Consider the following 57,671-nt stretch of genomic DNA (forward strand, 5'->3'; position numbering starts at 1 on the left):
AAGAAGTCGAAAGTCAAAACGATGATATTAATAATAAAGTTGACTCAGCTAAAAATGATATTAAACAAAATAAAGATAGCCAATCACAAATCAACCAATTACAACAAGACATCAATAATTTAAAACAAAAAGAAGAAACAAACGCAGATTCTAAACTGACTAAATTTTATCAAGATCAAATTGATAAACTGAAAAATGCTAACACTGCTCAACAAAATAATGAAAATCAAAGTAAAGTAAACAGTATGTTACAAGATATTAATACAAAGTTTGATAGCATTAAATCTAAAATTGAAGAATTAATAAATGGCTCTAGCTCAAACGGTCAATAAATAATGTTGTAATAATTTAAAACCAAAATAACAGGCTTGTATTCCCTAATTTGATAGGTATATACAAGCCTGTTAGTTATTACATTTATATTCACTGCACGCTTTAAAAGCAAAATTTTCCCCTTATAAATAATATTGATGATATAAAAAGTGAAATAACTACATACAAATATGTGTAAAACGTATATAATTTGTTCTATAAATTCTTAAAAAGGAGAACGCTTATGCAAAATTCAAGTGCCAAGCACTTTCCATTCATATTAATTATCATTTTTGGGGTGATGACGACTTTTGGTCCCTTATCAATTGATATGTATTCACCATCATTGCCAAACGTTCAACATGACTTTGGCTCAACAACTTCAGAAATTCAATTAACTACATCGTTTGCGATGATTGGCTTAGCACTTGGGCAATTCTTCTTTGGCCTGTTATCAGATGCTTTTGGTCGCAAGAAAGTCGCATTAACCATTTTTGTTATATATTTACTTGCATCTTTAATTGCTGTTTTTACAACTAGTCTATATTTCTTTTTATTCTTAAGATTAATTCAAGGATTAATGGCAGGCGGTTCTATAGTTATAGCCAAAGCTTCAGTTGGAGATAAGTTTAGTGGTGACGAGATGGCTAAAATGTTAACTTCACTTATGGTAGTTAATGGAATTATTACAATTATAGCGCCATTACTTGGCGGTTTTGCTTTAACGATATCTACTTGGAGAAGTATCTTTATCATCTTAACTATTATTACACTTATCGTCATTATTGGTGTATTTATGAAGATGCCACCATCAAATAAAGCTGAACAGACTACATTAAACTATTCACGAATATTTAAAGACTTTGGTACATTATTAAAAAAACCATCCTTTGTTATTCCAATGTTGTTACAAGGTTTAACTTATGTCATGTTATTTAGTTATGCATCTGCATCACCATTTATTACGCAAAAAGTTTATAATTTAACACCTCAACAATTTAGTGTTATTTTAACCGTTAACGGTATAGGTTTAATTTTAGTAAGTCAAATCGTAGCATTATTAGTAGAAAAATTAAGCCGATATACTTTACTTATTTACTTAACTGTCATTCAAATTATAGGTGTAATACTGATTATTATTACATTATCTATGCACTTACCTATTTGGTTACTTATCATAGCATTTTTCTTAAATATAAGCCCTGTAACGTCTATAGGACCTTTAGGCTTTGCATTAGCTATGGAAGAAAGAACTGGAGGTAGCGGTAACGCTTCAAGTTTGTTAGGATTATTCCAATTTATTCTTGGTGGTGTTATTTCTCCTTTAGTTGGACTAAATGGCGAATTTGATCCGACACCGTATTTAGTTATTATTTCAATCACAGCAATCTTGTTAGTGTTATTACAATTCATTTATTTCAAACTTAATCCAACAAAATACCGTTCTTAAACTAAAAACGCAAATGTAAGGCATTAGTCAGGTTTAATATCTATTCTATGCCAAACACTTGCGTTTTTTATTATTTATTTTGCTCTATTGGTAACCAAAGTTCAGTTACATAGTTATCGTCTTGAGTATCGCCATTAGGATACAATTCGAAAAATGGCGCCTGTTTTAACTGAATATGTTCCTTAGGCAATAACTCATTATGAATGTGACGCATCGCATGTCTAATAGAATAAGGCACTTTACCTACTGCATTAACAACAAGATAGTCATTATCCTCTAACTGGTACGTTTCTAATCCATCATTAGGTGTTTTGTCACTAGGAACACCAATCATATAATTCATTTTTCCATCCTGTTGTGGTATACATAGACCAACTAAGCCTTCAAATGATTCATCACTTTTCTCTGACAATCTACAATCTAAACCTATTGTCGTCACATCTTCCCAAAAGTCCGGGATATTACTTTGTGCATGTCCCCCACTCTTAAATTGGCGTTTTACACCAATAAGATTAATAGCTTCCATACTTTTTATTTGATAATTCATTTTTGACTCCCCTTAAAAAATTCTGCTTTCTACTATTTATAACCTTTCTGATTCTGAAATAACATTAAAATGAACATTTCCAAACAAATAATTATCCAAAATATAAAGACTCAGTATATAATATTGAATACTATATAAACGTATATCAGCTTAAGGAGATTACCGATGAACAAAACGATTCTACCTGTTAAACCCATTAGCCAATTGTTTCCTATCCCTATGGTCATGGGATGTGAAGGCGTATCTGCTTCAATGATGTTTCAATTTAATCAACAGCCTATTAAAGCAACTGACATAATGAAAAATTGGCCAACACACCCAAATAACCCTTATAAAGGTTATGTAGGCAATCATTTGCTAGTTAAATTTGGCTACCATCAAACCATTTTTCCAGAGGCTTTTGTTCCATTTTTACAAAAATATAATTCAAATGTCATTAACGGTACAGGTACAAGTTTAGCTGAATTGGAAAAAATTATTGACCAACAACAACCAGTAGTCATGTATCATACGAGTTTAGGCGCTAAACCAATGCGTCGTAGTTTTAAATTTGATGGTTATAAAATTCGACTTGTATCAAACATTCATGTCACACTTCTTATTGGCTATGATAAAGACAATTATTACTACATCGATCCACTTTGGAGTCATATCAGTAAAGGAATTGTATTCCCTGCTATTATTCCAAATAGTAAACAAATCATTAAAATCAAAAAATCAAAAATGGAACGAAGTTTTAATGCACCAGGCCGTATGTGTCTATATATTAAACCTAATAACTAAATCTCCTTAATTTATACCGTCATCATATTTTCATATAAATAGATTGACGGTATTTTAAATGATAAAGTCAACCAAAGTATGATTTATTTCCTGAGAAATATCATCTGTACGCCATTGACGCGGATAACCTAAACAAGGACAAATATATTGTATGTTATTTTCAATTAAATTTTTTCTAAAATGAACATGCCCCATAATACTATACTGAATATTGTTTTGTTGATAAATATGGTTAAAATCACTTGTTCCAATATATGCATTAAAGAAATCAAAAATGCGATGAGGTGTTGGCACGACAAAGGCTGGATGCGTAACGATATGAGTAACTAGAATAACTTGTCGATCGCCTATTGCTGCTATATCCTGTTCAACTTGATTAGCAGCTTGTAATGAACGCTCTCTATCTGATAGATTACAATCTATTCTTACTTTATCTTGCCAAGTTGCACCATAATGTTTTCCCTTTTGTAATTTTTCCTTTGAAAATTTTGTATCGGCAAAGGAATAATCGTACCATCCTGTATGACCAACAATTGCCCAATTTTCATTAATCATATAAGGGCTCTCGATTAAACAATCTTCTTGTTGTTTAAATATTTCAAAAATCTCTTTAGAACTTTTATCTGTACTATCCGACCATAAATCATGATTACCTGGTACAAATAACACAGGCATTTCAAGTTTATTTTTCAAATCTTTAATAAATTGGATAGATTGACGATAATCATTTGAAATATCACCTGCAATAATAAGCAATTCGATTTCTCTCTTCATTATTACATTTACTAATGTTTCAAAATAATATTGTGAATTTAATTTTGGGTTTCGATCAACATGTAAATCAGAAATAGCCCCTATTTTCATTTTAGATTCCTTCTTCATATATTTTTCATTGCTATTCATTATTACACATCCTCATTTATATTTAAAATGACATTGTTTGGAACTTAATTTCACAAATCATTTCAAAAATGATTGACTTATCATTATAATAGTTATGTTTTCCGTAATTAATAACTAATGGTACTACCCCTGATTTACAGAATAATGTGATTTTTCAAAAAATATAAGTAATAATTATCATACAAAGCTTAATAAATGTATTTACTTATATTTTAAAAATTAATTGCTTTATTCCAAATAGTTCTATAGTATTAATTTAAAGAAAACGCTTTCATAAATTGTTTATTTTGCTTTCCTGAGGAGGAAAATTATGGCAAGACAACTGCATAGAGAGTTGAATAATAGACATATCCAATTAATTGCAATTGGGGGAGCAATTGGTACTGGACTATTCTTAGGTTCCGGACAAACGATTGCATTGACCGGACCTTCACTATTATTCACGTATATGATTATTGGAATGATACTTTTTGCATTTATGCGTGCTTTAGGGGAATTATTATTAAGTGGTACACACTTTAATTCTTTTGTAGATATAGCTAATGAATATATCGGACCTTTTGGTGGTTTCGTCATTGGTTGGACCTACTGGATTTGTTGGATTGTTTCAAGTATGTCTGACCTAACAGCAATGGGACAATATTTTGCTTTTTGGTATCCACAAGTACCCCATTGGTTAACCGTGTTATTCATAGTTTTAATCTTGATTTCATTTAATTTATTAGGTGCTAGATTATTTGGTGAACTAGAATTTTGGTTCTCTATTATCAAAGTTGTAACTATTGTAGCCATGGTAATTGTAGGTTTAGTATTAATCTTCTTTTCTTTCAAGACACACTACGGGCATGCGTCTTTTACTAACCTAGTTAAACATGGTGGTATGTTCCCGCATGGTATATTTGGGTTCTTAATGTCATTCCAAATTGCTGTCTATTCATTTATTGGTATTGAGTTGATTGGGGTTACGGCTGGGGAAACTAAAGATCCTCAAAAAACGATTCCAAAAGCAATCAATAATGTACCTATTCGAATTTTACTATTCTATATTGGCGGTCTACTTGTCATTATGTCTGTCATTCCGTGGAATGGTATTGATCCAGATAGCAGTCCATTCGTGAAGTTATTTACATTGATTGGTATCCCATTTGCTGCCGGTATTGTTAACTTTGTAGTTTTAACTGCAGCAGCTTCTGCAACGAATAGTGGTATTTATTCAAATAGTCGTATTCTATTTGGTTTATCTAAACAAGGCTTAGGACCGAAAGTGCTAAGTAAAACAAATTCAAATGGTGTTCCATATTTATCTATGTTCGTATCATCATTTACTTTATTAGTTGCAGCATTACTTAACTTCATCTTTCCAGATGCCATTCAATTATTTATATATGTCACTACACTATCAACAGTATTATTCTTAGTAGTTTGGGCAATGATTATTGTTTCTTATATTATTTACGTTAAAAAGAATCCTCAAGAACATAAAAATAATAAATTTAAATTGTTCGGTGGACAAGCAACTGCCTATGTCGTATTAGCATTCTTTGCATTCGTATTTATATTATTATTCTTTAGTGATGATACTAGAGCGGCTATCTTTATTTCACCATTCTGGTTTATCTTCTTATACTTTTATTATAAAAAGTACAAAAATAATGCTAAAGAATTAGCTGAGAAACAAAAATCAGCTGATAAAAAACATACTGAAAACCTATAATCTTAAGATTAATATAGAGTTAGCAAAGTTGATTTTGCTAACTCTATTTTTTTATATAACTTTGAAATTTACAAATTTTAAATGGGATATTTCATGTTAAAATAATACTTATTATTGATATAAGGAGATTAAGATGGAATTACTTGAAGCATTTTTAATATTTATATTTGCTGTTATATTAAGTGCAATCATTAATAATCGTTTTCCTAAAATTCCCACAGCGTTTATTCAGATTGCACTTGGTGCAGCCATTTTCACCTTACCTATTCCTATTCATTTTGACTTTGATTCTGAAGTGTTTATGATGGCTGTCATTGCACCATTATTATTTGTAGAAGGTACTCATATTAAAAGATCAAAATTAATGGAATATAGAACACCTATCATATTGATGGCAATGGCATTAGTATTCACAACAGTTATCGGTGTCGGCTACTTTATACATTGGATTTGGCCCGAGCTACCAATGCCTGCCGCATTTGCAATTGCAGCAATACTTTGCCCAACTGATGCTGTAGCCGTATCTGCTATAACTAAAGGAAAGATTTTACCAAAGGGAGCAATGTCTATTTTAGAAGGAGAATCTTTACTTAACGATGCTGCTGGTATCATTTCTTTTAAAATTGCTGTTACTGCCCTTGTTACTGGTATGTTCTCGGCAGTCAGTGCAATTGAACAATTTATAGTATCAACAATTATAGGGATATTAGTTGGTGTCATTCTTGGTATTTTAGTAGTGCAGTTACGCGTCTTTTTAACTGCAAATAAAGGTTTTAAAGATAATAATACTCTCACTTTTATTCAGTTACTTACACCATTCGTTATATACTTTATTGTCGAAGAATTACATGCCTCTGGTATTATTGCAGTTGTGTTTGCCGGATTAGTACATGGTTTAGAACGAGATAGATTACTTCGTGCTCAAACAGAATTACAAATTAACTATTCCCAGATTTGGAATACATTGAGCTATGCATTAAACGGTTTTGTATTCGTCGTTTTAGGGTTTATCGTACCTGAAGTAGTTATAGAAATTGTGAAAGTTGAACCAGATAATCTTAAATTTTTAATCGGTATTACATTGCTTATTTCATTAGCTATTTATAGCTTCCGTTTCATATGGGTCTTCTTATGGTATAAAGATTTTTATTATCCTAAAAATATACAACGTTATATTGAAGATGAAGAATTAGCAGAAGAAAAGCCACCAAACCGAATACTTTATTCATTTATCATGACTATGTGTGGTATTCATGGGACGATTTCTGTATCAATGGCTTTAACCTTACCTACAATGATGAGTCACCATCAAAACTTTGTATATAGAAATGATTTATTATTTATCGCATCATTAATGGTTTTAATTAGCCTTATACTAGCTCAAATCGTCTTACCTCTTATTACAAAATCGGAAACCAAAGATACTAAACAAGGTATGACATATCAAGCGGCTAAAATACTTATCATTCAATCTGTCATACAACAACTGAAAAAGAATGCTAAAGAAAATGAAAACATTGATTATAGACCTTTATTCAATCAATATTTCACTGAGCTTTCGTTCTTAATTAATGTAGAACCAGATAACAAAGATACTAAAGAACTACACAGATTAACCAAAATTGCTGAAGAAGAAGAAACAGCAACCTTAGAACGTCTTATTAATAAAGGGAAAATTACATCTCAAGAATTATCTAATTACCGAAATATTGTAGAGTTGAGTAAATCCTATAAAGAAGCATCGTTTATCACAAAATTCTCACGTTTCTTTAACATGATTTATTTAAGATTCAAAGCGAGAAAGAACTATAGAAAACACGCTGCCCATACCCTTTCTTCAGAAGTGCAAAATAAAAATAAAGATAAAGTTAACTCAACTCATCATGAGAAAATATCAGTTGAACAAAATAATGAAAGACACAAACCTTCAAGAGATCAAATTGAAGAAAGACGTACTGAAATGTTGAAGTCCTATAAAAATGAACTAAAAAGTGTACAAAAAATTATGCGCGTGGTGAATCATCAAATCACACTTAGATTACACAAAGAACAAAACAGTTCAAATGTGCTTGAAACATCACTTGTTGTGAACCAATATTATAATTTGATACGTACATTACGTAAAAGACAAAGTACCACTCAAAGTAGAAACAATAATGCAATAACTAATTTTTCTTCAGAAACACAATTGTCTTTACGTTTACACGCAATTTATACCGAAAGAAAATTTTTAGATGAATTAATTAAGCAACAAAAAGTCACATCAGAAATTGCTAAACAACTAAGAGAAAATATTAACTACAATGAAATTATTATTGCTGAAGAATCATAAATAAAAAAACCACAATGACTATTTATTCACTTATCTGAATATCAGTCATTGTGGTTTTTAATTATTTTTTAAGTTTAAATGGAATTGTACAGAGGATGACGTTTTTCTGATAAATCAAATGCATTTTTAAGCGTAAGCTTGTTTGGTTGTGTAATAGATGATGCCATGGTTTCTTAGGTATAAATTCTGGCACAACAACCGTGATTAAATAATTTTGATTTTCTGCTTTACGGTGAATTTTATCGATAAATCTAGAAATCGGTCGTATAATACTTCTGTATTCGGAATGTAAAATAATAAGCCGTACATCTGGATAATGTTGTTTCCATTTTTCTTGAGATGCTTTTTCATCCTCATCACCAAATGATACATGCACTGCAATCACATCATTATTAGCTAACATTTGAGCGTAATAAATAGATTTGTCTACTACAGTCGTAATACTCATAATAGGTACAATGGCTAAACTACGATCTACAACTGGTACATCGTATACATCTTTATCTGATCGCAATTGTTCAGCGACATTACGATAATGCATTTTAATTCTTACAAAGATTGATACAAAGAATGGTAAGAACAATAATATTGGCCAGACATGTGTAAATTTAGTAATTAAAAATATCATAAATACAACAAATGTAATTGTTCCACCTAGTGTATTGACTGCTAGTTTCGCTTGCCAACCCTTTGGTCTCTCTCTAAACCATTTTAATACCATACCAAATTGAGCCAGTGTGAATGGAATAAATACACCAACTGCGTATAATGGAATAAGATTTTCAGTTTTACCTTTGAATAAAATAATTAATATAATAGCAAAAATTCCTAATACTAAAATTGAATTAGAATAACCTAATCGGTCACCTCTGACTGTAAACATTCTAGGCATATACTTATCTTTTGACATAGACGCAGCTAACATTGGAAATGCAGTAAAACCTGTATTAGCAGCCAATACTAAAATCATTACAGTTGTTGCTTGTACAAAATAAAAGGCCACATTATCACCAAAAATTTGTGATGCTAATTGTGATAATACTGTCGTTTCAGTTTGCGGCATAACACCATAAACATAAGCTAATCCTACGATACCAACTAAAAGGAATGCTAAAATACTTCCCATCGTTACTAATGTTTTGACTGCGTTTTTAGCAGCTGGATCTTTAAAATTTGTAACAGCATTTGAAATAGCCTCTACCCCTGTTAAAGAAGAAGCCCCTGAAGAAAATGCTTTTAATAGTAAAAAGAGTGTTACACCATGTACTGATGTTCCAATTGACGATTGCATATGTGGTTGTATATCACCAGTAGCAACACGCCATGTACCTATCACTATTAACACAACTAATCCTATGATAAATAAATATACTGGGTAGGATAATAAAGTCGCTGATTCAGTTAACCCTCTTAAGTTCAATATCAAAATAAACAAAACTAATAGACAAGCTATTAATACCTTATGATGATATAAACCTGGAAATGCAGCTACAAATGCATCGGCTCCAGAAGAAATACTTACAGCTACGGTTAAAATGTAGTCAACCAGTAAGGAACCTCCAGCAAGTAATCCCCACTTCTCGCCTAAATTCGTTTTTGACACCATATATGCTCCGCCACCTTTAGGGTATGCATATATAATTTGTCTATACGATAATATAAGTGCTGCTAATAAAATCAATACACCTGCAGCAATTGGTAATGTATACCATGAAGCGACTGCCCCAACGACTGATAACGTAATTAGTATTTGCTCCGGCCCATATGCAACAGAAGATAAGGCATCTGATGATAATATCGCTAGTGCTTTGAATTTAGTAATCTTTTCATTTTTTAAGTCCCTATTCTTTTTAGGACGCCCAATTAAAAGTCTTTTAATTTGATTAAACATAACTCCAATACCTCTTTGTATGTTGATGGATAAACTATACTCCCAACACAGTCAGTTGTATAGATTCTCCCTTAATATTTTTAAGATTTATATACAACATAATTGTTATATTACACTTTTATTTATGTGTATTCTAATGATTAACCATTTTTATTGCAAGCACTTTAACTCGCTAAAATATTTCTAAACCTGCTATAATAAATTACACTTAATAAAACTTTATGCAACATATTTTAAAAAGGGAACTCTAACTATGAAAAAAAGGCCATTTATCATCACTCTCATTTTTACGATAGTTATACTTATAATCGTTATTATTACGAAACATTTTTTAGCTTATAATAAAAGCGAAACATTACTAACGAAATCATCACAAAACTTTATTGATACAATTGTACAATCAGACATGAAAGCTGGAGATATTCCAGGTGCTTCAATTTTAATAGTGCAAGATAATAAAGTCTTTTTAAATAAAGGATATGGCTATGCAAATGTTGAAAAGAAAATAAAAGCAAAACCAACAACAAAATATGAAATTGCTTCTAATACAAAAGCTTTTACAGGGTATGCCATATTAGATTTAGCACATAAAGGAAAGCTTCATCTCAACGATAAAGTATCCAAGTATATACCTGGATTCTATATGACATATAATGATAAAAAATATGATATCACTATCAAGCAACTTCTGGGGCAAAAGAGTGGCATTCCTTCGAACATTACTAGTGAGGATCAAACCGAGCAATATGGTGATTCAATCAACAATTTAGTTAATAGTATCAAAGGAAAAGAATTAAATCATAAACCTGGAGATACATTTGAATATTCAAATATGAATTACGATGTATTGGGGTTAGTTATACAAAATGTTTCTAAGGAATCTTATCAAACCTATATTAAAAAGAATATTTTAAAACCGCTTCATATGAATCAAACATCATTTAAAACTACAAATACAAAGCATAAAAATGAAGCAGTTGGCTATGAACAAGCCAGTGGAGTTATTAAACAAAGTGCTCCATCGTTCAATATTGGAGACACACCTTCAGCTTATTTAATGTCGAATACTAGAGATTTAGAACATTGGGTTAAAATGCAATTATCACCTTCTAACAAAACAAAACGTATTGTTAATCAATCACATCAAACTATCAATGAATCAAGAGGTGAAGATAATGCAAATGGTTATGCTGCAGGTTGGTTTACCAATTCAAATAATAATTATGTATATCATATTGGGACGCTAGATAACTATTCCTCAATTATATTACTCAATCCTAAGAAGTCGTACGGTATCGTTATTTTAGCAAATTTAAAATCTACCAAAGTATCACAACTAGCAGATCACTTGAATGCACAAGTCATGAACCATAAACATTATACGACTATCGAAACTAAGATAGAACAAGCGTATGACATAAATATTGTTATTACTATTTTATCGGCATTAGGTATTTTAATTAGCTTATATTTTATTTTTAAACGTTTATTTGCTATCAAAAATGGCTTATATAAAGTTCAAAGAAGTAAAGCTTCTCTCTATGCCTTTATAGCATTAATGTTGGTATTCGTATTAATCAGTGTAGCTATTTATTTAATTCCTTATTTTGTATTAGGAAATAATAGTTGGTCATTTGTGATGACATGGTTACCTACCCACGCCAAATTTGCACTGTTTAGCTTTTACGGTTGTGTTATTTCAATAACTATTTTACTCATTATTATTATTTTAAGTAAAAAATCCTATAAATAAGTGACACACTTACGTTCAAATAGTTAACAGTTACGAATAATTTGATAAAACGCCCTCTTATTTCTGTTATATTAAACATAAAATATTTGTGTTATTGCAAAAAGTTCATACCTTTACACGAAAGCTATATTTTATAAAGAGGAAGTCATTTATGGCCAAACGTATATCAATATTATTAGTTGTAGTTTTATTTTTAACAGGTTGCGATTATTCAAAATCTGACAATCGTGCTGGTGTTTTTTATAATACATTCGTCCAACCTATGGATAAGTTACTGCATTTATTAGGTAGATTATTTAACGTGAACTATGGGCTAGCTATCATAACAATAGTACTCATTGTACGTTTTATTCTATTACCATTTATGCTTATTCAAGTTAAAAATATGCATATCATGCGAGAAAAAACGAAAGTAGTTCAACCACAAATAGATAAAATTAGAGAAAAAATTAAAAATGCATCTTCTCAAGAAGAGCGTAATGCAGCTAATCAATTATTAATGAAAAAGTATAAACAATACGGTATTAATCCATTTAAAAATGTCGTTGGTTGTTTACCAATCGTGATACAAATTCCTATATTAATGGGACTATATATGAGTTTGAAATATCCCAGTAGTGATGGTATTACTAAATATCCACATTTTTTATGGTTTAATTTAACAGAGCCGAATATTGTGATGACTTTGATTGCTGCTTTAATGTATTTTATTCAGCCATTAGTCAATTCTATTCATTATCCTAAAAAAGAACGCAAAACCTATTATGTCATGATGGTGTTATCTCCTATATTTATTACTTATGCATCTTTAACATCTGCATCTGCTTTAGGCCTATATTGGTCTATAAGTGCTGCATTTTTAATTATTCAAATGCATTTTGCCCATCGTCATTATTCAAAAGTAGGACAATTAGAAGCTGAACAACTTAGAAAGTCATTAAACACTAAAAATGATAACCCTTAAATAACTAATCAAAAAATAAAAGCGACTTAATGTCACCTATATAAAAGGTAACATTAAGTCGCTTATTTTAAATTACTATTTGATAGGATTCATACCATCTTTCCAAGTTGAATAAATTAATTTACCACCTTGGGCTTTAAATTTATCATTTGTGATACCACGTTCAAATGGTTGTGCTGGTTGAATATCAATTTCAGGATCAACATTTAATTGTTGTTTATACCATTCAGCAAAGTCAGAACCTTTAACTGGTTCGTCATCAGCAACGTTATAAATACCATTATCAAAGTTTAACGCTTGAATTGATGTTTCAACTGCATCATCAAGATGAACAAATGAAGTAACGCCATCTGACAATGTTACTTTACCATCGATAAATTGATTATAAATCATTCCGTCTTTTCCATACCAAGTACCTGGTCCGTATAACCAACCAAATCTTAATACGACATATTCGTCCATGCGAGATGTTTCTTCTTCAAGACCAATAACACCATCAACTGTAATTTTACGATCACCTGTTGAATCTAAATCTAATGATGTTTCTTCAGTTGCAAGACCTTCACCTGCTTCATAAACGAAACCAATACTTTGTGCAATGACTTTTTTCACATCATATTTTTGAGCAGCATCAATTAAATTTTTTGATCCTTCAACACGTACTTTAGTATTCGCAGACATATCAACATTTTTTAAATCTGTGATTTGATTGATAATGATTTCTGGACGGAAATCTGCAATAGCACTATCAATAGTATCGTATTTTAGAATATCTCCAATATATGCTTTTACATTAGATGATTCTAATTTTTCTTTACCATTTTCAGATGTAGTAAATCCAGCTACATCATGTCCTTCTTCGATTAATCTTTTAGTTAATTTTGTTCCGATTAAACCTGTCGCTCCAGTTACAAAAATTTTACTCATATTCTCACCTTTTCTTTATTTTTTCTATTAGGGGGATATTTTTACTTGTTAGATGAGTGTACAAAATCTATCGTATTCATCCAAATAATATGCCCAAGTAATTCAGATAATCTTTCTTCTTTAGGTAAATCTTCCACTTTTGGTGTCAACGATAATTTAGGTAATAAGTATTCATGGAATGCTATATTAACTATTATGCCAAAAATAGAACCGTTTAAAGCTTTCACTTGTGGACACTTCTCAGCAATCAATGTATAGCTTATTGCATTTACAATGGAAAAGCCATAATGCACACCCATAATTGTTAAAGGTATGTCATTTCCGTTGTAGTGATAAGTAGCATTTTTAATGTTTTCGGGTAAGCCAAGTTGATTCAATAATGTCATTGGTGGCGGTTCTTCATCACGTTCAGGTGTTCTAGGTGGCATTAATGCTTCCCAGCCCATTTTGACAGCTCCACCTAAGAAACCACCAACAATACCAGTTATTAATACATTTTTATATGAAATATTCATATATGCATCTCCTTAATTCAACATTTTAATTTATTTACCCTATCATGATATTTTAAGTCATTCATCATCAATTATTTCAATAATTGATATATTTACTATTGATTCAAATCCTAAAAAATAAGCTTATAAGCAAAAATTTCTATACGCTTATAAGCTTAAAATATACTTCATCTATTGGGCGTCTAATTTATTTTCTTTAGCATGAATAAGATTAGCAACAAATTGATTTACTGGCGCATCAATACCGTTCTCAACACCTAATTTAGCTACAGCACCATTAATATAATCTATTTCTGTTTTGCGATGATTATTAATTAAATCTTGATACATGGATGGATAATGAGGACCGACTTTGTCATTGATATCGAGTAGATATTCGAATATTTCATCTAGATTTAAATGAACATTATCAATAGTTGCCACATGAACAATTTCCTGGGTAATTTTATAAATAAGATTTTTCGCATCGTTACTTTCATTTAATGAACCCATATTACATTCTAAAATAGTACATAATGCATTCGCTGTTCCATTGACACAAATTTTCTTCCAGATAGACTGATGCAAATCTTCACTCAACACACCATTTAAACCAGCTTGATTTAATATTTCAACAATGGTTTGAGCATTGTTATTTCCTTCAGTCACCACTCCACCTACTTCAACTGGGCCACTACCTAACAAGTGGGTACAACCTGGACTTTCTATTCCTGCTGTCCAAGTTGTTACACCTCTTACAATTTGCGATGTTTTAACATATTGTTCAATTAAACGTTCATGTTTCAAACCATTCATAGTACAAACAACAATAGACGTTTCACTTAAATGCGGTTTGATATAATCTAGGACATCTTTTAGTTGCATCGATTTTGGAAATAAAAATACTATATCATAAACATCATTATTAGGTATGTCTTCATGACTATACATTGGTATGTCTAAATGACAACGTTCTCCATTTATATCAATATGCAAGCCATTGGTTTGAATCGCTTTAACATGAGTCATCCAACTATCAATTAATGTCACATCAAAACCTTGTTGAAATAGTTTAGCACCAAATCCACATCCTAAAGCACCTGAACCTGCAATAGCAATCTTCATTCAAATCCCTCATTCCATGATAAAGTTAAAATTAAAATACTATTTAATTGCTATAACGTCAACGTGAATAGCAAAATCTTCATAATTTTCTAACAATAATGAGTATAAATAAAGATCGAGACATGCTTTTGTCTCGACCTTAATAATAACGTTTATTCTATTCTTATAAATTTGTTTGTTTCTTAGGTACTAATAATAAAATGGCAAAGAATGCAATTAGTGCGATGACTGCATTTAAGACAACGCCCATAAAGCCACCTAATGCCATATTCATTTGCGAAGCAAAAGAACCATATATTGTTCCCGAAATAGCTACGCCAAATGCATTACCTAAAGAAGAAGCCATTTTATAAACCCCTGAAGCAACACCTACTTTATCATCAGGGGCTTGTGCAACAGCTGTATCAGTTGATGGTGTCGCATAAATACCAAGTCCTGTACCAAATAATAAATATCCGATAACACTTGAAGTAATGTACCAAGGTTCTGGTAAGAAAGTTAAAGATAGTAAGACTAATCCAATAGCTGTTATACCACTACCCATTAATAATGGTCGTTTCGGACCTAGCGCTTGAAGAATCTTCTCACCTACACGAATCATAATTAATACAGCGATTAAATATGTAAGAGAAATTACACCTGTTTGAGATTCATTAAAATCAAGTTGCTGCTGGTAATAAGTGTTTACTACGATTAGCGTACCACCTGCAACACCATTTAACATAAAGTTAGAAACAGTAGCTCCACTGTACCCTTTATTAGCAAATAAGCTAAAGTCTACTAAAGGATATTTAATTTTATTTTCGTACATAATAAATCCTATTAGTGAAACAAAAAATACTACGATTAAACTTATAATAATTGGTGAAAATAATCCTAATTTAGAAGATTGTGTAATAATAACGTTAATACTTAACATACAAATAATTAGTATTATTAAGCCAACAATATCAAATTTCTTTGCTTCACCATTTTTAGTGATTACTGGTTCTGCTTTCGTTTCTGGAGTGTGTTTAATTAAATACATAGACAATAATGTCAATACAATTGATACAATAAAGATGGTTCTCCAACCAAAGTGTGTGGACATTAGACCACCAAATAGCGTACAAATACCACTACCACCCCAAGATCCAATTGACCAATAACTTAATGCTCTTTGTCTTGCAGTTCCAATATAATATTCGTTAATAATAGCTAAGGTTGCAGGCATAATACATGCTGCTGATAAACCTTGAAATATTCTACCTGCAATTAAAAAAGGTATTAACGGTGTAATAATAATTAATAAAGACCCAATAATATTTAATATTAAGCCAATGTATGCAACTTTTACGCGCCCATACTTATCTGCAAAATCACCAGCACCTACAATGAATAGTCCTGACATTAAGGCTGTTAAACTAACAGCTATATTAATAGTGCCAATATCACTTTTAAATGATGTTTGTAATGGCACAACTAAATTGACTAATGATTGTGCAAATAACCAGAAAGTAATAACACCTAAAATAATACCTAGAAGAAGCCTATTGTCTCCTTCAAACTCCTTTGAAGTTTTGTTCATAAAATATTAATTCCTCCTACAAAACACTTTCCATATTCTACTTACTCATTTTAAATCGATTTATGTAAAAGTTTTTACTTAAAAAAACAACTGCTTTCCCTTTTCTATTTCTCTATTTGCTTGATTACTTTTAGATCGATTTTATCAGTTTTTTACAATACCCTTTAATTTCTTTTAATATTTAGAATATTTGTATATATGAATACATATTTTACACCAATTACTTTTATTTTTCCATTACATCTTGAAGTATATATTTTTTAGTATTATCTTTAAAATAGGTAAGCGCTTACTATATAATAATAAATGAATTTGTCGAAACTTACTAAAAAATAAAAGGATAAATTTTTTGAAAATTGTCACGAAAACGACGAATTCAATGTACAAATTAATATGAATTATATTGTATAATTGCTCGTGAATTACTTCACAAAAGATTCGTTTGAACTTTGCAATTGATTTTTTTATTTTTTAAAACTAAATAACTTTATCTTTTAGTTTACGTTTTAAATTAGTAAGTGAATCCTATTTTTGACAAATCCAAACGTTCTTACCGAATCCATATACAAATAGAACAGGAGGAATGTATGTTATGGCTAACTCATCTTCTACAAAAGAAAGAGTTCAACATACATCTGGAAGAGTGTACAATTTCTTCCAACAAGCTTTAACAATTGCAGTTATTTTGTTTATCTCTAAGATTATTGAAGCATTCATGCCTATCCCAATGCCCGCTTCAGTAATTGGTTTAGTTTTATTATTTATCGCTTTATGTACTGGAATTGTTAAATTAGAACAAGTCGAAACAGTAGGAACTACTTTAACTAATAATATTAGTTTTTTATTCGTTCCAGCCGGCGTTTCAGTAATCAATTCATTACCTGTATTAAGTCAAAGTCCGATATTGATTATTTTATTAATCATTTTATCTACAATCTTTTTATTAATTTGTACTGGTTTCGCTTCTCAATTATTAGTGACAAAATCATTGTTCCCTAGTAAAGAGAAAAATGAAGAAACTAGTCGTATAGGAGGTTAATCATGGTAGAACATTTAGGTATTAATACTCCATATTTTGGTATTTTAGTTTCCCTTATTCCATTTGTAATTGCTACATATTTTTATAAAAAAACGAATGGATTTTTCTTACTTGCACCTTTATTCGTTAGTATGGTTGTAGGTATTGCTTTCTTAAAATTGACAGGAATTAGTTATGCAAACTATAAAATAGGTGGAGATATTATTAATTTCTTCTTAGAACCAGCTACGATTAGTTTTGCAATTCCTTTATATAAAAAACGTGACGTATTAAAAAAATATTGGTTACAAATATTTGGTGGTATTGCTTTAGGTACTATCGTTGCACTTATTTTAATCTATCTAGTTGCAACTTTATTCCAATTCAGTAATCAAATTGTTGCTTCAATGTTACCTCAAGCTGCAACAACAGCAATCGCTTTACCTGTATCAGAAGGTATCGGTGGTATGAAAGAACTTACATCATTAGCAGTTATTTTAAATGCTGTAGTTATTTCTGCATTAGGTACTAAAATTGTAAGATGGTTCAAAATTTCAAACCCAATTGCACGTGGTCTTGCTTTAGGTACTAGTGGTCACACATTAGGTGTAGCTGCTGCTAAAGAATTGGGAGAAACTGAAGAATCTATGGGTAGTATTGCAGTTGTTATTGTAGGTGTTATTGTAGTAGCAATCGTACCTATTTTAGCGCCAATATTATTATAGGTTAAACGTAGTGGTAATTTAAAATTAATAGAACAAGGTCAGGGCTATGAAAGTAGTCCTGACCTTGTTTTATATTTATTTAATTTGTTGTGGTTGGTGTTCAAATTTCTTTTTGTTTTTACGTGTTGGATCTAGTCGTTTTTCTAAGAAACGTAATCCTAAATCAATTAAAATAGCTATTAAAGCAATTGGTATCGCTCCTGCTAAAATGAATGTTGTACCGTCTGTTGAGTTAGTTCCACGAATAATAATATCACCAAGTGTTGGTGCACCAATGAATGACCCAATAGCAACAATACCGATTGCAACTACTAGTGCAATACGAATGCCACCTATAATCACTGATAAAGATAATGGTAACTCAATCATTCGTAATACTTGGTTTCTAGTCATTCCCATACCCTTACCAGCATCTTTAATATTTTCATCTACATCTACAATACCTGTATAAGTATTTTTAATAATTGGGAGTAGCGAATATAAGAAAACTGTTACAACAACAGTTGTTGGACCTAGTCCCATAGCTAACATCAAAATCGCAAGCATTGCTATGGCTGGTACTGTTTGAATAATATTAGCAATTGTAATAATAGGCCAAGCTAGTTTCTTATATCGAGCTATGACAATGCCTAATGGAATACCTATAATACAAGCAAACAGTACACCGTAAACAGACATTAATAAATGTTTAAAGAATAATTCCATAAGGTAGCCAAAGTTCAATGAATAATATTCAATAATAGATTGGAATAAATTACCTTTCATAATTATTGACCACCTTTCTTACTATTTTTGTCATCATCAAAATAGTTATGTTTTTTCAAGTATTCTTCTGCAATAATTGCAGGTTCTTTCCCTTTACCGTCAGCTTCATAATTTAACTTTTGCATTTCTTTAGTTGAAACTTTACCTTCTAACTTTTTCAAAGCTGTATCAATTTTTGGATTATCTTTAATCACTTTTTCTGTAGCCAATGGACTACCATCATATGGTGGGAAGAATTTACGATCATCTTTTAAAATTTTCAAATCATAAGCTGCAATACGTCCATCAGTAGAATAACCCACAGCTACATCCAATTTTTTATTTTTTAGTGCATCATATACTAAACCTATTTGCATTGGTCGTGCACTTGCAAATTTAAATCCGTAATCTTTAACGAAGGCTGGATATCCATCTCCTGCTCTATTCATCCATTGTGTATCCATACCTAATTTCAAGTCGTTTTTATGTTTTTCTAAGTCTGAAACTTTTTCTAAATGGTATTTTTTAGCTGTTTCTTTTGTCACCATAAATGCGTACGTGTTCGCAAATCCTAATGAATTATAATATTTTTGATCATATTTTTTCTTGAAAAGCTTTTGTGATTCAGACATCGCTTTTTTAGGATCTTTTGTTGGTTTTGCATTTAACACACTAGTTAATTCTGTACCTGTGTATCTTACAGCTGACATATTAACGTCGCCGCGTTGCAATGCGTTATGTTGAATAATACTTGATCCTAAGTTCCCAATGATTGTCGGCTTGATTTTGCCTTTAGTTTCATGTTCAATCATTAGTTTCTCCATATTTGCAATAATCTTTGTTTCACTTGTTTCAGTAGTCGTGATTTTAACATCATCTTTTGAATTGCCGTCACCTAAACCTGGTAAACTACATCCAGATAATACTAAGAGGGACAAGGCAATAAGAATCACTGTATATTTAATATGTTTCTTCATATTGTTACATCCTCCCTTTTCTTATCTAGATACTTTTAATCCTTTAGGTACCGCCCATTTTTCAACTAATGATAATAGCATGTCGACAATTAATGCTAACAATGTAACTAAAATAGCTGCACTAATAATCATAGGTGGTTGATATAAATTTAATCCATTGAATACTAAGTCTCCTAGTCCACCAGCACCAACATAACTCGCTAAAGTAGCCCAGCTGATGACATAAACACTTGAAAGTCTAATGCCACTAATAATTAATGGTAAAGCTAGAGGCAATTGGACATCTTTCATTAATTGAAATTGTGTCATACCCATACTTTGTCCAGCTTGTATAACATTTTTGTCTATATTTTTGACACCTAATACAGTATTATTCAATATCGGTAATAATACATAAATAAATAATGCAACAATGGCAGGTGTCTTACCTACTCCGAAAATAGGTATCATAATGGCCAATACAGCTAAAGTCGGTATCGTTTGAAGTACGCCAGCTATCGTTAATACAACATTAGCAGTTTTAGTCGTTTTAGATAATAAGATGCCAACAGGAACAGCTACGACGATTGCAATTAATAAAGCAATGATAGAAATATAGAAATGTTCAATCGTCTTTGATACGAGCTGGCTTCCATATTCATTCAAAAATGCTTTCATTATCGTTCATCTCCCGCTTCATCCTTATTCATCTTGTTTATAGAAGATGTATTCACATGTTGATGAGTGTCGTCTTGAGTGTGAAGATTATTTAAAGATTCATTCCCATTTGAAATGTTTGTCTCATTGGGCTCTACAGATTCTGACACTTCAGTATCACCGTCGCCCCAAATGGAGTCATATACGATATCAACTAAGTTTGCACGTGTGATAAGACCTATTAATTTATTGTCATTATCAACAACAGGTATGTTTCTCACATTACGTTTTAAAATAGTTCTAACTGAATCTTGTAATTTGGAATCAATATGTACTTTATAAATATCACGTTGCATTGTATCAATCAGTTCTTTTTTAGCTCTTAAACCTTGATTAATATCTTCTATATCTAAGAAACCAAGTAGTTTGTCATGGCTATTCACCACAAATATGGTATCTACACGTCTCTCACGCATGATATTAACTGCATCATTCAATGAATCATCTGCATGAACAGTAACAGGTTTAATCATGGCACCTTCAACTGTTTTCATATTTGGTCTATCTTGGATCAATCTGTTTTGACCAATAAAGTCTTTAACGAAATCATTGGCTGGGTTTCTTAATATATTATCTGGCGTATCAAATTGCACAACTTTACCTTGTGACATGATGCAAATTTTATCTGCGAGTTTAATTGCTTCATCCATGTCATGTGTAACGAAAATAAATGTTTTACCTAATTTTCGTTGTAATTCTTTAACTAAATCTTGTAACGTATCTCGAGTAATCGGATCAAGCGCACCAAAAGGTTCATCCATTAAAATGATATCTTGTTCAGCAGCGAGTGCTCTCACTACACCAATACGTTGTTGTTGTCCACCAGATAATTCAGCTGGATAGCGATCTAAATATTCAACTGGTAAATCAACAAGTTGAATTAACTCTTTTGCTTTTGCATCTTTCTTTTCTTTAGACCACTTTAATAATTTAGGTACTAATACAATATTTTCTCTAATTGTCATATGCGGCATTAAACCAATTTGTTGAATAACATAACCGATACTTCTTCTTAATTCCACGGGATTCATATGACGAACATCTTTGCCATTCATCTGGATTTCTCCATCAGTGGCCTCAATCATTCGGTTAATCATTCTTAATGCAGTTGTCTTACCACTACCACTCGTCCCAATAAATGCGATAAACTCTCCTGATTCAATATCAAGTGATAAATTATCAACTGCCTTTTTATTCCCAGAGTAAACCTTGGTTAAATTCTTAATACTTAACATGATTATTTTCCCCTTCCATTAAGTAAAAAATGGCGAATATCACTATACAATTTAAAAGACCAGCAGAACAGTTGTTAACTAATAAATAATATTGGTTGAACAAGCGTACGATGGTCTTTACCTTCAATGTTTAATTTTAAAAAGATGTCATTATGTTACTGCTATGTGTATAACATTGGCTTTAGGTTTCTATGTATGCATATTCGACAACGATATAAATATATACCCTATATAATTTTAATAAACATATTGCGTTTTTACAAAATTCATTTATTTAAACTTAACAAATTTATAAAGATATTCATAATTTTAATTTGAATTACAAAACGATAAACATTGTATTTCTAGCTTAAAATTATGAATTGTGAAAGTTATTTTAATAATTAATGACAATAAATCGAAAAGTATTTTTATGTTACACATTTATGAATACCTAATGTTCTTTTGTGATATTTTGAACTTGTATTAAAAAATAATAAAAAGAAGGGTTAAAAATGAATGAACAAAATAAAGTAGCAGTTGTAACTGGTGGCGCACAAGGTATTGGTTATCAAATTGCTAAACGTTTATTCTCAGATGGTTTTAAATTGGCTATTGTAGATTTCAATGGAGAAGGTGCAAATCAAGCAGCACATGCTCTATCACAAGATGATTCAAAAGTAATCGCAATCAAAGCTGATGTTTCAAATCGAGACGATGTATTCAATGCGATGAATCAAACAGTAGAACACTTTGGAGACTTACACGTACTAGTAAGTAATGCAGGTTTAGGTCCTATGACACCTATTGATTCTATTACCCCTGAAGACTTTGACAAAGTATATGGTGTCAATGTGAAAGGTGTACTATGGGGTATTCAAGCAGCACATGCTCAATTTAAACAGTTAGGTCATGGTGGTAAAATTATTAACGCCACATCACAAGCTGGCGTTGAAGGAAATGCAGGTTTATCACTTTATAGTAGTAGTAAATTTGCAGTGAGAGGTTTAACACAAGTTGCTGCGCGTGATTTGGCAAATGAATCTATCACAGTAAATGCGTATGCGCCAGGTATTGTCCATACACCAATGATGGAAGGCATAGCTAAAAAAACAGCTGAAGAAGCTGGCCAACCTGAATCTTGGGGATGGAAACAATTTACTGATCAAATTGCTTTAGGAAAACTATCCCAACCAGAAGATGTATCCAATGTTGTTAGCTTTTTAGCTGGTAAAGATTCAGACTATATTACTGGCCAAACAATCATCGTTGATGGTGGCATGAGATTCCATTAATAATCATTGGCATTGTTTAAACTCTTACTATATAAAAAGACTAAGCGAAGTTAGCAGTATATGATTACTGTTAGCTTCGCTTAGTTATTACTTATCATGCATACCTTTACCTTCAAGGATATGATTAATATATTTATCCACACGCTTTTGTCTAGTATCTGCGCGTTTTGCTTCTCCGATATGATGTAAATATTGTCGTTGTCTCCCAGGTGTTAATTGTTTAAATGCTTCTTTTAACTCTGTCATTTTATCAAATTGTTGTTGTAGTTCATCTGGAACTTCATAGTCCTCTGTTTTCTTTAATTTTACTTCTTTACCTGCTTTTTCAATGTCTATCGCTTGTTTCACATAATCAATAATTTCTTCTTTTCGTGATTGAATATCTTCTAATTTTTCAAATCGTAACTGTCTTGCAGATTGTACGTTTTTCGTTTGTTGAATTAGCGTGTTGTAACTGTCTTCTATTAATGCACCTTTGAAAAACATAACCGCAACATATTCTTTAAACCCGTGTATTAAAACAACGTTTTTATTATTAATTGTGTAACAAGGGTGCATCCATTTCATTGTTTCTTCTAAATCATCAAAATTTACAATGGTCTCTCTTAAATAATTGAATTCATCTTTCCATTGACTATCCTTTTTTAAAAATGCTTCCACATCAGCATTGATATTTTTTTGACTACTCATTTGTTTGCCCTACTTTCTACTTTTTCCAGTGATTTATTCACTATTATATACCAAAATATTTAAAACACTATTTTTATACATTTATACAAAAATTACAATATATGCATTTGACTAATATTTTAACTAGCGTATAATAATGGCGTAGTATTTTCAGAATATAAAAGAATGAGGAGTCAATATGGCAAATAAAAATGAAACAGAATCGAATAACAGCAAGATTAATCTGCCCCAATTAGTGTTACTCGGACTAGGATCATTAATTGGTTCAGGTTGGTTATTCGGTGCATGGGAAGCATCTTCTGTTGCAGGCCCAGCAGCTATCATTTCTTGGATTATTGGATTCGTAGTTATAGGAACAATTGCTTATAACTACATAGAAATTGGAACTATGTTCCCACAATCGGGTGGTATGAGTAACTATGCTCAATATACACATGGTTCACTACTTGGTTTCATAGCCGCTTGGGCAAACTGGGTATCACTAGTAACGATTATCCCTATTGAAGCAGTATCTGCTGTTCAATATATGAGTTCTTGGCCTTGGGATTGGGCTAAGCCAATGAGTGCCTTAATGAAAGACGGTTCGATAAGTACTTCTGGTTTATTCGCCGTTTATGCTATTATTATCATCTTTTCATTATTAAACTATTGGTCAGTAAAATTACTAACTTCATTTACTAGCTTAATTTCATTCTTTAAATTAGGTGTACCATTATTAACAATTATCATGTTAATGGTATCTGGATTTGACACTGGTAATTATGGTCATTCTATAGGTACATTCATGCCATACGGAAGTGCACCAATATTTGCTGCGACTACAATGTCTGGTATTATCTTCTCATTTAATGCATTCCAAACAATCATTAATATGGGATCAGAAATCAAGAGTCCTGAGAAAAATATCGCACGTGGTATTGCAATTTCATTAACTATTAGTGCTGTACTATATGTTATTTTACAAAGTACATTTATCACTTCAATGCCACAATCAATGATTCATGAACATGGTTGGAGCGGTATTAACTTTAACTCTCCATTCGCTGATATGGCTATTTTACTAGGATTAAATTGGTTAGCTATTTTACTTTATATTGAAGCTGTAGTATCACCATTTGGTACTGGTGTATCATTTGTTGCTGTAACTGGTCGTGTGTTACGTGCAATGGAAAAAAATGGTCACATTCCTAAATTCTTAGGAAAAATGAATGAAAAATATAAAATCCCACGTGTTGCAATTGTCTTTAATGCTATTATCAGTATGGTAATGGTGACATTATTCCGCGATTGGGGTACACTAGCAGCCGTTATTTCAACTGCAACATTAGTTGCTTATTTAACAGGTCCAACAACAGTTATCGCATTACGTAAAATGGGACCTAAGATGACGCGTCCATTCAGAGCTAGAATTTTAAAATTCATGGCACCACTGTCATTCGTACTTGCTTCATTAGCTATTTATTGGGCTATGTGGCCAACGACTGCAGAAGTTATTTTAATCATTATTTTAGGTTTACCAATTTATTTCTTCTATGAATATAAAATGAATTGGAAAAACACTAAAAAACAAATCGGCGGAAGTTTATGGATTATCATTTACCTAATTGTACTTTCTTTCCTATCATTTATCGGTAGTAAAGAGTTCAAAGGTTTAAACTGGATTCACTATCCATGGGATTTCTTAGTTATCATTATTGTTGCCCTTATTTTCTATCAATTAGGTGCAATTAGTTCATTCGAAAGTGTCTATTTCAGACGCGCTAAGAAAATGAACAGCAATATGGGTGATAAACTTAAGAAACGTAAACGTCGTGAAAGACGCGAAAAAATCGCCGAAAAACGTCAAGAACAACAAGAAGAGCAAGAACAAAATAAATAATATATTGAAAACTGCTAATGACTAAAAATAGTCTTTAGCAGTTTTTTGTATGTTGTTAGAAGTTATCAATCATTTATTATATAGTGAATATATAGTACGAATTGAGAGGACGAGTGGTGTGTATGGTGAACGTGAAAACAAGCAATGGAGAAATTAATGGTATTCATAAAGATGGTATAGATACATTTCTTGGTATTCCGTATGCCACCTTGTCTAATGGACGTTTTAATCATTCTAAAGTTTATAAACAATGGTCTGAAGCTATACATGCAACACATGTTCAAAGTATTCCTCCTCAACCTTATAATCAACTTGAAGACTTTTTCTCAAATGATGATGACTACCATTTCAATCAATTTTCTCAACATGAAGAGTGTCTATATTTGAATATATGGCGACAGCATCACCATTCTGAATCACGTCCAGTTATTATTTATTTTTACGGTGGAGGCTTTATCAATGGTCATGCTAATGCCGAATTATACTCTCCTAAAAATGTTGTAAAACAAGAAGATGTCATTGTCATCACTTTTAACTATCGTTTAGGTGCATGGGGATTTTTAGATTGGTCTTATATCAATTCTAATTATGATTTAAATAATGGCTTATCTGATCAACTAAATGTTTTAAAATGGGTTCACCAAAACATTGAAGATTTCGGCGGTGATCCTAACAATGTCACATTAATGGGACAATCAGCAGGAAGTATGAGCATTATGGCTTTAATGCAATTACCTCATACTTATCCATACTTCCATAAAGTAATGTTGCTAAGTGGCATCTTAAACTTAGATAGCCCAACAATAGGGTATGATAAAGCTCAAAGATTTAGTAACTTAATCTCAAAACAATATCCTAATGTCTCAATAGATGCATTATCGACTGACGATATATTAAATATCATGATGTTAGATCAAACATCGCGAGGTAATTCAAAAGGATTGGAATTAATATATGCACCCATTCAAACAGCTGATATGGACTTTAATAATGCTAACTTTTCAAAACCCATCTTCGTTTCATATACGAAAAATGAAGGTGATATTTATATAAAAAATGAATCACGCAAACTAACTACCGAACGATTTGTTGAAGCCATGTCATTTAATAAAGTTAATATCGATTCGACGGAAGCGATATCTGCCAAACAGCAATCAGATTGTATTACCAAGTATATTTTTCAACAGCCAGTACATCGTTTCTTAAATGACATGAAGCATAACCCACATATATGGTTAGCTTGTTTCAAGTGGTATCGTACTGATAGTAAGTACTATAAAAGTGCATATCATATTTTAGATATGATTTTTTGGTTTGGTAACTTGAATATTTTAAAAGCGCATCAATTATCTGTTACACAGCATGAAACAAAGTTAAGCTCGAAAATGATACATGATTTATGTTACTTTGCTACACACAGTAAAATGCCTTGGACCCCTTATAATGAAGACAATAAAAGACCATTTAAATACAAATAAAAGCGTCTCCTCTTTTGGGAGACGCTTTTGTTTACTTAAAAATTTAATTTTTAGCAAAATGATTATTTTTTAATGCTATAGTAACAATTAAACCTAAAAATCCAATGAATGCACTCGTATAAGTCACAAAGTGAACTGACATATTTGATACAACGAGTCCACCTATAATGCCACCCATTCCTATTCCGGCATTCAAACTAGACATGTTCCAACTCATCACTTGACTTGTGTCGCCTTCAACTTGTTCGATAAGACCACTTTGTACGGCAGGATTAGTACTCCATTGCATAATATTCCATACAAATAAACCAATTAATAACATAATAGTACCTGATAATATGAAGTTCAAAATAAGCATCATTACAATAAATATCGTAATTGAAATAATCAACCAACGCTTACTTGTCCATTTATCAGCAAAAATACCACCTAATGATGTACCAATGACACCAGCAACACCATTAATTAATAATGCGAGTGATACAAATGACATTTCGTGACCATTTGATAATATAAGTGGATTAATATATACAAATGTGACTGAGTTTGCAACTAAAATCAAGAATGTAATTGTTATAAATTTAGCAACTTCACCAGGACGTAATACTTTTGATATGACTTGATTGCTATGATTAGTGTTTGAGTTATTAGAATGACTTAATTCATTCTCTTTAGGTAGGAAAAACATCATTAAAATTCCTACAATAACACTGATAACAACTATAAATACAAATGTAAATCGCCAACCTACCATATCACCTATTAATGTTCCTACAGGCACTCCAAACACATTTGCTCCGCTAAAACCTGAATAAACGATTCCTATCATTTTCCCTCGATTTTTAGCTGGCGTTAACATTGCAGTGAGCGCTAGTACTTTAACAATAATTAATGAGGCCGCTGCAGATGAAAGAATTCGACCTATAACTAATATCGTGAAATTAGATGCGACTGCTATAATTAAATTCCCTATAATAAAAGCAATTAAGGTCCATAACAGGACTGATTTAGCTTTAAAACGTTGTGTTACTTTAACAAGTATTGGCCCACAAATCGCAAAGGTTAAAGCATATAAAGTCACTAGTTGACCTATTACGGCTTCTGATACATGTAAGTCCTGACTCATTAAATTCATAATTCCAGCTACCATCATCTCAACCATTCCAACGATAAATACACTGAATATGAAGGTGATGATACGCATCAACGACATAATATATCCCCCTTCCCTATAAAAATACAATATTTGTAGCATCAAAAAAACAGCTACAAACCCATTTAATTTGATTAGTAACTGTTACATTATATAATATAAATTAATACTTTTGTTTGTCAGGAATTTAAATTTTTAAAATTTGTCTTCACCAATGGCATGATTAATGATTTCCAGTACACCCATTAAAACAATTGCCCCCATAACTCCGCCATTAACTATATAAGCATTATGTAGTAACGTTTCCATACCAAAATCTTTATGCCATGTATTTTCAATAAACACTAAAATACATCTAGTTACATCATATATTACTAAAATTATTAATATAAAAGACAACAGATAACCTAGGACTTTCATTTTATATTATCCCCCATCTTTAGTTTATTATCGTATTTCTCTTTAATTTCACCAAAATAGATTAATAAAGTATTAATAAAAGAAATACCACAAATGACGTATGGTCCCTCTAAGAAGTTAAAGAAAGTTAAATTGAAATACTCTCCCAATTCTCTCACGAATAATAGTGTTAAGACTGAGATTATAAAAACACAAGAAGTCACTAGAACTTTTTTCATTGTTAACATCTCCTAAACTTATTATTTAATTTCATGTTATGACATATAAATAAAGCTTCATTTATTTTAAGTTTAAATTTTCCTTAAATATCGAAAGTTTCATAGTTTAATTATTTAATAACGCGTAAACTATAACTGTGAGGTGGATAAAATGACTTCCAAAATACTAATCATTGAAGACGATAAAGATATTCAAGAATTAATCAAACTTTCTTTAACAACTAAAGGTATTTCATCAATAGATACAGCAGATGATATAGAAGAAGGATTACACTTCATAAACCAACATACATACAATGTCATACTGTTAGATTTAAATTTAAAGTCTGAAGATGGATATGAATTAATGAAGTATGTTAACTTATCTACTACTTCAGTTATAGTCGTTACTGCTAAGGAAGAAAATATAGAATTATATAGAGGTTTTGAAAAAGGTGTTGTTGATTATATTAAAAAGCCCTTTGATCCAATGGAATTATATTATAGAGTGTCTCTTCATTTAAAAGAAACACCAAATGATTTATATAAACAAGGCCATTTATTTGTTAATTTTAAAAGTGGCTCAGTTCAAATTAATGGTCAACCTGTTACATTAACTGCTCGAGAATTAGACTTACTTTTCTATTTTATTAATAATAAAAATCAAATTTTATCTAAAGATCAAATTTACGCAAAAGTTTGGGGATATGAGACGTCCGTTGATGATAATACGTTAATGGTACATATTAGAACGTTACGACGAAAAATTGAAAAAGATCCTAATCATCCAGAATTTATAAAAACATTACGTGGAAAGGGATACATATTTAAGGATAATAATTATGAATAAACGATTTATATTAAAGTTTTTTAAATACTTAACAACATTTTTGACACTATCTTTCGTCATAATTATTATCACTATAGTATTAATGATTAACTTATTAATGAGCGCATCATATTCTGACATTAAAAGTATCGATCCTGATTATTTTTTATCCAATAAGATTAAAGACATTCCTTATACACATTTAAATAATTTGGCCAAAAAGGAAAATGCTGAATTATATGTTACTAATCATAAGGGAGATATTCTCTACCCTAAAAATTTTAATAAGAAAAATGTTAAATCTTTAATTTTGAATAATATTAATTATGCCAATGCGATTCCAACTTCTAAAGAAGAAAAGAATTATATTGTTTATATATACAAAAATAATCATCAGTCCTCTGTAAAAAATGCTAAGCATATTAAAACACATCAATTACTTCAAAGTATTACGACACATGACTATAATAAATACAACTATAACTATCAAAACAACAAAATTGGATTCTACAAAAATTCTAATCAAAACCCAATTTCAAGTAAATCATTTAGTCAAAATGATATAGCGAATAAACTTATTGATATTCCTAAAATTTTGATAATTGCCTTAATCATCAATGTAGTATTAGCGTTAATCACTTCCTATTTAGTTTCAAGAAGGCTAACTAAACCTTTAGGTTATTATATTGATTGGATTGGTAATCTATCTAAGGAAAAACTGCATCAACCAAACACTAAAGGTAATATTAAGAAGTATAGTAAAACTTATCCTGAATTACACAAATCATTAACATCATTAAATCAACAATTACTTCAAGACAAAATATACCAAAATCAGATTAACTATTATAAATCAAAATGGATTTCTCAAATTTCACATGATTTAAAATCACCACTAACGTCTATCTATGGTTATTCAAAAATAATTGAAGTTGATGACTCAAATAAAAAATATTTAAATCTTATATCAGAAAAAGCTAAATACATGGAAGATTTGATACAAAGTTTAAATAAAGATTTTGATAACGAAACAAATCAAATGAAACATGATAAAGAAAGTTTTCCAATTCAATATACAGTAGAAAAATTCGTTTCCTCTATTGGTTATGACAATATAGAACTCTCTTTTCTATTTGATCAAGAAGAAACTTTTTATGGTAATAAATTATATTTTGAAAGATGTCTTATCAACTTAATAGAAAATAGCATTGAGCATAATAATCTGAATCCAAAAATTAATATATTGTTTGATAAAATTGAAAATACTCTTTTAATTGATTACAAAGATAATGGTCAAGGATTACCAAGTAATAAAAATGATATTTTCAAACCTGGTTATAGTACTAAAGCGACCAACAAAGTTAATCATGGTTTAGGATTAACCATTATCAAAGAAGCTATTGATTATCATAATGGCAGTATTCATATTATTCCTACAACGAACGGCGTACATTTCAAAATCAAATTAATTTCACAGATATAAAAAAGCCAACTAATGATTTCAATTAAGTTAATCATTAGTTGGCTACTTGATTATTTAAAGCTCTAAATCATATTAAACAATCGCCTAACTATAAAGTAAATAACATCGCTACAAAGGCGACACTATTATTAATTACATGTAATGTTATGGTCGCTGCTAAGTTACGATTAGTAAAGTGATACGCTGCAACAAAACAACTTGCCATAATAATATATGGCCCTATTTCAAATGGTGACTGTGCATCTGTTACGTGCACACTTGCAAATATTAAAATGGACAACACATACATAACAACATAAGTTAATTTTTTACCCAGTTCATGAATTAATAAATGTCTAAACAGTAATTCTTCTACTATGGGTGTAACGATCACAATGTCTAAAAACAAGATTGGCCACATCCAACCTGATGTAAACATTTGTGCTAACATTTTATTATTTTCGGTATCATCAAATTGATATTTTTCAGGTAAAAATTCAACCATAGCTCCATACAAAATATTTAATACATACATAACAACAATAATAATCGCAATTGTTGCGAAATGTTTTTTCAAATCTTTAAAACGTTGTTTAGCTAAGGGAATTAATGTTTTTCTGTGCATTAAATAAAATAATAACAATACTAATGCCATACCAATCAAGCCAAATACAGTAGCAAAATTGGTTATAAGATTATTGATTTTATGATCTGACTTCATATGAAGTGAATTCGATATAATAAAAGCAATTAACATACCAATCATTGGTAATAAGAATTGCGCTAATATAATATAGGCAGGAATAAGCCAAAAATCTCTTTTAACTACCTTCTTTGATGCAAATTCATTCTGTAATTTATCAGAATCTAATAGTTGTTGAGTAGTTTCATTTTCCATAAAATTCTCCTTTAAATCTTCTTTAATTTTATTACTACATTAATAAGAATTTCACTGTAAAAACGATAAAAATAATGAGTTGGATACCTGCTTGAAATAAATAAGCTGCTGCTAAATTCATTCCAGATTTAAGATACACAAATGTTGAACCTATAGCAATAATCAAATAAGGCAACATTTCCATTATATTTATCATATCATACACATGGACAAGCACTTCTATGAATATAGAAAGTATAATCACTATAACAATATGCCACTTTTTCCTTAATTCATGAATTAATACGTGTTTATAAATAAGCACTTCAATCATAGGTCTTAAAACAACCATTGATATAAAGGTAAAGAATAATGCAGATGGATAGTTAAATAAACCTTCTACTCTGCGTTCATATTGTGTTGGTCCAAAGTTTAATATATCTAGTAACCATGTTGCCATTAACAGACCTAATAATACAACGACGATAGAAATCATAATATGTAAGGTGTATTGTTTCGCATAATGAAACTGTCTTTTCATAACTTGTGCTATATCAAATTTATGCATTACAAAAAAGGCAAATAATGTTAAAAACTGAGCTAACACGAATCCCACGCTTAAACTAAGATTATATAAAAATTGTGCCGGTGGTCTTTGCGTTACCATTGCCGTTAATCCTAATGTCCCAAATACTGTACCAATAGGAATTAACATTTGAAATAATATGTATATAGGTATGATTAAAAAATCTTTTTTCATCATTTGGTTTTGATTCCATACGTCACGTTGTAATTGGTTATATTGGCTCATGTGTCACCTCCTAAATCGCATTTTATCACAATTACTTTATCATTTTATAATTCAGTTGAATACACTAATTAAAATAAATTGTCTCACATAAATATTTCATAAACTAAAATAATTTAAATTCTACAATATAAATTTAACCGGTTTCATTGTAAAACATTAAGAATGGTGTATCATAGTGTTGGAGTAATGATTAAGGGGGGCATATTAATGAGTGTACTAACGACGATGCAGTTCATTGTCAACATCATTATTATGATTTTTTTATTGGGTGCATTATTATTAGGTATCATTTGGCTAATCAAGGATAAACGACAAACACAACACAGTGTATTAAGAAATTATCCGTTACTTGCACGCATTAGATATCTTTCAGAAAAAATGGGGCCTGAATTAAGACAATATCTATTTTCTGGTGATAATGAAGGTAAACCCTTCTCTCGTACAGATTATAAAAATATCGTATTAGCTGGAAAATATAATTCAAGAATGACTAGTTTTGGTACTATGGAAGATTATAAAGATGGATTTTACATACAGAACACAATGTTTCCACTTCAAGCAAATGAATTAAAAGTGGATAATACCACACTAATTTCAACATTTATTTATCAAATTGAGAATGAACGTTTATTTAGTAGAGATGAACATCGTAAAAGTAAGGAAGTGGATCCTTATTATTTAACTGATGAACACGCTGTCGTTCTCGGAGAACATCTTGCGCATCCTTATAAAATCAAACGATTAGTTGGTCAATCAGGAATGAGTTATGGTGCATTAGGTAAAAATGCTATTTCTGCCTTATCTAAAGGATTATCTAAAGCAGGTACATGGATGAATACAGGTGAAGGTGGTTTGTCAGAATACCATCTTAAAGGCGATGGAGATATCATTTTCCAAATTGGACCTGGTCTTTTTGGTGTAAGAGATAAAGAAGGTAATTTCAGTAAAAAAGAATTTAAAACACTTGCTGAACGTAAAAATGTACGTGCTTTCGAATTAAAATTAGCTCAAGGTGCCAAAACTCGTGGCGGTCATATGGAAGGTGCAAAAGTAAACGAAGAAATTGCTAAAATTCGTAATGTTGAACCGTTCAAGACAATCAATTCACCAAACCGCTTCGACTTTATTCATAATGCTACTGATTTATTAAATTGGGTAGATGAAATCCAACAATTAGGCCAAAAGCCAGTTGGTTTTAAAATAGTAGTGAGTCGTGTTGAAGAAATTGAAAACTTAGTCAAAACTATGGTTGAACTTGATAAATATCCAAGTTTTATCACTGTTGATGGTGGTGAAGGTGGTACTGGTGCCACATTCCAAGAATTACAAGATGGTGTAGGTCTTCCATTATTAACTGCTCTACCTATTGTTTCTGGTATGTTAGAAAAATACGGTGTTCGTAATAAGGTGAAAATCTTTGCATCTGGAAAATTAATTACACCTGATAAAATTGCAATCGCTTTAGGATTAGGTGCTGACTTAGTTAATATTGCACGCGGCATGATGATAAGTGTAGGATGTATTATGAGTCAACAATGTCATATGAATACATGCCCTGTAGGTGTTGCGACAACAGATCCTAAAAAAGAAAGAGGATTAATTGTTGATGAAAAACAATATCGTGTAACCAATTATGTAACAAGCCTTCACGAAGGATTATTTAATATTGCAGCAGCTGTTGGCGTATCAAACCCTACCGAAATTACTGCTGAACATATTATTTATCGTAAAATGGATGGTGGCACACAAACTATTCATGATTACAAATTAAAGTTAATATCTTAAATAAGTTCAATATATCGCGATCACTTCAATGTGGTCGCTTTTTTAATGTCATTTTCTAATATAAACCTTCATAGACATATATCTATATAGATGATAATCTATATTTAATTTGGAGGTTATCATGAATTATCAACAATTAGCAATTTCATTAAAAGTATTATCAGATGAAAATAGATTAGAAATTTTAGATATTCTATCTTGTGGTGAATTATGTGCGTATGACTTATTATCATATTTTCATTTTTCTCAACCAACGTTAAGTCATCATATGAAAATCTTAGTCACACATCAATTTGTCACCACTCGAAAAGAAGGAAATAAACGTTTTTACCAATTAAATGATGCGTTTTACACTCAAATACTTAATCATTTAAACCTCATTAAAAATAATAATGAACAATGTAAATGTCATTCAATGAAATTAGGTGATAGTCAATGATGAGTATCCTTGCTATTGCTATATTTCTAATAACCCTCTTATTTGTTATTTGGCAACCTAAAGGATTAGATATCGGAATAACCGCTTTAATAGGTGCTGTCATCGCAATTATTACAGGCGTTGTTAGTTTATTAGATTTCGTTGAAGTCACTCAAATTGTTTGGAATGCAACACTTACTTTCGTGGCTATTATATTAATCTCCTTAATATTAGACCAAATCGGCTTTTTCGAATGGGCAGCCGTTCACATGGTACGTGCATCAAATGGAAATGGTCTTATGATGTTTATTTTAATTATGGTTCTGGGTGCTATAGTTGCAGCATTTTTTGCCAATGATGGTGCAGCATTAATACTAACGCCCATCGTACTTGCTATGGTGCGTCATTTAGGTTTTAATAAAAAGATTATCTTTCCTTTTATTATTGCCTGTGGATTTATCGCTGATACGACGTCTTTACCCTTTATAATTAGTAACTTAGTCAATATCGTTTCTGCTGATTACTTTGGTATTGGTTTTACTGAATATATGGGGCACATGATTATCCCAAATATATTCTCATTAGTCGCAAGTATAGTTGTTTTATGGGCTTATTTTAGACATTCTATACCTAAACGTGTAGATATCTCACATATCAATAAACCAAAAGATGTTATTAAAGACCATCGTTTATTTAATATTTCTTGGATCGTTATTGTTATTTTAATGATTGGCTATTTTGTTAGTGAGTGGATGCAAATTCCAGTTTCAATTATTGCTGGTGTTATTGCGATAATATTCCTAATACTTGCTAGCAGATCCTCAGTAGTAAATACAAAACAAGTCCTTATAGGTGCTCCGTGGAATATCGTCATCTTTTCAATAGGCATGTATTTAGTCGTATTCGGTTTGAAGAATGCCGGCATTACTACTTTATTGGCACATGTTTTATCAATGATTTCGAACCACGGATTATTTGCTAGTATTATGAGCATGGGATTCATATCTGCAATTCTCTCTTCTATTATGAATAACTTACCTACAGTATTAATTGATGCTATAGCAATTGGACAATCAGGTGTTTCTAGCACAATTAAAGAAGGAATGGTTTATAGTAATGTTATTGGCTCTGATTTAGGTCCTAAAATAACACCTATTGGTTCGCTAGCAACATTGTTATGGTTACATGTACTGGCACAAAAAGGCATGAAAATTTCTTGGGGAACCTATTTTAAAACAGGCATTCTCATTACTCTACCTGTATTATTCTTTACATTACTAGGTCTCTATTTAACATATTTTATTTTTTAACATAAAAATGGCAACATTGAACACGTTTCGCTCAATGTTGCCATATATTTTAGTCATCATGATCAGTCATATTACTTTTTTCTTTTAATCCATTACGTTTCATCTGACTAACCGTTTTATCAAGACTCACTTTATCATTTTTACCTTTAACTGACACAAATCCTAATTTTTTCTTCAATTGATCTATATCTGCTTTTTTATAATCAATATCAATATGTTCTACGGCTTTATCATTTTTATAATCTATTTTGAATGATACACCTTTATTACCTTTAAATGCTTTTTCATCTTTTTTTAATATATCTTTGGCTTGTGCTTTATCTATACCTAAATCTTCATATTTTAGTGTTCCTAATGTAGATTGTTTAAGTACTTCATCACCTTTATACGTTAAAGATGTAATAACTTGTTTACCATTAACGTCCCCTTCGAACGTTTTAGTCTGTTCTTTACTACACGCAGACAGTGTAATGACACTTAACGCAATGACTATCAAAACTGAAACTAATTTCTTCATATGGTCGCCTTCTCTCGCCTGTTTCTTAAATTAATTATACTATTATTTTTGTTATTGTTGGTATTACTATACTCTTATTTAACACAAAATTCTAATAATATATCACACCATTATCGCTATGTTAAACTATACATAATACGTATTTGGGAGGATTGTAAAATGAGTGATTCAGTTCAATTACTTAAACAATTAACATCAGCAAATGGCATTGCAGGTCGTGAAATGCAAGTTAAATCATTAATGAAAAATCATTTATCAACTGTTAGCGATGCTATTATTGAAGATAATTTAGGCGGTATTTTCGGAAAGAAATCAGCTACCAATGGTTCAAAATCTATTTTAGTTTCTGGACATATGGATGAAGTAGGATTTCTAGTGACAAAAATTGATAAAGATGGCTATTTATCTTTTAATCCAATCGGTGGTTGGTGGAATCAAGTCATGTTATCTCAAAAAGTGACTGTTACCACAGATGATGGTAAAACTCTAAGAGGTATCATAGGTTCGAAACCACCTCATGTGCTTACACCAGAAGAACGTAAAAAAACTGTAGATATTAAAAATATGTTTATTGATATCGGTGTAAGTAGTAAAGAAGAAGCTGAATAATTAGGTGTATCTGTAGGAAATATGGTAACGCCATATAGCGAATTCGAAACACTAGCTAATGAAAAATATATGACAGCTAAGGCTTTTGATAATCGTTACGGCTGTGCATTAGCCATCGATGTACTTAATGCGTTAAAAGACGAATCAATCGACATTAATTTATATTCAGGTGCTACTGTACAAGAAGAAGTTGGACTACGTGGCGCAAAAGTTGCAGCCCAAACGATTCAACCTGATTTAGCTATTGCAGTTGATGTAGCCGTTGCTTTTGATACTCCTGGAATGTCAGGCCAAACGAGTGATAGTCATCTAGGCGGTGGTCCAGTTGTTATTATGATGGATGCATCTAGTATTGCTCATGAAGGTTTACGTCAACATGTTAAAGATGTGGCGCAACAACATAACATTGAAGTACAATGGGATACTACACCTGGCGGAGGAACCGACGCTGGAAGTATACATGTAGCAAATGAAGGCATTCCAACTATTACTATCGGTATCGCTTTACGTTATATGCACTCAAACTTTTCAGTTATCCATAAAGATGATTATGAAAATTCAGTTCGTCTCGTTACTGAAATCGTGCGTTCATTGAATGATGATACTTATAATAATATTAAATGGTAATATCTTAGGAGGCTTGATTAATGTATGAGGTTATTCGGAGAGTTAAAATGTTCCAACTGTCATCGTGAAATCAAAGATGATGAAAATATTTTCATAAAAGTACAAGCTAAAGATTTACATAGCTATACTAATTTAGATGGTTGGTCTAACGAACAATACAAATTATGCGAAACATGTGCTAAACAATTAAAGTAAAAAGCAAGCCAAGATTTCTCAGGAAATATGAGAAATCTTGGCTTTTCTATATAATATGGTGTTTTCAACTATTTATTTAATAGATTTTTTCCAACTATCATCACTTAACATTTCACCTGGCCAAGTGTATGCCATGACGCCACCATCAATACGAATTGTTTCTCCTGTAATAAATGAACTATCATCAGAAGCTAGGAAAGTTACTAATTTACCTACTTCGTCTGGTGTACCTAATCGACCTAATGGTGTAACCCACTTTTGATTTTCACGGAATGTTTGACCCGCTTCATCTTGTGCAGTTCCCGCTAAGTTATCTACTAACGGTGTCTCAATAGTACCTGGTGCAATTGCATTGGCACGAATATTTTCACGACCATATTCAATTGCGATTGATTTAGTGAAGTTAATCACTGCACCTTTTGCAGCGTTATATCCTGAGCGATATAAGTCGGCAGCTTGACCAGAGAATGATGCTGTATTAATAATTGAACCGCCTTGATCCATCATTAATGGCAATAAGAATTTAGTTACTAAGAACGTACCTCTCATATCTACGCCCATAATCTTATCAAATACTTCTACTGGATATTCATGAATTCGTCCAGCACCATTATCAACACCTGCATTGTTAAATATCACATCAATACGACCATATTGTTGCTTCATATCATTCGCAAATTGTTCCACTTGTTGTTCATCTGAAATATCAACTTTATATGCAGTAGCTTGACCACCATTTTGTTTAATATCTTCAACAGTTTGATCTAATTCATCCGCAATATCTAATGCTAATACATGAGCACCTTCTTGAGCTAAAACTTTAGCAGATGCTTGACCTATACCAGTACTTGCTCCTGTCACAACGGCTATTTTATTTTCTAAACGTTTCATGTTGTTTCACTCTCCTAATATTTTTCATGAAAAATGAATCTTAATATTATATTTCCACTTCCTATAAAGGTCTAAACGCCGTTATGACAATGATAGCGCTTTATTCAAAAATTCTTTTGAACGAGTTTATTAAATTATCTTTTTAAACTAAATAGTTTTATTATCAATTTCAATTTCAGAAAATTCTTATCATTACATGTAATGTTTGCTATACTTTTAGATAATTTAACTTAGGAGTGGTTCATGAATGGCAACAAATGCAAAAGAAAAACCATCAATCGTTAGTAAATTTTTAAATGGTGTAGAATGGGTCGGTAACAAATTACCTGATCCAACTGTGTTATTTTTCTTAATGTGTGTAGGTCTCGCAATCATCACTTGGTTTGTTTCACTATTTAATGTTTCTGTTAAACATCCTGGTAACGGTGAAACCATACATATCAAAAGTATTTTAAGCCATGACGGTTTTGCGATGATTATGAATGATGCAATTAAAAACTTTTCAGAATTCCCGGCACTTGGTTTGGTATTAGGTGTCATGATTGGTATTGGTGCTGCTGAAAAATCTGGTTATTTTGATAAACTGATGATTTCTGTAGTAAATAAAGCGCCAAAGAAGTTAATCGTGCCTACTATCATTTTAATAGGTATTCTTGGTAGTACGGCTGGTGATGCAGCAACTATTATTTTGCCGCCTTTAGCTGCAATGTTATTTATTAAAATTGGTTACCACCCTATTGCTGGTTTAGCAATGGCTTATGCGTCAGCGGTTGGTGGGTTTGCGGCAAATTTAGTTGTTGGTATGCAAGATGCACTTGTGTATTCATTTACAGATCCTGCTACTAAAATTGTATCTAAAAGTATTCATACAAATGTCGCAATGAATTGGTACTTTATTGCTGCAAGTGTTGTCGTATTATTACCTACGATTCATTTTGTAACTTCAAAGTTAATTATTCCGAGACTTGGTAAATATGATGATTCAGATGCACATGAAGATATGGAAGAAACGTCTTCTCATATTACACCTGTCGAACGCAAAGCATTATTTTGGGCAAATATGAGTTTTATAGCTCTCATCATATTATTAATCATTTGTGCAATACCTGAGCATAGCTTTTTACGTAATGCTAAAACAGGTAGTCTTTTAGATGACGCACCATTAATTAATGGTGTTGGACTGATTATTTTAGTAGTATTCTTAGTTCCCGGCGTCATTTATGGTGTATTAAGTCGTGAAATTAAAAACACTAAAGATTTAGGACAAATGATTACAGATTCTATGGCATCTATGGGTTCATTCATAGTAATCGTATTCTTTGCGGCACAACTACTTGCGTTCCTTGAATGGAGTAACTTAGGTGTTATTACGGCTGTTAAGGGTGCTAAACTTTTACAACATCAAAATGGAGTCGTCTTAATACTCGGTGTCATTTTCTTAAGTGCTTTAGTCAACATGCTTATTGGTAGCGCCTCAGCTAAATGGGGTATCTTAGCACCTATCTTTGTTCCAATGTTAGTTTTAGTTGGTTTCCATCCAGCGTTTACACAAGTTATTTATCGTGTGGGCGACTCTATTACTAATCCAATTACTCCTATGATGCCTTACCTACCTCTATTATTATCATATGCACAAAAATATGATAAAAACATGAAACTCGGTACACTTTTATCTAGTCTTATGCCATACTCCATTGCTTTAACTATTGTATGGACATTATTTACACTCATTTGGTTCTTCCTTGGAATTCCTGTTGGACCTGGTGGACCTATTCATGTGAAATAATAAAAAGCGTTAAAATAATAACAAAAGTCACTTTCATTTATAAATGAGGGTGGCTTTTATTGTTGTAGAAAATGATGATTTCTCCTCGCTATATAATCTATTTGTAAACGCATTTTATAAGTTAATTAAAATCTTCAAAAATTCTATGGAAAATGTCTGAAAAATCTTTTCATTTTATATATCTCATGTAAAATAAAATTAAACAGGGGTATATTGTTTGGCCCATAAACATAGGAGGCAGTGATGGAAGAACGTATTGGATTAATAGATATTGGTTCAAATACTATTAGACTGGTTATTTTTGGATTTGATAAAGCAACAGGCTTGAATGAAATCTTAAATATTAAGACACCTGCACGTCTAAGTCAGTATTTAACTAAAGATAATGATATGAATGATGAAGGTATTCAAGTACTAACTGAGGCACTAAGTAGCTTCAATAAAGTAGCAACTAAATTTAAAGTAGATGAATTACACCCTATTGCGACGGCAGCCATTCGTCAATCAAATAATCAAAAAGATATTATTAAAAAAGTCAAAAAAGATACTGGTGTAGAAATTAAAATCGTACCAGAAGAAGACGAAGCATTTTACGGTTATTATGCTATTACTCACACTACTGATATTGAAGATGGTGTATCCGTAGATATAGGCGGTGGCTCTACTGAGGTCACTTTATTTAAAGACAAACAATTAAAAGAAGCACATAGTTTTCCTTTTGGTGTTGTTTCATTAAAACGTCAATTTTTCGGGGATAAAGATCATAATGACAAATCAGCAATCAAAGGCATGGAAAAATTCTTATCAGAACAATTTGATCAATTAGACTGGTTGAAAGATCAGAAAGTTGCATTAGTCGGTGTTGGAGGGTCTGCACGTAACGTTGCGCGAATACATCAATCAGAACATTCTTACCCTATCGGTGGCGTTCACAACTATACGATGTCAGATAAAGATATCGAAGAAGTCTTTGACCTTATTCGCAAAAGCTCTAGAGATGAACTTACTAATTTAGACGGCTTAAGTCGTGACCGAGTAGACATCATCTTACCTTCCGTGTCAGTGTTTAAAACACTTTATAAAAAAATTGATGCGACTCAATTTACATTTTCAAGAAAAGGTATTCGCGAAGGTTACATTATGAATGCGATACGTCAACGCTACCCAGAAGAATTTTCAAAAGAGAATGTTAGAAAAGATGCATTACGTCAACTAGCCAACGAATATCATATTGAAGAAGGTAGTGCTAACCGACGTCTTAAATTAGCAGAATCATTGCTTACACAATTACTTAATCATTCAGATCTTAAAGTTAATGACAATGACAAAGAATTATTTGTTGAAGGTGCTTATCTTTATTATCTAGGTAGTTTCATTGATTCAGATTCTAGTTCTCCACATACGTATTATCTTATCGCGAACTCAATGATTAATGGCTTTTCACATAAAGATCGTGTGAAATTAGCTCTATTAGCGAGTTTCAAAAATAAGTCATTACTTAAATTTTATTGTAAGGAAACTGAGTGGTTTAACAGTAAAGAAACGGATACCATTCAAGCTTTAGGCGGTATTATCAAATTTGTGAATGCTTTAAATATTTCTCACACGAGCTTTGTCGAAGAAGTTGAACTCAAACCTAAAAAAGACGATAAGTATGAACTATTTGTCTTCTATAAAGGCGAACCTATTGCTGAAGAATATCAAGCAAACCGTCAGAAAAAACATATCGAAAAGATTCTTGATGGTAAAGTAACGATTACCTTTACAAAATCTTAACAAACGTATGATACTTTTAGACTACGCAAATATATAAACAATGAGGTGTGTTGAGGTTATGCAAACTCAATTGGGAGAAAAGGATATTAATTTACCACAATACTATAACAACCGGGAACTAAGTTGGTTAGACTTTAACTACAGAGTCTTACAAGAAGCTTATGACAAGAACAACCCTCTACTTGAAAAATTAAATTTTGTATCTATTTTCAGTTCAAATTTAGATGAATTCTGTATGGTTCGAGTAGCTGGACTTAAAGATCAAGTTGAAATGGGATATGACAAACCTGAAAATAAAGCACAAATGACACCTCAAGAGCAGTTAAACGCGATAAAAGTTAAAAATACTGACTATGTAGCAATTCAGTATAAGCGTTATAATGAGTTGATTGAAGAATTACGTCAATATGATATTGAAATGGCGAAACCTGAAGATTTATCAGAAATGCTAAGCGAAAAATTAGAAAAAGAATTTAAAACAAGAATTCTACCTACTCTTACGCCTTTAGGTATTGATGCTTATCACCCATTTCCAAAATTGAATAATAAAAGTTTGAATATTTTCGTAGATATAGATACAGAAGATGCGATTAATTCAGCAATTGTCCAAATTCCATCATTAATTCCTAGATTTATTACACTTAATGAAGGTCCAAAGCAATTTGTTTTAATGATTGAAGATGTTGTTACTTACTTCATTAACTACTTATTCTCTGGTTATGAAGTTTTAAATACATTTACCTTTAGAATAACTAGAAATGCTGATTTAACTATTCATGAAGACGGTGCAGAAGACTTACTTATTGAAATTGAACGTTTCTTAAAAGAACGTCGTAGTGGCGCTGCAGTAAGATTGGAAGTAGATGGACGAACTGCTGAACGCGAAGATATTAGCTGGATTATGGAACAATTAGAAGTAGAGGAAAATGACATCTATTTCGTAGACGGTCCGTTAGATTTAACATTCTTATTTGGTTTAGTAGATCATTTATCTAATAAACTTTATTACTTAACATATGAGAAATACACGCCACAAGTGCCTAGATCTTTAGGTTATAACAACGTGTATCAACTAGCATTAGAACGAGATATCTTCTTCCATCATCCTTACGAATCATTCGAACCAATTGTAGACTTTATTAGAGAAGCAGCAGATGATCCAAGTACTATAGCAATCAAACAAACATTATATAGAGTTAGTAAAGACTCACCTATTATTAAAAGTTTAAAAGAAGCTGCTGAAAAAGGTAAACAAGTAACAGTATTAGTAGAACTAAAAGCAAGATTTGATGAAGAAAATAATGTCCATTGGGCACGTATGCTTGAAGATGCAGGATGCCATGTGATTTATGGTATGACCCATTTAAAAACACATAGTAAAATCGCACTCGTTGTTAAAAAAATCGGTAACGAATTGACTTCATTTGTCCATTTAGGAACAGGTAACTATAACGATAAAACCGCTAAACTATATACAGATATGGGAATTATTACGACTAATAATGATATCGCAGAAGATGCTATTAACTTCTTTAATTATTTAAGCGGCTATTCAGTTAAACCAGATTATAAAAAATTAATTGTCGCACCTTTCGATATACGAGATGTTTTCATCGATAGAATTGATAAAGAAATTAGCAGCCATTTAGAACATGGTAATGGTAAAATCATGATGAAAATGAATTCATTAACGGATAAAGCCATCATTGAGAAATTATTTGAAGCGTCTCAAGCTGGAGTTAAAATCCAATTAATTATACGAGGTATTTGTTGTTTAAAACCTGGTATTCCAGGTATCAGTGAAAACATAGAAGTAGTAAGTATTGTTGGTAGACTACTTGAACATTCACGTATTTATTATTTCCATAATAATGGTGATGAACGTATCTACTTATCTTCTGCGGATGTAATGACACGTAACATGATTAAACGTGTTGAAATACTCTTCCCTGTTGAAGATAAAACCATTGCTTCACGTTTACTAGACTTTATGAATTTACAATTGTCTGATAACCAAAAAGGTCGCTATCAAGATGAACATGGCAATTACCATTATATAGAAAATAATTTGTCACCTTTAAATTCTCAAGTCTATTTAATGCAAAATGCAATTAAACATGGACAAGAATTAAAAAAACAAAGTACACATCCTACAGGTCAACCTGTACGTTCAAGACGAGGCGGTAACTGGATGAGCCGTCTAAGAGATACGCTTAAACGCTAATATACAAAATTAAAGAGTTTGTAGATATATCCAAACGAATAATCTACAAACTCTTTTTTTATTTATCCAAATTATTGAAATGAATTTATACTGGTCTAACCGTCACTTCATTTACGTTGACATGGCTAGGTTGAGTTAATGCATAAATCGCTGCATCTGCAATATTTTGTGCTTCTAATTTTTTACGTCCATTGAAATCGTAATGCTCAGTTAATGGTGTTTCAACCATACCTGGAGAAATACTTGTCACTTTAACTCCAGTCTTAGCTAGTTCTTTTTCTAAACCTTGAGTTATGGAATGCACAGCGGCTTTTGTCGCACTATAAATTGCACTCCCCTTCGTCACTTCAAAGCCAGAGATAGATGCGATATTAATAATATGTCCACTTGATTGCTCTAACAATGTAGGTAATGCTGATTGAATTGTATATAATGTACCTTTGACATTTACATCAATCATTGAATCCCAGTCATCTACATTGTAATCAGTAATTTTAGATGATTTCATTTGTCCGGCACTATTAACAACAATATCTAATCTGCCAAATGTATCTTTAGCTGTGTCAATCAATTGTTGAACTTCTCTTTTATCTGTAACATCTGTCGCAACAACTTTGACATTTCCTTGTTCAAATTGAGTCGCTACAGCATTTAATTTATCCGTATTTCTACCTGCTAATACAACTTTAACACCATTATTACCAAGTGCTGTTGCAATTGCTTCACCAATGCCACTACCTGCACCAGTAACAACTGCTACTTTATTGTTTAATTCATTCATATTTTAAAACTCCTTCTTATTAATCACTATTTTTATAATTACCTACAAAGTTACACGTTTAAACCTTTGTTCTTTTAACAAAATCACATCTTCTCCTGTGATTATAAAAAATCTTGTTTGTAAAAATCATATATAAGTTATAAAGTTAGTATGTAACTATCATACATGTTTTCAAATTATAGGGGGGATACGATGACTTTTCACGATCGCATATTAAAATTAAGAGAGCAAAATAACCGTACTGCATTTGAATTTCGCTTCGAAGAATTATTTAGTGAAGAAGAATGGTTAGAAATGTCAATTGCTGAGAGAAAATCAACTGAAAAACAATTCCAACATGAATTATCTAAAATGAGTGACGTAAGAATGCCTTACTCAAGTGTAGATAAAGCTAAAAATAAATTGTTCAATCAAGTCTATGCTTATAATGGAATTAAGAAGAACTTTAAACAAGTTGAAGAAAAAAGTAATGCTAGATAATATGATAAAAATAACCTGGGACCTTTAAATTGGTCTCAGGTTATTTTGTAGCATTTTCCAGAATTATATGGGGGTATAATAATGTATTTGCCTTCAATTGCTCACCAACGAAGGCAATCAATTGCTTTTTGATTAGGAGTCAAAAATTATTGTTAGTTTGTTACTAATGTTTTACGTTCTAAGCCATAGTAGTATAATCTTTCTGCATCAATATAAGGGATTGAATCGATAGTTAAATAGCCATCTTTGATGTCACCAATTATACCTTGATTAACACCTGTATTGACATAAATTTCATAACTGCTTACATCAGAGAATACAAGTTCTTCAATTACTTTTCTCACTTTTATCACTCCAACATGTCTTATTCCTTACAATTCATATACTACACCATTTTTCAGAAAATAAAAGCATTTTGTGATTATTTTCACAAATTTATCACTTTTCAAAATCTGTGAAATTAATGTCTAAATTCATGAAATAAGTCATATTTTTAGAATTACATCAATAATAAATTACAATTCCAATTCAATATCTACGTTTATTGTTTATTCTATTACTGAATTGAAAAATGCTGCCATTTGTTCAGCGGCAGTATCACTGAACATCACTTCTAAATTATCTTGAGATTCTTGTGCACTTTCTTTAGAAACACCATACATTTCTTCTTCATATTGAGCTATAGCTGATTTAAGGTCTTGAGATGTTTTAATGGCACTCGCTAATAAATATGCATCGTACAATGCCATATTAACGCCTTCACCAGCAAACGGACTCATTAAATGCGCTGCATCGCCCATTAAAGTGATGTTGCCATTACTTTCCCAAGTAAAACCGATTGGTAATTTGTAAATTCGTCTAAGTAGCATATCATCACTGGCATACTCGATATATTTTTTTAATTCTGGTGACCAGTCCGCAAAGTCTTTTAATAATTGCTGTTTAATTTCTCCTTTTGATAAAGCTTTGTAATCATCAAGTTTATCTACATCCATTAAATAAGACATATAGACTTTAATTCGTCCATCTCCATTAAGTTGTCCTAGAATTGCTTTGTTGTCACCTAATGCCATCATTTTACCGTTTTTATTGAATTGAGCTAAATCAGGATGGTCGTTTTTAACATTATTCACATTTAATTCGACCATTGAAATATCATTATATTCAACATCTACATCTGAAATAAATGAACGCACTTTTGAAAATGCACCATCAGCACCTATAACTAAATCAAATGTTTCTTTATTTCCTTCTTTAAATGAAACTTCAACTTGGTCATTTTCCAATTGAGTTAATGTATTAAAAGTATAACCATATTGAATGGATGAAGGTTCTAACTGATTCATAATAATATCACACAACTCACCACGATCAATTTCAGGTCGAGAACCTTCGCCTTCTGCATCTTCTTCAAATAATACCGTTCCATCTTTAGCTACAACTTTAGTGTCTTCACCTTCGTATCGGGCTAATTGTTTAAACTGTTCATAAATATTTGCTTCTTTTAAAGCAAGTTGCCCACTATCGTCATGAATATCAAGTGAACCACCACGATCTCTATTCACATTCGAATCTGCTTTTTCAAAAATAGAAATGGTATGTCCTTGTTGTTGTAATAATAGACCAAGCATGAGTCCTCCAGGTCCTCCACCAATAATTCCAATACGTTTTACATCTTCCATCTTCATCACTCCTCAACTTATTATTTATATATTTATGTTCAATGCATTTGTCATTTAATTAGATATCTAACTATTTATTTGATGTTGCTCATTCTATTCCTTTTATTTGTAATATGCAAGTATAAAATTTGTTTTTATAAAAATTTAAAAAATCGAGATAAAAAATTGAATTAGAGAAAGTGTCGTTACACTTTTCTAACCTATTTTCATCTCGATAGATTATGATTTATTCTTTTAAATACTAGATACTAGTTCCAGAAAGTTTTAATACTTTCTGAATCTGATTGACCTTGCTTTTCGCCTAATTTAGCCATATCTGGTCTAATAGATGGATCTACAGTATTGCCACCAAGTTCATTTAATTTATCAAATACTTCTTTACTTGGGGTAATAAGCTTAACTTCAGCACCATTTTGTTCTAATTCATTTATCGCATCTTCCAATTTATATGGTGTGTTGATCGGTAAATTTGTTGATAAAATTAAGACTTTTTTAGCTCCTTTTGCTAAATCTGCATTTTCCATTGAGTGACAACCGCCATCAAAATGTTTGCTATTATTAACTGTTGTTGTTGGCCAAACACCTGGAAGTGATCCACTTGCTGCCATCGCCCTATAAATATCTACATTGGATTCTGTAGTAAATGCTGCTCTTGATTTCGCTTGTGCATCAACAGCCGTAATCATCAAATTTTCAGGCCATTGGTTGACTTTAATTCTATTTTTCAATCGATTAATATGTTCATTTTCATCAAATTTGTCATACTCTAATGCATATTCACTATAGCCTTTTATCCACTCTTTTGGTGTTGATGAATTCTTTTCAATGTCTGCATATCTCGTGAAGATATGGGACATATCACTTTGTGGTGGTTCTTCGTTTGATTTCGGAGCAATTTGTTCTTCAAATATTTCATCCCAACTTTTACTAGACGTAATACCAGTAGCTACCTGAGCACCACCTGATGTACCTATAATTAAATCTGCATTACGAACATCAATACCTTCTTTAGAAAGTGCTGATAAGTATCCTAATTGCCATCCAATTGCTAGTGACCCTCCGCCACCTAGGACAATGGCATGATTCATGTTTTGTTTATTATTCATGTTTAATGCTCCTCTTTTTCTTTTAATCATATTATCTATGATATAGTTGTTCTTTTTCTAGTAAAAGACTAATATGATAGCTAATAATTTATGTTATTCATTTTTAGATTGAATATCTGCTTGGTCTGTATTGTTAGTAATTATTTGTTGAGCGATATTCCAACTATCATGCTCGATATCTAAAACACTTCTTAAATAAGCCCATGTTGTATGTTGTAGTAAGTCAATTCTTTCAGGATTTTCGTCAGTCGTTTCTTTGGCTTCATATCCTGCTATACCACCTAATGAATGTTCCGCTTCATATAATTTTAATAAACTTTTTTTCACCTGGACTTAAATAATACGGTTCTTCCATCCATTCAGGTCCTATACTAGTTAATGGATTTTGATCTTTATCTCCCACTACAACTAAAGCTGGTTTAGTCATATGTTCAAAGGTTGGATTTAAAAACGAAAAGTTATCTTTCGCAAATTGTGTTAACTTGTCTCCACCTTCTCCAGCAGTTGCTAATAAAATTCCGCCTTTCACTCTATCATCAGAATAATCTGTTGTCGCTTTAGTTATCGGATCAATCACTTGAAGTCCTAATAAATTACCTGCTGTTTGACCACCGAATGAGTGACCAACTGTCGCAATCTTACTCGTGTCTAATCGTCCACTCAAACCTGGGACTTGAGTCTCAATATATCCCAAATGATCTAAAATTGTTTTAACATCTTCCACTCGCTGACGCCATAAGTTTGATTGTCTAGGATCATCTTGAGACATGCCAATCGTTCTTGAATCTAAAAATGTAGGTTGAATGACAACAAATCCATGCGATGCCCAAAAGTCAGTTAAAGGTTCATATGCGTGCATTGAAGATCCAAATCCATGTGCAAATAAAATGATAGGTAAATTGTTACCTTCAGACGGCATACTTACTTTCACTTGTAATTCATCACCACGTTCAGTTGGCGTTGGTAAAGAAATCGGTTTGATTGTCATACTAGGAATAGCTTCGTTTATATTAAAATTGAGTTGATTCATTTTAAAAGCCTCACTTTTTTATTAGTTAAATTTTGTGGATTTTGAGTATAAAAAGTATATTTATTAAGCAAGTTTAAAATGAGACACTCTGAAATTCAAATATATTGACTGTAATAGACCAATTTGTATTTATTTAATAAAAATATGCCTTGATAACATCTTTTAAGATGTACCAAGACATATAGCTATATCAATATTATTTTTCAATCTATAAAATAAGCAGGTATGGATTTTCGATATATTTTGCAAGCACTTTTAGGAAGTCCGCTGTTCCTGCACCAAAATTTAAAAATTCTAACATTCCAATCAAAGTTCATTATATTTAATCAGAAGTAATATACCTATAAATATCATCTCTAACTGGTTGATACATAGATAATTTCATCGTTACAACTGAATTTCCGTTAGGCATTATATCTTCCTCTTCTGTCCCTTCAATATAATTAGCTGTTCCAAGATAGTAGAAGTACTTACCATCATCGTCTTTTTTCTTTACAAAAATATACATTGTTACATTATTTTCCACATGATTGAGTATATTTTGTACTTCTGGAGATTGGATTTTTCTTGGTGACCTTGTGTACCATTTCAACTCATCTTGGCTTAAAAACTCATCTTCATATTTAGTATTATCACTTATGTCTTCATGTTTATCATAAGTGATAAATATAGGTAAAGTTTGATGTTTCATTTTATAGCCATTTATAGTTCCCGACTCATCACTATCCCAATTAAGCAGTTTAACAAAATCTTCACGGGAATATTTATTATAAATAATCATCCTATTTCCACTATCTTGATATCGACGATTATTATATTTAGACAGTTCTATTAAATCAAAAATATATTTTAAAAATAATGGATTATTTAATGAGTTGGAAAATTCTTTTGTTAATTGAATTTTGTCATTTTCAATATTTATAAGTGGTTCACCATAAGTATCACCAATTGTTGATTTGAATAATGAGAAGTCTAAAATTTTCAGGGATGTTATTACATCTTTTTCAATTATATCGTCGTTTAATTTTCTCATTTTCTCTAATAATTCTTTAATGAATATGGGGCCTTTCAATATTTCTTCTAATACTAAAATATCCACTTTCTTTAAACCTGGAGTTAGTTGCCTTGATAAAAAAGTTAAGTTTTTAAATTCATTAAGATTGATTTTATCTTCTATGTATTTATTTTTTAATAAAAACTCATGATAATTTTTGTATTTAGAAAAAATAACACTAGGATCAATTGAATTTTGTCTAATAAAATCCATTAACATAGGTAGTCTACCAATTCTATTCTGAACTGTTTCATAGGCTTCTCTTATCAATTTAGGCTGATTTAATTTAACTGCATCTAAAGAATCATAAATCTTTTTCTTAGCTATTTCTTCAAAATTTATTGTAGACACACCGTTTAATTCACTATTAGAAGTTAAAAACTTTTTATAACTATCCTTATTTTGAGACTGATCTCCTGATAGAGCGACTGGTATTAAATAATTCGTTTTATAATTCCCAATAAAATCAATAACTGTAACGTATTCTTTATTGTTACTTTTCCTTAATCCTCTACCTAATTGTTGAATAAATATGATACTTGATTCAGTTGGTCTTAACATTACGACTTGATTAACTTCAGGAATATCAATACCTTCATTGAATAAGTCTACAGTTATAATATAGCTAATTTCTCCATTTTTTAAACGCTCAATTGTGGTACTTCTTAATTCAATTTTATCTTTTCCTGTTAATCCTACAGAAGGTATTCCATGATCGGTTAATTTCTGCGCTAATTCATATGCTTCATCTCTTCGACTTACAAAAATTAACCCTTTAAGTTCTTCTCCAGAATAACCATAATAGTTAGTTTTATCTAAAATATTTTGCAATCGTTCATCTGACGTTAGATTCTTTAAATCTGCAACTTCCTCACTTATTTCTCCACCAATTGAATAATCAGTAACACCAAAATAGTGAAAGGGACATAAAATTTCACTTTCCAATGCTTCTTGTAATCTAATTTCAAAAGCTACATTATAATCAAATAATTCATATATATTTAGATCATCAGATCTTTCTGGTGTAGCTGTCATACCTAACATAAACTTGGGTGTGAAATAGTTGAATATTCTTTGGTAGCTCGAAGCAGCAGATCTATGAGCCTCATCAAATACAATATAATCAAAATGTTCTTTTGAGAATGCTTTAAAATTTTCATTATTAGATAAAGTTTGAATAGTAGCAAACAAATATTTTGCATTAACGTTTTTGTGTTTACCAGTAAGTAAACCAAATTCATTATCATCAATATGAGGCATTACTTTTTGAAATTCTTCTCTGGCTCTATTTAAAATACCTTCGTTATGTACGATAAATAAAAACTTTTCTGGGTTAAACGCTCTAACATCTAATGCACACAATATTGTTTTCCCTGTTCCTGTAGCCGAAATAATAAGACTTCTATCTTTTCCTTCTTTTCTGTGTGAATCCAGACAACTTAATGCTTCTTTCTGCATTTTATTAGGCTGAATATTAAATACGCTTTTATATTTATCATTCAACACTTTTTGTTGATTTTGTAATTCAAATATTTGTTTTATTGACTTGTATTCAAAAGTCTCTTTATAATCATCAATCCATTTCTGAGTTAAGGATATACTTTTATCCCATAGGTCATTAAATTGTGACTTAATATTATGTACTAATTCACCATTTCTATGAGTTGATAACAATATATTATGTTCGTAATTAATTTTTAATGCATTAGAGGTTAGATTTGAACTACCAATGATCATAGAAGAGTAATTTTCATGATCAAAAATATACCCTTTTGCATGAAACCCTTCTACATCAGTTAAACGTACTTCCACATTTTCTAATTTTAATAATTCACTATACATTTTAGGACTATTAAATCCTAAATAATTGGAAGTTAATATTCTCCCTTTTATTCCTTTACGATTTAAATCATATAATATGGATTTTAAACTAGCTAATCCACTTTCAGTAATGAATGCTACTGAAATACTAAAAGATATACACTTTTGTAACTCTTGAACTATTGTAGATAAAACATTTTCATTTTTATTATTTATTAATAATTTGGGAGTAAAATTTCCTTGGTGCGAAACATTTTTATCTATAAATCCTTTATGTAAAGATTGTGTGAAATCTTCAATTAATCTATTCATAGCTATTCTCCTTCAATTATTAATTTAACCGCTGGAATATCTGCTGGAGCCCATGTTAATGAATTAAGCTGGTTAATTGGTAACCACTTTATTTCTTTATGTTCAGTTAAAGTAGGAACATCTTGGTTTAATTGACACTTAAAGGTTGTTAAGTTAACTATACCAAAATCATATTCATACTCTGTAGTTGTCAATTTTTCATTAATAGAAATATCACATTTCATTTCTTCTTGAATTTCTCTAATCAAGGCTTCTTCTTCTGATTCATTTTTTTCAACTTTTCCACCTGGAAATTCCCACATTAAAGGTAGGCTCATTTTTTCACTTCTTTGAGCACATAAAATTTTATTATCAGAAAATATAATTGCTCCAACTACATTTATCACTTTTTTCATATATTTCACCTTCTCTATCAAATTTATATATACATTCTATCAAATAATTTAAAAGCAGTAAGTTAACTAATAAAAATATAGAAATTTCATTGAAATCAGAAGTGTAAAAATCCGAACAAGTTCTTCACTTGTCCGGATTCAAAATCTTTCTATTTAATTTTATCAAACAACTTTTTAAAGTTGGCTGCGGCGTTTTCTTGTTTGAGTGTTGCTTTTGTAGCAACATGTGTTAGTGGTTCTCTAACTACTTTATCCATGTATTTTGCAAATTCTTCAATATTATCTGGTTCTACTAAATAACCATTAACGCCATCATCAATAATTTCACTTGGACCGTATCTAACGTCATATGAAATAACTGGACAGCCCACTTCTATACTTTCCATTACTGTTAAACCAAAGCCCTCATACTTACTAGTTAATAATGAAGCTTTAGACTTTCTAAATTCATCCAATGGATTATTAGTATAGTTATATACTTTTACTTTATCACCTAGGTTATACTCTTTTATTAAATCTAACATTAATTTTTTTTGATTGGCTTCATCTGGTCCAAACACTGTTAATTCAGTATCATGACCATAAGATAGAAATTGTTTATATGCTTTAATTAAGTGGTCAATTTGTTTTTGTAAACCTAATCTACCAATAAATACAAATCGGTCTAATTTTTCAACTTGATCTGATTCAGGATATGGTTCAATAAAATGCGGAATAACAGATATTTTATTGTCATCGATATCATACAAGTTTTGAATATCATCTTTTTGCATTTGAGTAAGTAATAAATATTGAGCTACTTTATCAGCATTTCCTAGCGCAGTTTTGTATGAGCCTTTTACATTTTCTCCATCTAAATGACTATTGTGGAATACAAGAACGTTTTTAGTTTTAGGTATTTGATTAAGCATTGGTTTATCTAATACTCTAGCATCATTAAAGATGATATCTCCGTCTTTAAAGCGATGGTTGAAATAATACTCAAATAAATCTTTTTCAGTTTTAAATGAGCGTAAATATTTATTGTCTTTAAATATTTGAATAAAATCGATACGTTTATCTACACTAGCATCATAAAATTTCTTACAATAAATTTGTCCTTCTGTATCGTAGTATTCTTCTAATATTTTAAAGTATGTTTTACTAGAGAAATAATTAATTTTATGAAGTTGACCATACACATTGTACTCATGACGTTCAATTCTTTTCTTAGATACAGGAGACATAACATCTTCGAATTTTACAATATTAGTACCTTCATAATATCTTCTATAAAGAACGTACGTATCTCCATCATAATAACGAACGACATTACCATCTTTAAATTCTTTCTTTTGTAGTCCTTCAATTTCTTTATCTTTTTCTTTATAAATTGGTTTTTTCTTAAATTTTGTCGTTGGTATAGATAATAATTTAAAATCTGAAAGCCAATCATATAAATTTTCGTATTCTGTATTTTTAGTTACAAAACCTTTTTTTAAAAATTCATCATATACTTCTTTATAATTAGCATTATAATTTGTAGTATATATCTTATTAACGATATTCATTTCCTCATCTAAAAACTTGATTCGTTTTAATAACGCTTTAGTTCTTCCCCCATGGATTGGTGGCAATGTGCTTGTAATTGTATTAATCATATTTAATCCCCATTTATATTTGATATGCTAATTATATGAGACAACATTTAAAAAGTATAGACTTTTGATATTAAAAAATAATTGATAAACACTTATTTTTTAATATTGTCATAAATACTTAAATTTCAACTTTGAATTTTTCTCATCATTTTTTATATCTTTTTAATGTAACTTACAATAAATGTACTATATAATAAGATTAACTTACATGCGTACATCTGTATTCAATATACCCGTTTGATAATGATTTAAAATAATTAATTTAGATGTAACGCGATTATTTTTTAAAGGGGAATTTTATATTATGAAAGATAATTGGACTAAAGTAGCTGATGAAAGTTTAGTTAAAGACTTTTATGAGAACCAATCAACTGAAGCTCAACAAGAAGGCTTTGAAACAACACTTGCTTTTGGTACGGCTGGAATAAGAGGCAAATTAGGACTTGGAGAAGGACGTTTAAACCGATTTACTGTATCTAAAGTCGCTTTAGGCTTAGCCAAGTTTTTACAATCCAAACACACATCACCAGTAGCAGTGATTCATTATGATACAAGACATTTGTCACCGGAATTCGCTCAAATTATCGCAACGATTTTAGCTAGTAATGATATCAAAGTTTATTTATCTGATACATACCGTACAACACCTGATTTATCTTATGCTGTTAGATTTTTAGAAGCAGATGCGGGTGTCATGATTACTGCAAGTCATAATCCTAAAGACTATAACGGTATCAAAGTTTACGGTGAAGACGGTGCACAACTGTCTACAGAACCATCTGCCGAGCTAAGTGATTATATTAACGATTTAGGTGATCCACTTAACATTGAACTACCTGAATTAAATGAACAACAACAATCAAACATTTTAACAGTCCCAACTGACGTAAGAACATCATACTTTGAACACATTAAGGAATTAGTCGGTGACATTCCTAAATCAAATTTACAAGTGGTGTTTACAAGTTTACATGGAACAAGCGTACCTGTTGTACCTGACATTTTGACAACGTTAAATTTCAATCAATTTAATTTAGTTGAAGCGCAATGTAAACCTGATCCTAACTTCAGTTCTGTTGCAAGTGCAAATCCAGAAGATCATAAAGCGTTTGATCAATCCATTGAACTTGCAAATCAAATTAAAGCTGATTTATTAATTAGTACTGATCCAGATGCTGACCGTTTAGGTATAGCAGAGCGTGATGCAGACGGTAATATTCATTACTTTAATGGTAACCAAATTGGTGCCCTATTATTAAATTATCGTATTAATGAAACAGCACACTTAAACAATAGAATTATGATTCAATCTATTGTAAGTAGTGAACTAGCTAAGTCATTAGCGCGTTATCATAATGTAGAATACAAAGAAGTGTTAACTGGCTTTAAATATATTGCTGAAGAAATTAGAAATATGTCTGATGATCAAAATTACTTACTTGGTTATGAAGAAAGTTATGGTTTCCTAGCTGGTCCATTCGTAAGAGATAAGGATGCGATTCAGATCGTACCGCTTATTATTAAATATGCTTCTGAACTTAAAAATGAAGGACGTATGTTAAAAGATGAGTTGGAAGATATCTACCAACAAGTAGGACACCACAATGACAAATTATTCTCTCATACATTTGAAGGTGCAAAAGGCAAAGCAATTATCGATGATATTATGACAACATATAGAAATAACCCACCACGTTCTATTAATGGATTAGATGTCATTGCTATTGAAGATTATGAAACAGGAGAAAAAGTTGATTTCCAAACAAATCAAACCTCTTCTATTACGTTACCTAAAGCAAATGTACTTAAAATTTACTTCAAAGAAGGGTTTATTGCATTAAGACCTTCTGGTACTGAACCTAAGATCAAATTGTATGTATCATTAACACATGACGATTTTGATAATATTACAAACAAAATAAATTCATTTATTTTTGATAAATAATAAGAAGCTTCTCCAATCAATGGAGAAGCTTTTTATTATACCGCACATTTAATTATTTAA

At 31.0% G+C, this 57,671-nt stretch carries 48 protein-coding genes and 2 pseudogenes (1 of these 50 only partly in view); 24 read left to right on the top strand and 26 right to left on the bottom strand.

Annotated features, from left to right (window positions below; translation table 11 throughout):
• Together LFT63_RS07195 and LFT63_RS07200 are read left to right on the top strand one after the other, a co-directional pair.
• Window positions 1-332 carry the 3' end of a hypothetical protein gene (locus tag LFT63_RS07195; RefSeq protein ID WP_017637587.1) on the top strand. It extends 352 nt beyond the left edge of the window, so the window shows 332 of its 684 coding nt (coding positions 353-684); its start codon lies off the left edge, out of view; it ends in the stop codon at window positions 330-332.
• Between the two features lie 224 nt (window positions 333-556).
• Window positions 557-1,762: a multidrug effflux MFS transporter gene (locus tag LFT63_RS07200; RefSeq protein ID WP_340768491.1), complete on the top strand. Its 1,206-nt coding sequence runs from the start codon at window positions 557-559 to the stop codon at window positions 1,760-1,762.
• 70 nt (window positions 1,763-1,832) lie between these two features.
• Here the strand turns inward: LFT63_RS07200 and LFT63_RS07205 are convergent, their stop codons facing one another.
• Window positions 1,833-2,309 carry a GyrI-like domain-containing protein gene (locus tag LFT63_RS07205; protein WP_017637585.1) on the bottom strand — a complete coding sequence of 159 codons (477 nt, stop codon included), beginning with the start codon at window positions 2,307-2,309 and terminating at the stop codon, window positions 1,833-1,835.
• Between the two features lie 165 nt (window positions 2,310-2,474).
• Here LFT63_RS07205 and LFT63_RS07210 point away from each other — a divergent pair, with 165 nt between their 5' ends.
• Entirely contained in the window at window positions 2,475-3,092 is a 618-nt protein-coding gene (locus LFT63_RS07210; RefSeq protein ID WP_029056149.1) for a C39 family peptidase, read from the top strand.
• Between the two features lie 54 nt (window positions 3,093-3,146).
• Here LFT63_RS07210 and LFT63_RS07215 read toward each other — a convergent pair whose 3' ends face one another.
• The gene (locus LFT63_RS07215; RefSeq protein ID WP_029056148.1) at window positions 3,147-3,956 is read right to left on the bottom strand and encodes a metallophosphoesterase; all 810 of its coding nucleotides are present in this window, start codon (window positions 3,954-3,956) and stop codon (window positions 3,147-3,149) included.
• 349 nt (window positions 3,957-4,305) lie between these two features.
• On the opposite strand from LFT63_RS07215, the gene LFT63_RS07220 reads away from it, so the two are divergent.
• Both LFT63_RS07220 and LFT63_RS07225 read left to right on the top strand, forming a co-directional pair.
• Complete coding sequence (locus tag LFT63_RS07220) at window positions 4,306-5,709, top strand: amino acid permease (RefSeq protein WP_029056147.1); 1,404 nt, start codon at window positions 4,306-4,308, stop codon at window positions 5,707-5,709.
• Window positions 5,710-5,842: 133 nt separating this feature from the next.
• A complete protein-coding gene (locus tag LFT63_RS07225) occupies window positions 5,843-8,041 on the top strand; it encodes a cation:proton antiporter (protein WP_340768499.1) in 2,199 nt (732 codons plus the stop codon).
• A 61-nt stretch (window positions 8,042-8,102) separates the two neighbouring features.
• Here the strand turns inward: LFT63_RS07225 and LFT63_RS07230 are convergent, their stop codons facing one another.
• Window positions 8,103-9,932: an APC family permease gene (locus tag LFT63_RS07230; RefSeq protein WP_340768501.1), complete on the bottom strand. Its 1,830-nt coding sequence runs from the start codon at window positions 9,930-9,932 to the stop codon at window positions 8,103-8,105.
• A 253-nt stretch (window positions 9,933-10,185) separates the two neighbouring features.
• Between LFT63_RS07230 and LFT63_RS07235 the strand changes: the two genes are divergently transcribed.
• Complete coding sequence (locus LFT63_RS07235) at window positions 10,186-11,685, top strand: serine hydrolase FLP (protein ID WP_029056144.1); 1,500 nt, start codon at window positions 10,186-10,188, stop codon at window positions 11,683-11,685.
• Window positions 11,686-11,836: 151 nt separating this feature from the next.
• Window positions 11,837-12,649, top strand: a complete 813-nt coding sequence (gene yidC / locus LFT63_RS07240; RefSeq protein ID WP_208970302.1) for a membrane protein insertase YidC — start codon at window positions 11,837-11,839, stop codon at window positions 12,647-12,649.
• Window positions 12,650-12,724: 75 nt separating this feature from the next.
• Here yidC and LFT63_RS07245 read toward each other — a convergent pair whose 3' ends face one another.
• From LFT63_RS07245 to LFT63_RS07260, 4 genes are all read right to left on the bottom strand, one after another.
• Window positions 12,725-13,576 (bottom strand): NAD-dependent epimerase/dehydratase family protein, encoded by an 852-nt coding sequence (locus LFT63_RS07245; protein ID WP_029056142.1) that lies wholly within the window; start codon window positions 13,574-13,576, stop codon window positions 12,725-12,727.
• Window positions 13,577-13,617: 41 nt separating this feature from the next.
• Window positions 13,618-14,091, bottom strand: coding sequence for a DUF1440 domain-containing protein (locus LFT63_RS07250; RefSeq protein WP_029056141.1), 474 nt, complete (start codon window positions 14,089-14,091; stop codon window positions 13,618-13,620).
• A gap of 171 nt (window positions 14,092-14,262) precedes the next feature.
• Window positions 14,263-15,195, bottom strand: coding sequence for a 2-dehydropantoate 2-reductase (locus tag LFT63_RS07255; protein WP_029056140.1), 933 nt, complete (start codon window positions 15,193-15,195; stop codon window positions 14,263-14,265).
• A 163-nt stretch (window positions 15,196-15,358) separates the two neighbouring features.
• On the bottom strand, window positions 15,359-16,762 hold the full coding sequence (locus tag LFT63_RS07260) for an MFS transporter (protein ID WP_029056139.1): 1,404 nt from the start codon (window positions 16,760-16,762) through the stop codon (window positions 15,359-15,361).
• Between the two features lie 592 nt (window positions 16,763-17,354).
• Here LFT63_RS07260 and lrgA point away from each other — a divergent pair.
• Entirely contained in the window at window positions 17,355-17,801 is a 447-nt protein-coding gene (gene lrgA / locus LFT63_RS07265) for an antiholin-like murein hydrolase modulator LrgA (protein ID WP_017637574.1), read from the top strand.
• Between the two features lie 2 nt (window positions 17,802-17,803).
• Complete coding sequence (gene lrgB, locus LFT63_RS07270) at window positions 17,804-18,505, top strand: antiholin-like protein LrgB (protein WP_017637573.1); 702 nt, start codon at window positions 17,804-17,806, stop codon at window positions 18,503-18,505.
• A gap of 75 nt (window positions 18,506-18,580) precedes the next feature.
• Here lrgB and LFT63_RS07275 read toward each other — a convergent pair whose 3' ends face one another.
• Genes LFT63_RS07275 through LFT63_RS07290 form a run of 4 tightly spaced genes read right to left on the bottom strand, consistent with a single transcriptional unit; the run spans window position 18,581 to window position 22,157 of the window.
• A complete protein-coding gene (locus LFT63_RS07275) occupies window positions 18,581-19,270 on the bottom strand; it encodes an ABC transporter permease (RefSeq protein WP_017637572.1) in 690 nt (229 codons plus the stop codon).
• A 2-nt stretch (window positions 19,271-19,272) separates the two neighbouring features.
• Window positions 19,273-20,226, bottom strand: coding sequence for an osmoprotectant ABC transporter substrate-binding protein (locus tag LFT63_RS07280; protein ID WP_029056138.1), 954 nt, complete (start codon window positions 20,224-20,226; stop codon window positions 19,273-19,275).
• A gap of 21 nt (window positions 20,227-20,247) precedes the next feature.
• Entirely contained in the window at window positions 20,248-20,883 is a 636-nt protein-coding gene (locus tag LFT63_RS07285) for an ABC transporter permease (RefSeq protein ID WP_029056137.1), read from the bottom strand.
• A complete protein-coding gene (locus LFT63_RS07290) occupies window positions 20,883-22,157 on the bottom strand; it encodes an ABC transporter ATP-binding protein (RefSeq protein ID WP_340768510.1) in 1,275 nt (424 codons plus the stop codon). Before LFT63_RS07290 ends, LFT63_RS07285 begins: the two co-directional genes overlap by 1 nt.
• A 494-nt stretch (window positions 22,158-22,651) precedes the next feature.
• Between LFT63_RS07290 and LFT63_RS07295 the strand changes: the two genes are divergently transcribed.
• Window positions 22,652-23,431 (top strand): (S)-acetoin forming diacetyl reductase, encoded by a 780-nt coding sequence (locus tag LFT63_RS07295; protein ID WP_046467042.1) that lies wholly within the window; start codon window positions 22,652-22,654, stop codon window positions 23,429-23,431.
• An 87-nt stretch (window positions 23,432-23,518) separates the two neighbouring features.
• On the opposite strand, the gene LFT63_RS07300 is transcribed toward LFT63_RS07295, so the two are convergent.
• Window positions 23,519-24,121 carry a YdeI/OmpD-associated family protein gene (locus LFT63_RS07300; protein WP_029056135.1) on the bottom strand — a complete coding sequence of 201 codons (603 nt, stop codon included), beginning with the start codon at window positions 24,119-24,121 and terminating at the stop codon, window positions 23,519-23,521.
• A gap of 178 nt (window positions 24,122-24,299) precedes the next feature.
• On the opposite strand from LFT63_RS07300, the gene LFT63_RS07305 reads away from it, so the two are divergent.
• On the top strand, window positions 24,300-26,000 hold the full coding sequence (locus tag LFT63_RS07305; RefSeq protein ID WP_340768513.1) for an APC family permease: 1,701 nt from the start codon (window positions 24,300-24,302) through the stop codon (window positions 25,998-26,000).
• A gap of 122 nt (window positions 26,001-26,122) precedes the next feature.
• On the top strand, window positions 26,123-27,478 hold the full coding sequence (locus LFT63_RS07310; RefSeq protein ID WP_029056133.1) for a carboxylesterase family protein: 1,356 nt from the start codon (window positions 26,123-26,125) through the stop codon (window positions 27,476-27,478).
• 43 nt (window positions 27,479-27,521) lie between these two features.
• Here the strand turns inward: LFT63_RS07310 and LFT63_RS07315 are convergent, their stop codons facing one another.
• Together LFT63_RS07315 and LFT63_RS07320 are read right to left on the bottom strand one after the other, a co-directional pair.
• Window positions 27,522-28,691, bottom strand: coding sequence for an MFS transporter (locus tag LFT63_RS07315; protein WP_340768515.1), 1,170 nt, complete (start codon window positions 28,689-28,691; stop codon window positions 27,522-27,524).
• A gap of 135 nt (window positions 28,692-28,826) precedes the next feature.
• A complete protein-coding gene (locus LFT63_RS07320) occupies window positions 28,827-29,051 on the bottom strand; it encodes a hypothetical protein (RefSeq protein WP_029056131.1) in 225 nt (74 codons plus the stop codon).
• A gap of 369 nt (window positions 29,052-29,420) precedes the next feature.
• Here LFT63_RS07320 and LFT63_RS07325 point away from each other — a divergent pair, with 369 nt between their 5' ends.
• Both LFT63_RS07325 and LFT63_RS07330 read left to right on the top strand, forming a co-directional pair.
• The gene (locus LFT63_RS07325; RefSeq protein WP_029056129.1) at window positions 29,421-30,098 is read left to right on the top strand and encodes a response regulator transcription factor; all 678 of its coding nucleotides are present in this window, start codon (window positions 29,421-29,423) and stop codon (window positions 30,096-30,098) included.
• Between the two features lie 82 nt (window positions 30,099-30,180).
• Window positions 30,181-31,560, top strand: a complete 1,380-nt coding sequence (locus tag LFT63_RS07330; RefSeq protein ID WP_259677266.1) for a HAMP domain-containing sensor histidine kinase — start codon at window positions 30,181-30,183, stop codon at window positions 31,558-31,560.
• Window positions 31,561-31,648: 88 nt separating this feature from the next.
• Here the strand turns inward: LFT63_RS07330 and LFT63_RS07335 are convergent, their stop codons facing one another.
• Both LFT63_RS07335 and lnsB read right to left on the bottom strand, forming a co-directional pair.
• The gene (locus tag LFT63_RS07335) at window positions 31,649-32,437 is read right to left on the bottom strand and encodes a CPBP family intramembrane glutamic endopeptidase (RefSeq protein ID WP_037555644.1); all 789 of its coding nucleotides are present in this window, start codon (window positions 32,435-32,437) and stop codon (window positions 31,649-31,651) included.
• Between the two features lie 34 nt (window positions 32,438-32,471).
• Window positions 32,472-33,227: a CPBP family lipoprotein N-acylation protein LnsB gene (gene lnsB / locus LFT63_RS07340; RefSeq protein ID WP_340768521.1), complete on the bottom strand. Its 756-nt coding sequence runs from the start codon at window positions 33,225-33,227 to the stop codon at window positions 32,472-32,474.
• Between the two features lie 207 nt (window positions 33,228-33,434).
• Between lnsB and LFT63_RS07345 the strand changes: the two genes are divergently transcribed.
• From LFT63_RS07345 to arsB, 3 genes are all read left to right on the top strand, one after another.
• The gene (locus LFT63_RS07345; protein WP_340768523.1) at window positions 33,435-35,012 is read left to right on the top strand and encodes an FMN-binding glutamate synthase family protein; all 1,578 of its coding nucleotides are present in this window, start codon (window positions 33,435-33,437) and stop codon (window positions 35,010-35,012) included.
• A gap of 121 nt (window positions 35,013-35,133) precedes the next feature.
• Entirely contained in the window at window positions 35,134-35,451 is a 318-nt protein-coding gene (locus LFT63_RS07350; RefSeq protein WP_029056124.1) for an ArsR/SmtB family transcription factor, read from the top strand.
• On the top strand, window positions 35,451-36,740 hold the full coding sequence (gene arsB, locus LFT63_RS07355; protein WP_340769012.1) for an arsenite efflux transporter membrane subunit ArsB: 1,290 nt from the start codon (window positions 35,451-35,453) through the stop codon (window positions 36,738-36,740). The genes LFT63_RS07350 and arsB overlap by 1 nt, the downstream gene beginning before the upstream one ends.
• A gap of 49 nt (window positions 36,741-36,789) precedes the next feature.
• On the opposite strand, the gene LFT63_RS07360 is transcribed toward arsB, so the two are convergent.
• A complete protein-coding gene (locus tag LFT63_RS07360) occupies window positions 36,790-37,257 on the bottom strand; it encodes a YehR family lipoprotein (RefSeq protein ID WP_029056122.1) in 468 nt (155 codons plus the stop codon).
• Between the two features lie 159 nt (window positions 37,258-37,416).
• Between LFT63_RS07360 and LFT63_RS07365 the strand changes: the two are divergent.
• Both LFT63_RS07365 and LFT63_RS07370 read left to right on the top strand, forming a co-directional pair.
• Window positions 37,417-38,493: pseudogene (locus LFT63_RS07365) on the top strand (M42 family metallopeptidase).
• A 24-nt stretch (window positions 38,494-38,517) separates the two neighbouring features.
• Complete coding sequence (locus LFT63_RS07370) at window positions 38,518-38,688, top strand: hypothetical protein (RefSeq protein ID WP_183998749.1); 171 nt, start codon at window positions 38,518-38,520, stop codon at window positions 38,686-38,688.
• Window positions 38,689-38,760: 72 nt separating this feature from the next.
• Here LFT63_RS07370 and LFT63_RS07375 read toward each other — a convergent pair whose 3' ends face one another.
• A complete protein-coding gene (locus tag LFT63_RS07375; protein WP_029056120.1) occupies window positions 38,761-39,579 on the bottom strand; it encodes an SDR family oxidoreductase in 819 nt (272 codons plus the stop codon).
• Window positions 39,580-39,826: 247 nt separating this feature from the next.
• Between LFT63_RS07375 and LFT63_RS07380 the strand changes: the two genes are divergently transcribed.
• The 3 genes from LFT63_RS07380 (at window position 39,827) to LFT63_RS07390 (ending at window position 45,365) form a co-directional block, all read left to right on the top strand.
• On the top strand, window positions 39,827-41,365 hold the full coding sequence (locus LFT63_RS07380) for an AbgT family transporter (RefSeq protein WP_029056119.1): 1,539 nt from the start codon (window positions 39,827-39,829) through the stop codon (window positions 41,363-41,365).
• 243 nt (window positions 41,366-41,608) lie between these two features.
• Complete coding sequence (gene ppx, locus LFT63_RS07385) at window positions 41,609-43,141, top strand: exopolyphosphatase (protein ID WP_029056118.1); 1,533 nt, start codon at window positions 41,609-41,611, stop codon at window positions 43,139-43,141.
• Between the two features lie 58 nt (window positions 43,142-43,199).
• A complete protein-coding gene (locus tag LFT63_RS07390) occupies window positions 43,200-45,365 on the top strand; it encodes an RNA degradosome polyphosphate kinase (RefSeq protein ID WP_029056117.1) in 2,166 nt (721 codons plus the stop codon).
• Between the two features lie 85 nt (window positions 45,366-45,450).
• Here LFT63_RS07390 and LFT63_RS07395 read toward each other — a convergent pair whose 3' ends face one another.
• Window positions 45,451-46,146 carry an SDR family oxidoreductase gene (locus LFT63_RS07395; RefSeq protein ID WP_017636432.1) on the bottom strand — a complete coding sequence of 232 codons (696 nt, stop codon included), beginning with the start codon at window positions 46,144-46,146 and terminating at the stop codon, window positions 45,451-45,453.
• Window positions 46,147-46,338: 192 nt separating this feature from the next.
• On the opposite strand from LFT63_RS07395, the gene LFT63_RS07400 reads away from it, so the two are divergent.
• Window positions 46,339-46,626, top strand: a complete 288-nt coding sequence (locus LFT63_RS07400) for a DUF1413 domain-containing protein (RefSeq protein ID WP_029056116.1) — start codon at window positions 46,339-46,341, stop codon at window positions 46,624-46,626.
• 152 nt (window positions 46,627-46,778) lie between these two features.
• On the opposite strand, the gene LFT63_RS07405 is transcribed toward LFT63_RS07400, so the two are convergent.
• From LFT63_RS07405 to LFT63_RS07435, 7 genes and pseudogenes are all read right to left on the bottom strand, one after another.
• Complete coding sequence (locus LFT63_RS07405; protein WP_002450408.1) at window positions 46,779-46,970, bottom strand: hypothetical protein; 192 nt, start codon at window positions 46,968-46,970, stop codon at window positions 46,779-46,781.
• 204 nt (window positions 46,971-47,174) lie between these two features.
• Window positions 47,175-48,314 (bottom strand): FAD-dependent oxidoreductase, encoded by a 1,140-nt coding sequence (locus LFT63_RS07410; RefSeq protein ID WP_029056115.1) that lies wholly within the window; start codon window positions 48,312-48,314, stop codon window positions 47,175-47,177.
• A gap of 242 nt (window positions 48,315-48,556) precedes the next feature.
• Window positions 48,557-49,414, bottom strand: coding sequence for a patatin-like phospholipase family protein (locus LFT63_RS07415; protein ID WP_029056114.1), 858 nt, complete (start codon window positions 49,412-49,414; stop codon window positions 48,557-48,559).
• Window positions 49,415-49,507: 93 nt separating this feature from the next.
• A pseudogene (locus tag LFT63_RS07420) lies at window positions 49,508-50,444 on the bottom strand (alpha/beta hydrolase family protein).
• Between the two features lie 322 nt (window positions 50,445-50,766).
• Window positions 50,767-53,631 (bottom strand): DEAD/DEAH box helicase, encoded by a 2,865-nt coding sequence (locus LFT63_RS07425; RefSeq protein WP_029056112.1) that lies wholly within the window; start codon window positions 53,629-53,631, stop codon window positions 50,767-50,769.
• 2 nt (window positions 53,632-53,633) lie between these two features.
• The gene (locus tag LFT63_RS07430) at window positions 53,634-54,026 is read right to left on the bottom strand and encodes a (deoxy)nucleoside triphosphate pyrophosphohydrolase (RefSeq protein WP_029056111.1); all 393 of its coding nucleotides are present in this window, start codon (window positions 54,024-54,026) and stop codon (window positions 53,634-53,636) included.
• A 149-nt stretch (window positions 54,027-54,175) separates the two neighbouring features.
• Window positions 54,176-55,666, bottom strand: coding sequence for a glycosyltransferase (locus LFT63_RS07435; RefSeq protein WP_340768532.1), 1,491 nt, complete (start codon window positions 55,664-55,666; stop codon window positions 54,176-54,178).
• 304 nt (window positions 55,667-55,970) lie between these two features.
• On the opposite strand from LFT63_RS07435, the gene LFT63_RS07440 reads away from it, so the two are divergent.
• Window positions 55,971-57,611 (top strand): phospho-sugar mutase, encoded by a 1,641-nt coding sequence (locus tag LFT63_RS07440; protein ID WP_340768534.1) that lies wholly within the window; start codon window positions 55,971-55,973, stop codon window positions 57,609-57,611.
• Window positions 57,612-57,671: the final 60 nt, after the last annotated feature.

The organism is Staphylococcus sp. FSL H8-0121 (assembly GCF_038008425.1).
GTDB lineage: Bacteria > Bacillota > Bacilli > Staphylococcales > Staphylococcaceae > Staphylococcus > Staphylococcus pasteuri.

Bases quoted from the DNA above. Each gene is read 5' to 3' on its own strand.
- LFT63_RS07200 (WP_340768491.1), top strand. From the start codon at position 557: ATGCAAAATTCAAGTGCCAAGCACTTTCCATTCATATTAATTATCATT.
- LFT63_RS07205 (WP_017637585.1), bottom strand. From the start codon at position 2,309: ATGAATTATCAAATAAAAAGTATGGAAGCTATTAATCTTATTGGTGTA.
- LFT63_RS07210 (WP_029056149.1), top strand. From the start codon at position 2,475: ATGAACAAAACGATTCTACCTGTTAAACCCATTAGCCAATTGTTTCCT.
- LFT63_RS07215 (WP_029056148.1), bottom strand. From the start codon at position 3,956: ATGAAAATAGGGGCTATTTCTGATTTACATGTTGATCGAAACCCAAAA.
- LFT63_RS07220 (WP_029056147.1), top strand. From the start codon at position 4,306: ATGGCAAGACAACTGCATAGAGAGTTGAATAATAGACATATCCAATTA.
- LFT63_RS07225 (WP_340768499.1), top strand. From the start codon at position 5,843: ATGGAATTACTTGAAGCATTTTTAATATTTATATTTGCTGTTATATTA.
- LFT63_RS07230 (WP_340768501.1), bottom strand. From the start codon at position 9,932: ATGTTTAATCAAATTAAAAGACTTTTAATTGGGCGTCCTAAAAAGAAT.
- LFT63_RS07235 (WP_029056144.1), top strand. From the start codon at position 10,186: ATGAAAAAAAGGCCATTTATCATCACTCTCATTTTTACGATAGTTATA.
- yidC (WP_208970302.1), top strand. From the start codon at position 11,837: ATGGCCAAACGTATATCAATATTATTAGTTGTAGTTTTATTTTTAACA.
- LFT63_RS07245 (WP_029056142.1), bottom strand. From the start codon at position 13,576: ATGAGTAAAATTTTTGTAACTGGAGCGACAGGTTTAATCGGAACAAAA.
- LFT63_RS07250 (WP_029056141.1), bottom strand. From the start codon at position 14,091: ATGAATATTTCATATAAAAATGTATTAATAACTGGTATTGTTGGTGGT.
- LFT63_RS07255 (WP_029056140.1), bottom strand. From the start codon at position 15,195: ATGAAGATTGCTATTGCAGGTTCAGGTGCTTTAGGATGTGGATTTGGT.
- LFT63_RS07260 (WP_029056139.1), bottom strand. From the start codon at position 16,762: ATGAACAAAACTTCAAAGGAGTTTGAAGGAGACAATAGGCTTCTTCTA.
- lrgA (WP_017637574.1), top strand. From the start codon at position 17,355: ATGGCTAACTCATCTTCTACAAAAGAAAGAGTTCAACATACATCTGGA.
- lrgB (WP_017637573.1), top strand. From the start codon at position 17,804: ATGGTAGAACATTTAGGTATTAATACTCCATATTTTGGTATTTTAGTT.
- LFT63_RS07275 (WP_017637572.1), bottom strand. From the start codon at position 19,270: ATGAAAGGTAATTTATTCCAATCTATTATTGAATATTATTCATTGAAC.
- LFT63_RS07280 (WP_029056138.1), bottom strand. From the start codon at position 20,226: ATGAAGAAACATATTAAATATACAGTGATTCTTATTGCCTTGTCCCTC.
- LFT63_RS07285 (WP_029056137.1), bottom strand. From the start codon at position 20,883: ATGAAAGCATTTTTGAATGAATATGGAAGCCAGCTCGTATCAAAGACG.
- LFT63_RS07290 (WP_340768510.1), bottom strand. From the start codon at position 22,157: ATGTTAAGTATTAAGAATTTAACCAAGGTTTACTCTGGGAATAAAAAG.
- LFT63_RS07295 (WP_046467042.1), top strand. From the start codon at position 22,652: ATGAATGAACAAAATAAAGTAGCAGTTGTAACTGGTGGCGCACAAGGT.
- LFT63_RS07300 (WP_029056135.1), bottom strand. From the start codon at position 24,121: ATGAGTAGTCAAAAAAATATCAATGCTGATGTGGAAGCATTTTTAAAA.
- LFT63_RS07305 (WP_340768513.1), top strand. From the start codon at position 24,300: ATGGCAAATAAAAATGAAACAGAATCGAATAACAGCAAGATTAATCTG.
- LFT63_RS07310 (WP_029056133.1), top strand. From the start codon at position 26,123: ATGGTGAACGTGAAAACAAGCAATGGAGAAATTAATGGTATTCATAAA.
- LFT63_RS07315 (WP_340768515.1), bottom strand. From the start codon at position 28,691: ATGTCGTTGATGCGTATCATCACCTTCATATTCAGTGTATTTATCGTT.
- LFT63_RS07320 (WP_029056131.1), bottom strand. From the start codon at position 29,051: ATGAAAGTCCTAGGTTATCTGTTGTCTTTTATATTAATAATTTTAGTA.
- LFT63_RS07325 (WP_029056129.1), top strand. From the start codon at position 29,421: ATGACTTCCAAAATACTAATCATTGAAGACGATAAAGATATTCAAGAA.
- LFT63_RS07330 (WP_259677266.1), top strand. From the start codon at position 30,181: ATGATTAACTTATTAATGAGCGCATCATATTCTGACATTAAAAGTATC.
- LFT63_RS07335 (WP_037555644.1), bottom strand. From the start codon at position 32,437: ATGGAAAATGAAACTACTCAACAACTATTAGATTCTGATAAATTACAG.
- lnsB (WP_340768521.1), bottom strand. From the start codon at position 33,227: ATGAGCCAATATAACCAATTACAACGTGACGTATGGAATCAAAACCAA.
- LFT63_RS07345 (WP_340768523.1), top strand. From the start codon at position 33,435: ATGAGTGTACTAACGACGATGCAGTTCATTGTCAACATCATTATTATG.
- LFT63_RS07350 (WP_029056124.1), top strand. From the start codon at position 35,134: ATGAATTATCAACAATTAGCAATTTCATTAAAAGTATTATCAGATGAA.
- arsB (WP_340769012.1), top strand. From the start codon at position 35,451: ATGAGTATCCTTGCTATTGCTATATTTCTAATAACCCTCTTATTTGTT.
- LFT63_RS07360 (WP_029056122.1), bottom strand. From the start codon at position 37,257: ATGAAGAAATTAGTTTCAGTTTTGATAGTCATTGCGTTAAGTGTCATT.
- LFT63_RS07370 (WP_183998749.1), top strand. From the start codon at position 38,518: ATGAGGTTATTCGGAGAGTTAAAATGTTCCAACTGTCATCGTGAAATC.
- LFT63_RS07375 (WP_029056120.1), bottom strand. From the start codon at position 39,579: ATGAAACGTTTAGAAAATAAAATAGCCGTTGTGACAGGAGCAAGTACT.
- LFT63_RS07380 (WP_029056119.1), top strand. From the start codon at position 39,827: ATGGCAACAAATGCAAAAGAAAAACCATCAATCGTTAGTAAATTTTTA.
- ppx (WP_029056118.1), top strand. From the start codon at position 41,609: ATGGAAGAACGTATTGGATTAATAGATATTGGTTCAAATACTATTAGA.
- LFT63_RS07390 (WP_029056117.1), top strand. From the start codon at position 43,200: ATGCAAACTCAATTGGGAGAAAAGGATATTAATTTACCACAATACTAT.
- LFT63_RS07395 (WP_017636432.1), bottom strand. From the start codon at position 46,146: ATGAATGAATTAAACAATAAAGTAGCAGTTGTTACTGGTGCAGGTAGT.
- LFT63_RS07400 (WP_029056116.1), top strand. From the start codon at position 46,339: ATGACTTTTCACGATCGCATATTAAAATTAAGAGAGCAAAATAACCGT.
- LFT63_RS07410 (WP_029056115.1), bottom strand. From the start codon at position 48,314: ATGAAGATGGAAGATGTAAAACGTATTGGAATTATTGGTGGAGGACCT.
- LFT63_RS07415 (WP_029056114.1), bottom strand. From the start codon at position 49,414: ATGAATAATAAACAAAACATGAATCATGCCATTGTCCTAGGTGGCGGA.
- LFT63_RS07425 (WP_029056112.1), bottom strand. From the start codon at position 53,631: ATGAATAGATTAATTGAAGATTTCACACAATCTTTACATAAAGGATTT.
- LFT63_RS07430 (WP_029056111.1), bottom strand. From the start codon at position 54,026: ATGAAAAAAGTGATAAATGTAGTTGGAGCAATTATATTTTCTGATAAT.
- LFT63_RS07435 (WP_340768532.1), bottom strand. From the start codon at position 55,666: ATGATTAATACAATTACAAGCACATTGCCACCAATCCATGGGGGAAGA.
- LFT63_RS07440 (WP_340768534.1), top strand. From the start codon at position 55,971: ATGAAAGATAATTGGACTAAAGTAGCTGATGAAAGTTTAGTTAAAGAC.